Genomic DNA, 57671 nt, shown 5'->3' on the forward strand with positions numbered 1-57671 from the left:
GATTAAAAGATCATTTATAAAAAATGGAACTTACACAAAATAATTTACAGGCTCATAATGACGGCACTTTTTGTGCTGTATCCCTTTATTGTGGGCTGGAGTTTGAGTCACGGCCAATTTGTCTGGGTGAGTGCTTTACTCATCGGGTTGGGTGTGATCAGACTTTTTAGCAAAGGCAACTCGTTATTATGGCCATTAACGGGTTTTGCCATCGTTTGCGGTAGCCTGAGTTTATTGTCACATGACCATGCTTGGCTAAAGCTATATCCAGTGGGTATGAGTTTAGGTGCATTAATTATTTTTGCGCTGACGCTCATTAAGCCGCCGTCTATGATTGAGCGCTTTGCCCGACTCGTTGAACCTGATTTACCTGCTTCCGGTGTACAGTGGACCAGACAGGTCACCAAAGTTTGGTGTGTTTTCTTTTTTTGTAATGCATTGATTGCTTTAAGCACTGTGCTTTTTACCTCAACTCAGGTTTGGGTCATTTATAATGGCTTTATTTCTTATGTGCTGATGGGCATTTTGTTCCTTGGTGAATTTATTTTGCGTAAGCGACATCAGCGTTTACATTCTTCAAATCATTAATTAAAAACTATGTATTGCCATTTTCAGAAATTCATCGATTCAGCTCAGCCACTTTGTATAGACGGTACTCTAAACTCGACCAGTTTTAATCAATTTTGGCAAGATGTGGCATTACAAGCTGCTGCAATTGCTCAAATGGAAAATCTAACTTGGGCTTTATGGGAAGCGGATAGTTATGAATTTCTGGTTTTATTCTTTGCTGCTTTGTTAGCGAAAAAGCAAATACTTTTGCCACCCAATCGAGTGCGTGAATTAGAACAGGATTTTTCAGCACAGCAGATCTATTTTTTAAAGCGTCAAGAAATTGGAGAGGTTGTTCCTTTATCTTTAATGTTAGACGATACTTTTTTAGAGCAGGCTCAACTCTATTTTTATACTTCGGGTTCAACTGGGGAACCTAAAAAAATTCCACGAACACTTAGACAATTACTTAACGAAGTCCAAGGGTTGAGTCAGAGTTTTAGCTTTGATGAACATGCAACTGCGATTGCAACAGTTAGTCATCAACATATTTATGGATTACTGTTTAAATTACTACTACCACTTGCTACAGGTCGAAGTTTTTATAATCCTCAAATGGCATTCCCTGAAGATGTGGTACAAGCCCAAAAACAATTAGAAACAATAGGGTTAAGTAATTATTTGATCTCAAGTCCTGCTTTATTAAAACGCTGGACAACCGATGTTGTTTTACAACACTGCCAGATGGTCTTTAGTTCCGGGGGCAAGCTAGAAAGTGGTGTTCGTCCTTTACTAAATCGTCCGATTATTGAAGTTTTGGGAAGTTCGGAAACTGGTGGTATTGCCCATCGTGCTAAAGATGAAGATGCTTGGACTGCATTTAGTAATGTGGCTATTCGTATTGAAGAGCAACAGCTTATGGTCAAGAGTAATCATGCCTTTGAGAATAGCTGGATTACCACAGGTGATGGTGCGGTATGGACAGATACAACATGTCAGATCTTTAAGCTGATGGGACGTACAGATCGAATTGTAAAACTTGAAGAAAAACGTTTAAGTCTAGATGCGATCGAGCAAAGCATCCAAGCTTTAGATGTCGTAAAGCAATGCCATGTATTGGTATTTGAACATGAGCAACGCCAAATGTTGGGTTGTATTGTCGTTCTAACAGAACAAGCTCGTGAACAGTTACAGCAACAGGGTAAATCAGCTTTTGTTAACCATTTAAAACAACAATTAAAAGACAGCTTAGAAACGATCGCAATTCCACGTCAGTGGCGTTTCCTCAGTCAGTTACCACAAAATACTCAGTCTAAACTCAATAAAAACTATTTGAAAACTCTATTTAAGCCTATGTTGCAACCCGTGGTGCTGTCACAGTCTCAAAATTCAGATGATCACATTTGGGAATTAGAATTTCCACCTGAGTTGGCTTGTTTTAAAGGGCATTTCCCAACACAACCCATTTATCCTGGGGTTGGGCAAATAGGCTTTTTACAACACTTTGCTAAATCAATTTGGTCTGATTTGAGCTGGTGTCAGGGATATGAGCAGTTAAAATTCCAAAACCTGATTCGCCCTTATGCTGTAGTACAACTCAAGTTTTCTCGAAAAGAGCATAAAGTGAGTTTTGAACTACGTGATTCAGAACAAATTCTGGCTTCAGGGCGATTATTATTTGCTTTGCAAACGGAAGTAGAGGGTTAAAAATGCAGACCAATTACGGCTTTGTTGTTCCGGTTTATAACCATCCACATTATTTAGCAGATTTAATTTCTTATCTGAACAGTTTTGATCTACCGATTGTTCTGGTCAATGATGGCAGTGATGCTTCATGTAGCCAAATTTTAAAAGTGTTGGCAGAGCAATATTCCCAAATTCATCTTATTGAGCATGAGGTGAATAAGGGTAAAGGTCAGGCAGTCATGACGGGATTACGTGCGGCCTATGAGCTTGGTTTAAGCCATGCATTACAACTCGATTCGGATGGTCAACATTGCTGGGATGACATTCCAAAATTTATTGAGCAGTCTCGGCAGCATCCCGATTCAATGGTAATTGGTCAGCCATACTTTGATGCCTCTATTCCTAAAAAGCGCTTATATGGCCGTTACATTACTCATTTTTGGGTCTGGTTAAATAGTTTATCTTTTGAAATTAAAGATAGCATGTGCGGGTTTCGCGTATATCCGCTCGAGAGCACGATAAAGGTGTTGAATAGTGCTAAATTTCAGCCGCGTATGGGTTTTGATAGTGAAATTTTAGTACGTTTAAAATGGGAAAATACCCCTTTTATTAATGTACCAACACCTGTGGTTTATCCAGAGCAGGGTATTTCTCATTTTCATGCTTGGCGAGATAACTTAGGGCTAAGCAAAGCGCATGCAACCTTGTTTATGGGCATGCTGATTCGCTTACCGAAGCTATTAAAACAAAAGCTGCAAGGTTGATTATGACAGATTCAGCTTCACCAAAATGGAATGACATTAAAGAGCGAGGCGGGATGTTGCCCCTCATGCTGATGTTATGGTTTTACCGTTTTGGTGGACGTTGGTTATGCAAGTTTGTGATGTACTTCGTCATCATGTGGTACTGGTTATTTGCTGTCACAGCAAGGCAGGCCTCCTTACTTTATTTACAAAAACTGCATCATTTTGCTGGATCGCAGTCTCCCTTTAGCCACCAACCAAATTGGACAAATAGCTATGCGCATTTCATGCAATTTGGCGAATGTATTTTAGATAAGATTGAGGGTTGGCTAGGTAATATTCCCGAACAGGAACTGCAAGTTTTTGGACATGAAAACTTCTCACAGCATTATCAAAAAGGTGCTCTGATTATTGTCTCTCACTTTGGCAATATTGAATTGCTTCGAGCCATTAAGTCAGAGCATCCGCAGAAAATTAATGTGCTGGTTTACCAAAAGCACGCGATAAAATTTAATGAGTTTTTGAAAAAAATAAATGATAAGGCAGATGTGTGTCTTTTATCAGTTGATGAGCTGGGTATTGAAACTGCCATGCTGCTGCAAGACAAAATGCAGCAAGGTGAGTGGGTAATTTTGGCGGTAGACCGAGTACCTGTGCAGTCAGATCGTGTACAGCATGTTGATTTTTTAGGAGAGTCAGCAGCTTTCCCACAAGGTGCATGGATTTTAGCAAATTTACTTAAAGTGCCTGTTATTGCTGTGTTTTGCTATCGGGTGCAGCAGCATTTTCAAGTGCATATTCATTCAATTGCCGAGCAGATAAATTTACCTCGCGCTAACCGTATTGAAAGTATGCAAACCATCACTAAGACATACGTTGCCGTACTAGAACAGCATTGTCTGCGTGCCCCTTATCAATGGTTTAATTTTTATAATTTTTGGACGAAATAACATGCGTGTGCTAACCGTAGGTGAACAGCCACTGAGTATTGAAGATGTCGTTTCTGTAGCCAGAGGCGAATGTCAGGTTGCTTTACCAGAAACGTCTGAGTGGCGTGAACTAATTCAGAAAGGCGCTGATTTTCTCGATCAACTCCTTGAAGAAGAAGGGGTTATCTACGGTGTGACTACGGGTTATGGTGACTCATGTTTGGTTGAAGTGCCATTAAATCAGGTCAATGAACTACCGCTGCATCTTTCACGTTTTCATGGTTGTGGTTTAGGTGAAAATTTAGATGTCATCACTGCACGTGCAGTAGTTGTGACACGTTTATGTTCGTTAGCTCGTGGTTATTCTGGTGTGTCGATAGCATTACTTGAGCGCTTGGTTTGGTTGCTGAACGAAAATGTAATTCCAGTCATTCCCTCTGAAGGTTCAGTCGGGGCAAGCGGGGATTTAACGCCTTTGTCTTACATTGCGGGAACTTTAGTCGGTGAGCGTGATGTGTATGTTGATGGGAATATTGTTCCAGTTGCTCAGGTGTATGCTGAAAAAGGCTTGCAGCCTTTAACGCTCAGACCAAAAGAAGGTTTGGCGCTCATGAACGGCACAGCGGTGATGACGGCAATTGCTTGTCTAAACTATAAAAAAGCAGAGCAAATTGCACTTGCAAGTACTTTAATTACTGCTCTAAATGTATTGGCTTTGGAAGGTAACCCTAGTCATTTTGATGAAGTCCTGTTTGCACAGAAGCCCCATCCGGGACAGCAACACATTGCCAAGCAATTACGTGACTGGCTGAATAGTGAAGTACAAACAGCACATCAAAGCCCACGTTTGCAAGACCGTTATTCGCTTCGTTGTGCACCGCATATTATTGGTGTGTTTGAAGACTCAAAAGTATGGTTACGTCAGTTCATTGAAAATGAGTTGAACTCAAGTAATGACAATCCATTGATTGATCCTGTAGGGATGCGTGTATTGCATGGCGGTCATTTTTACGGTGGACATATTGCACAGGCAATGGATAGCTTAAAAATTATGATTGCCAATATTGCTGATTTGATGGACAGACAAATTGCACAGTTGGTTGACCACAAAATGAATCATGGTTTGCCACGTAATTTAACAGGTGCGACAGCTGAACGTTTACCACTGAATCATGGTTTTAAAGCGGTACAAATTGGGGTGTCGGCGTGGACGGCTGAAGCCTTGAAAAATACTTTGGCAGCTTCAATTTTTTCACGTTCAACCGAATGTCATAACCAAGACAAAGTCAGCATGGGAACCATTGCTGCTCGTGATGCTAGCCGCGTGATTACCCTGACACAGCAAGTCATTGCAGCGCTGTGCTGTGCAAGTGTGCAGGCAATTCATCTGAAAGGCCTCACCACACAGTTAAGTCCAACATTGCAGGCATTTATGCAATGGACCTTACAAAGCTTTGCATTTGTCGAAGAAGACCGACCATTACAAACTGAATTACAACAGATTGTTGATCGTTTAGACCAATTTGAATTGTTTAATCAACCTGAATTTATGGGATAAGGTGAGCCAATGCATGCAGATGTAATCATTGAAATTCCATTTCATGATGTCGATACCATGAATGTGGTTTGGCATGGACACTATTTAAAATATTTTGAGATTGCGCGCTGTAAATTGCTCGATCAATTTCATTACAACTATATGCAGATGAAAGAATCGGGCTATGCATGGCCTGTGATTGAAAGCCATGTTCGCTATGCATACGGTATTGAGTTTGAACAAAAGATTCGGGTTCGGGCCATTTTAAAAGAATGGGAAAACCGTTTGAAAATCGATTATTTGATTTTTGATGCTGAGTCTGGGAAACGTTTAACTAAAGGTTATACCACACAGGTTGCGGTGAATATTGAAGCACGTGAAATGTGTTTCCAGTCGCCTCAAGTTTTGTTTGATCGTTTAAATGCATGGTCTGAGTTTCAACCGAAGAGGAATGCGTGATGTCTAAATTCATCAAAACTTTAGGTTTAGGTGCTGCTGTTTGGATGAGCAGTTTAAGTGCGGTCTATGCAGCGCCAACACAGATCACTCAAATTTTTCAGCAATTGTCACAGTCTCCTACGGTTCGTGCTGATTTCGAACAGCAAAAAAAATTGCCATCGTTAAATAAAACTTTTGTATCGAACGGCTCTTTATTGTTCTCAAAATCTTATGGTGTAGCATGGCAAATCAAACGACCTGTGCAAGCAGATTTGATCGTTACCCCAACCAAATTGGTACAGAAAACTCAGCGTACATTTAGCCAAATACAAGTTGATCAATCGCCATATAGTTCGGTCGCGACTTTATTCTTACAGCTCATGTCTGGTAATGAACAGGCTTTGGCAAAGAATTTTAATGTAGTAAGTGCGAATTATAGTCCAGCGGGTTGGAGCATGAGCTTAACTCCGAAAAGTAGCTTGTTTAAAAAGTTATTTGTGCGTGTTGATGCTCAAGGACAACAGTATGTTAATCAAATCGTGATTACCGAGAAAGCGAATAATTTAACGACCATTCGCTTTAGTCATCAGACTTCTCAACCGACGAATCTAACGGCTGCTGAGCATGCGATTTTCCAACTGGCAAAATAAGTTCACCGCGCTTTGGTTAATTGCTCTGCTACTGATTGCGGTGGGGCTTGGCGTGACGTGGCTGAATAAAGATATTCATATTCAGACCAATATTTTTGCGTTATTGCCTAAAGTTCAGCAAGACCCAGAACTTGCACGTACTCAGCAATACATGAATGAGCAACTCAACAATAAAGTATTTGTGGTGGTAGATGCCAAAGATGAGACTGCAATACAACAAGCGACTCATTTCTTAACAGCGCAGGCCAAGCAAAGCCAGTTGTGGCAACCGCTGAAGCCACAACTTGATTTTGATCAATTTGCAAAACAGTTGTATCAACATCGAGCAGGATTGTTGAGTACTCAAGATCAAGCCTTATTGCAAAAAAAGGACTATGCTGCGCTGACTGAACAAAGTCTGATGCAGATGATGAGTCCAGGCATGCCTGTCACTGCTGAATCACTTAAGCAAGACCCGCTATTATTGTTCCCTCGTTATGCCATGCAGTTGGCAACCCCGTCGCAACAAGATATTGAAATGGAGCAGGGCTTTGCCACGATTCATCATGAACAAGGTATCTCTCGGCTTTTCGTATTACAGTTGACGCAAAGTCCATACAATATTGATTATCAAGAACAGACCTCTACTTGGATTGAGCAAACTAAGCAAAAGCTAGCTGCAATGGGATTAAAATCTCATTGGACTGGAACTATTTTATTTTCAAATTTTGGTACGCAATCGGCTAAACAGGAAATCTCAACTATTGGTGTTGGCTCGACACTAGGCTTAATTTTTCTGGTTTGGTTCGGCTTTCGCTCACTGAGACCTTTGGCAACCGAGTTTATTGCAGTTTCGACTGGAAGCTTTGTGGCATTTGCCGTGACCCACTGGATGTTTGGTGGAATTCACCTGATGACATTAGTGTTTGGTGCGAGTCTGATTGGTGTCTGTGTCGATTTTTCATTTTATTTTATGGCGATGCAATCGCAGCATAGAACGCTTGGTGGTTTTCAAATTTTAAAACCGCTATTACCAAGTTTGTTTATGGGTTTAATGACCACATTAGTTGCATACATATTTTTGAGTTTTACCCCATTTCCAGGATTTAAGCAGATTGCGGTCTTTTCAATTGTAGGATTAACTGCGGCGTGGATCAGTAGTGTACTGCTATTACCAAGATTACCTGCGCTCAATGCTCAGCCAGCAATAAAAGCTTTATCGTGGATTGGACAAGCACGCTTATGGTTTCAACAGCGTGCCAAAGTTCGTTATAGCTTGATTGCAGTCATTTTAGCAGTAGGTACTTCGAGTCTTTTCTATCTTAAAAGTAACGATGATATTCGTAATTTACAAGGTATGGACACGAGTTTGAAGCAGCAGGACCAAGCGGTTCGTGAGCAATTTGGTCAGCAACAAAGTAGTGATTATTTTGTGGTGCGTGCAGCATCTGCAAATGAAATGCAGCAACAAGAGCAGCAACTGATAGGGCAATTACAACAGTTGCAAACAAACGGAAAAATCAGTGCATTTCAAGCTTTAGGTCAATGGATTCCACCATTGGCAGAGCAGCAAAATAATCTACAACTATTAAGAAATATTCCAAAAGCGACTTTGCAGCAATATGCACAAAGTATGGGCCTAAATATCACTGATGTTTTACAGTGGCAACAGCAACTAGCGGCACAACCGTTATTAGATTTTTCAGTATTTAAAGATCACCCTTTAGCTTTTTTACAATCTCAAGCCAATGAGCGATTAGTTATGGTGACAGGGGTGAAACAACCTGACGCATTAAAGCAACTACAGAATGAGCATATACATTTCCAGCAACCGATTATCGAAATGTCGCAAATGTTTGCTGAACATCGAGTGCAGGCCCAACATCTTCTGATTTATGCCTTAATTGGTCTGGCAGTTGGTTTAGCACTTATTTATGGACTAAGTTCGATTGTGCCTTTGGTTTTGCCAGTCAGTTTGGCTTTAATAAGCACTTTTGCTGTTCAGGCATGGTTAGGTGTCGAGATTAACCTATTTAGTATTATGGCAACTTTTCTGATTATCGGAATTGGAGTTGACTATGCAATATTCTATCGACATGGACATGATCATCCACAAGTAGTTGGAATGGCATTATTTTTATGTATGATGTCGACCTTACTCGGCTTTGGATTACTTTCATTTAGCCATACTTACGCAATTCATTGTTTTGGTTTAACGGTTTTATTCGGGGTTATTTTCTCGTTTATTTATGCGACTTTATTAACCCCTGCAGATGAAAAACATATCGTGAATTTACAAGACCATTCATAATTTGAATAAATTAAAAAGGAAGTTGTGCTATGAGCACTATAGAAAAAATTGATGTCGTGATTATTGGGGCTGGGCCATCAGGTAGTTCTGCTGCTGCACTTCTTCAAAAAAAGGGCTATACCGTTACGGTCATTGAAAAACAGCATTTCCCTCGTTTTTCGATTGGTGAATCATTGCTACCACAATCTATGGCATTTTTAGAAGAGGCTGGTTTATTAGAAACGGTCCGTGAGCATGTTGAACAATATGCTTTTCAATTTAAAAATGGTGCGGCTTTTTTACGTGGCAAACAGTATAGCTTTTATGACTTTACAGAAAAATTTACGGATGGTCCGGGCACAACTTGGCAAGTTCGCCGTGCTGATTTTGACAACTTACTAGCAAAACAGGCTCAAGCTTATGGTGCTGATATACGCTTTGGGCATGAAGTTTTAGATGTTGATGTTGCATATGAACAGCCTGTACTAACTGTATTAGATGAAGAACAACAGCGTTATCAGATTCAAACTAAATTTTTGTTAGATGCGAGTGGCTTTGGGCGAATTTTGCCAAAGTTATTAGATCTAGAAAGTCCATCAAATTTTCCGGTACGACGTGCGTTGTTTACCCATATTGAAGACGGAATTACGGATGATCCAGAATTTGACCGTAATAAAATTTTAATTACTGTCCATGAAAAAGATCATCGTGCATGGTATTGGCTGATTCCATTTGCAGATGGACGAGCTTCTTTCGGTGTCGTTGCAGAACAAGATTTTTTTGACAAATACACTGTCGAAAATGCTGAAGATAATGAGCCTGAGGCAATGTTTAAGCGTATTTTGGCCGATGAACCAAGCTTGTCACATGTCTTGCGCCGTGCAAAGTTTGATACGCCAGTGCGGACCTTGGTGGGCTACTCAGCGAATGTAAAACACTTGGCAGACCGCAACTATGCGCTATTAGGTAATGCGGGTGAGTTTCTTGATCCAGTCTTTTCATCAGGTGTGACGATTGCTCTTAAATCTTCAAGTTTGGCGGTTCCTTTGGTTGAACGAGTTTTGCAAGGTCAGCAAGTCGACTGGTTAGAAGAATATGAAAAACCATTACGCTGTGGTATTCAGGTGTTTCGTGCCTATGTTGAATCATGGTACGAAGGTGAGTTCCAAGATGTGGTGTTTTCGCAAAATCAGAATGAAGGCATTCGCCGTATGATTTCTTCATTATTGGCTGGTTATGCGTGGGATGAAAAAAATCCAATCCATAAAAATGCCAAACGTAGACTCAGCACTTTAGCAGAATATTGTCGTGAAGGCTTGGCGCAAGAACAGGTACTTGAGGGATAACCATGCAACGCAAATGGGCAACGATATTACTCAGTAGCTTGATATTTTTAAATGGTTGTCAGGTTATGCCACATGCCAAAGGATTGCAAAGTCCACTATGGCAGGCTCAGACTTATCAAAGACAAGATCAGGTTGAGGTCCAGTGGAAGCAGCAAAGTTTTAGCTTCTTGCTATATCAACAGCAAAAGGGTGCTGTACTAGATATGGTTGCTTTGAGCCTGACAGGTCAGCAATTATTTAAGTTACAGTTTGATGGGCATCGGGTTCATGTTGAACAACGTATTGATCAAATGCGTTTATTGCCTTTTGAGTTTGTGGTACGTGATCTTTTGTTTGCGACATATCCTCAATTTTCACAGTTAGGGCAGCAAGCCGTAGAGATGAAACAACAAGCTGGCATGCAGGTTATTTATATCGAAAAGCAGCCTGTGTTACAGCTTAAACAGGGACAAGGAAGCATTGAATTGATTAATGAACAAGTCCCTTATACCATGACGCTGAGTTCGATTGAGAACACCTTGCAGACAGAAGAAAGCCCTACGCCATGAAACATTTACCTTCAGCAAATGCAGCTCCAATGGCAGTAGGCATACAATTTAGTGTTGGTTTATCTGCATTAGGCAGCGAACTTAATCAAATTAAACAGGCATTACAACAGCCGCAGCAAACCTTGAATTTGCGAGATGATTTAATCGCTGATCGTGATGTTTGGGTGGGACAATATACGCATCCATTATGTTCGAGCGTACCTGATACTTTACAGTCTGTAGATTCACGTAATCTACGCTTTGCATTAACCGCATTATCTGAAATTGAAACAGAGTTAAAAGCCTATACGGCATCCTTTGAAAATAAACGTTTGGCGATTGTGGTGGGCACATCGACTTCTGGTATTGCAGATAATGAACTCTTACTTAAGCAATATTTTCAAGGGCAAACAGATCTATCGATATCACACTATCCCCAAGAAATGAGCTGTTTAGCGAAAGCATTACAGCAGTACTTAGGATGGGAAGGGCCAGCATATACGATTTCAACAGCTTGTTCTTCAAGCGCTAAAGCATTAGCCGCAGGGCAGAGATTACTTCACGCAGATTTAGCCGATGTTGTGTTAGTCGGTGGCGTCGATACCTTGTGTAAGTTGACTCTAAATGGGTTTAATAGCCTAGAAAGTTTATCTGAACATATTTGCCAACCCTGCGGTCTAAACCGTGATGGTATTAATATTGGTGAAGCCGCTGCGTTTTTTGTACTAAGTAAAGAACAAGCACCTGTCATGTTAATGGGGGCGGGTGAGTCCATGGATGCATGGCACATTTCAGCCCCGCACCCTGAAGGTAAAGGTGCCGCTTTAGCTATGCAACGTGCATTAGATATGGCACATATTTCCGCTCAAGAGGTGGGTTATATCAATTTGCATGGAACAGCAACTCCACAAAATGATGCAATGGAAATTAAGGCTGTAAGACAAGTTTTTGGTGATTACCAAGTTGCTTTAAGTAGTACAAAACATAAAACGGGACATTGTCTCGGTGCAGCGGGTGCCATAGAAGCTTTTGTTTGTGAACAAGTTTTAAAAGATCAAAGTTGGTTGCCTTTACATCAAAGTGTTGAGATTGATCCAGATTTGGCTGACCAAAACTATGTGCAAAATGCCGAACTAAAACAGCCCATCCGCTATATCATGAGTAATTCTTTCGCTTTTGGGGGAAGTAATATTAGTCTTGTTTTTGGAGTGAAGCCCTAGTGAAACTAGATGCAATTCAATATATTCCTCATGAGCAACCGATGGTATTTATTGACCATTTAACCGAGGTTGCGGAAGGGCGAGCGCAAGCAGAACTCACGATTACGCCAGAGCTGATGTTTTGTGAAGCAGAAGGTTTGCCGACATGGGCAAGCATTGAAATTATGGCCCAAACGATTAGTGCTTATTCAGGCTGGCAAGGTCAGCAGTCAAAACAAGCACCAAAAGTCGGTTTTTTATTGGGAACGCGTAAATTAAATTTACCGATCCCTTATTTCGCCTTAGGTTCACGATTGATCATTCAAATAGAACAACAATATTTTCATGAAGGACTTGGGCAATTTTCCTGTGAAATTCAATATGCTGAGCACTGCATTCAGGCAACCTTAAGTGTATTTGAGCCAACAGAATCACCATTTGAATAACCACAAAGAATTAGGAATACATTGTGACAAGACGAATTTTAGTAACAGGTTCAAGTCGAGGAATTGGGAAAGCGATTGCATTACAACTAGCAAAGGCTGGTTTTGATGTGACCGTACATGCACGTTCGCGTCAGGCAGAGGCTGAGCAAGTCGTACAAGAGATTCAAGCATTAGGACAAAATAGCCATTATCTAATGTTTGATGTAAATGAACGCCAGACGGTTCAACAAATTCTAGAACAAGATGTAGAGCAGCATGGTGGATTCTATGGCGTTGTATTGAATGCAGGTCTTACTCATGATGGTGCTTTTCCTGCGTTAACAGATCAAGATTGGGATGAAGTTATTTCAACCTCATTAGATGGTTTTTATAATGTTTTAAAACCACTCATCATGCCAATGATTCACTTACGCAAAGGTGGCCGTATTGTCACTTTATCTTCTGTGTCTGGAATTATGGGTAATCGTGGACAGGTCAATTACAGCGCTGCAAAAGCAGGTCTGATTGGTGCGACCAAAGCCTTAGCACTCGAATTGGCGAAGCGAAAAATTACTGTGAACTGTGTAGCTCCTGGACTGATCGAAACCGAAATGGTGACAGATGAAGTCAAAGAACATGCGCTTAAAATGATTCCGTTGCAACGCATGGGACAGGTTGATGAAGTGGCGAGCGTAGTGAAATTCTTGTGTTCAGATGAAGCTTCGTATGTAACTCGACAGGTGATCTCTGTGAATGGGGGATTGATCTGATGAAACGTGTTGTTGTGACAGGAATGGCAGGAATTACCTCTTTAGGTGAAACTGCCGATGACATCTTTGCGCGATTTGAAGCTGCTAAAAGCGGTATTCGCTACATGCCGGAGTGGGAGCAATATGTTGACCTTCGGACCAAGCTTGCTGGGCCTGTTGAAACATTTCATGTTCCAAAATATTTTAACCGTAAGGTTACCCGTGGGATGGGACGTGTAGCGCTCATGTCTGTGGTTTGTGCCGAAACTGCTTTACAAAATGCTGGTTTGCTCGGGCATGAAATTTTGTCTAGTGGCGAAGCGGGTGTTGCCTTTGGGTCTTCTGCGGGTAGCGTAGATGCCGTGGGTGAGTTTGCAAGCATGTTGCTTCACCAGAGCATGAGTAAGATTAATGCCACCACTTATATTCGTATGATGGCCCACACCAGTGCGGTGAACATGACTGTATATTTTGGTCTAAAAGGATTAACTTTACCTACCTCAAGCGCATGTACCTCTGGTTCCATGGCAATTGGGCAAGCTTATGAAGCAATCAAATATGGCAAACAACAGGTCATGATTGCGGGTGGTGCAGAGGAACTCAGTGTGGCAGGTGCAGCGGTTTTTGATGTATTGTTCGCGACCAGTGGAATGAATGATCAACCTGAAAAAACACCACGACCATTTGATGCTAAACGAGATGGATTAGTGATTGGTGAAGGGGCAGGGTGTTTAATTCTCGAAGAATATGAACATGCCAAAGCACGAGGTGCTCATATTTATGCAGAAGTGATTGGCTATGGTAGCAATACCGATGGTCAACATGTAACTCGTCCTGAATCAGAAATGATGGGGCGCTGTATGGAGTTAGCGCTTAAAGATGCATCTGTAGAGGCTAAAGACATTGCTTATGTGAATGCGCATGGTACCTCAACTGATCAGGGCGATGTGGCAGAGAGCCAAGCCACTGCAAAAGTTTTAGGCTATAAACCAATCAGCTCTTTAAAGAGTTATTTTGGACATACGCTGGGGGCGTGTGGGGCTATTGAAGCTTGGTTAAGCATCGAAATGATGAATCGTGGCCGTTTTATTCCAACTTTAAATCTAGATGAAATCGACCCGCTATGTGGTGAACTAGATTATATCGTTCAGCAGCCGAGAAATTTGGATGCTGACATTATTATGAGCAATAACTTTGCTTTTGGTGGAATTAATACTTCGCTTATTTTTAAACGTGTTAAACAATAAGGAACACAACAATGTTAAATAAAAAACTTTTATTTATAGCAATGCTAAGTGCGGGTTTTACTGCCACTGTTCAGGCTGGAGATGAAGTACATCAGTTAAATTTTAAAGAAGCTGTAGACCGTGCGGTTGCAGATGGGACTTTGGATGGTTCGGTAAAGTTTTATTTAAAGGGTACAAAGTCTGGTGGTAAAGTTATTCAAAAAGATGCTGTGACGAATAAAAAGACCAATGGTTTTGGTAAGTCGGCAGCAACTTCTTGTGACTGGGTTTTGCGTTCAGCACTAATCCAAATGCAAAACAATGCCAAAGCACAAGGGGCAAACGCCGTGACCAATATTGTGAGCTATTTTAAAGCCAATGAAACAACGAGTACGACAACTTACGATTGCTATAAAGGCACCATGATGGCGGGTGTTGCTTTAAAAGGCGATGTCGTTAAATTCTAATAATTTTTAGTAAGGTCGAGATAATGTCTAAGCGCAAAATTGAAGTCTATACACAGGCATTATCTCAGCTTCTTTTAAAGTCTAAACAAGATTTTCCAGACTTCCGTTCATTTAATCATTATAAAAAACAACAAATACAGAGTGTCAGAAATCGACTGATTGCAGAGAAACTCCAACTCACGTCAATGGAATTGGAGTTTGCCAAGCATGAACATGGTAAACCTTATTTGTTAAATCACACTTTGCATTTTAATCACTCACATAGCCAACAATACTACGCTTTAGCCATGAGCGAACAAGTTAAAGATATTGGGGTAGATGTTGAGGAACTGGATCGAAATGTACGCTTAGATGCTTTAGCAAAACATGCCTTTCATCCCGATGAATATGAAACATGGCTAAGCTTAGAACAAAATAGAGAATATTGGTTCAAAGTCTGGACCACTAAAGAAGCCGTTTTAAAAGCTTCAGGACTAGGCATACGCCTAGATTTAAATACATTAAATACTCAGGCACATCCTACCGATCATGGTGGAATCTGTTCTCACCCACTTAATGGGACATTTGCTTATCAGAATTTTATTGTTGGTAATATGATATTAACTGTTGCATGGCGTTCAGAGTTATCTTGCCGTGGTTTTCAGTTTCCGTCTATTCAGCTTCATTCACTTGATCTTTAAGAATCTAAATAGCACACATAAAAAAACCGCGTAATACGCGGTTTTTTTATTAAAAGGAAAAGCTAAAAAATTAAGCTTGACCTTCAACAGCAGCAGCTTGAGCGCGTTGCATATTCGCTTCAAACTCTGCATCAAAATTGATTGGAGTAAGAAGTAACTGTGGGAAGCTACCTTTAGTTACTAAATCATTTACAGCTTCACGTAAGAACGGGAACAAAATATTTGGGCAGTATGCGCCTAAAATATAAGGTAAACGCTCTTCTTCAATGTTGTCGATCAAGAAAATACCTGATTGAGTTACATCTACAATGAATGCTGTTTCGTTGTCGTTATCGGCTTGTACCACAACTTTTAAAGAAACTTCAAAGTGAGTCGGGTCAATCTTTTCTGCAGCAGAAGAAAGATTGATATTAAGTTCAGGTTGCCATTGTTTTGTGAAAACCTGCGCCCCAGGAACCTCAAAAGAAATATCTTTTGTATAAATACGCTCTAAAGCTAATTGTGGTTGAACTTGTTGTTCTTCGCTCATTGTTTTTTCCTTAATATGGATGCGATGTTAAGCCAATAATTCGTCGAGTTTACCTTCACGCTCTAAAGCATAAAGTTGGTCAAAACCACCGATAAACTGATCGTTAATGAAAATTTGTGGGACAGTACGATGATTTGTGCGTTGCATTAATTCAACACGTACTTCTGGTGCTTCAACAGAAAGATTTACTTCTTTATAAGCAACACCTTTACGCTCAAGTAACTGTTTAGCACGAACACAATACGGGCATACAGAAGTTGAGTAAACAATGACATTTGCAGCCATGATAATTCTCCTTAAGCTTTTGGTTTGCTTTTAACAAGAGGTAAGCCTTGTGCTTTCCAGTTACTAATACCACCATCAAGACGATAGCTATCGTGGTGAGCAACTTTTTGCAAAGCACTTCCAGCAACTTGCCCCAAGTTGCAAATAAATACCAGTGGACGGTCACTTGCTTTTAATTCGTCAGCATGACTTGCGATTTGGCTATACGGAATATTGCGACTGCCACTAATGTGACCTTCGCGGAAATCTTTGCTATCGCGTAAGTCAATCAAAAGAGCATTTTTCGCTTTCACTAAAATACCAAGCGACTGTGGAGAAATTTTACGACCATTACGTTGACCTTCAAAAATGAAGAACAACACGATCAAGACTCCGAGCGTACCAAACAAAATGGGGTGATTCCCCATAAACTCTAACCAGCGTTCCACAAGTCACCTAAAAAAATTAAAAAACAAAATTGACCTAGAGTATAGCGTATATAGATGGTGATCAAAATCACCACTTCAAGGGCAAATAGGGCAGAAAATCAGTTTTTTTGCTGCGCTTCTTGAATCTCATCGATTAAACGCAAAAAGCTATCTAAACGTCTTGGCAAAATTTCACCCGCTTCAACGGCCTGTTTAAGCCCACAATTCTTTTCATGAGTATGTGTGCAATTACGGAATTGGCAAGATCCTAGATGTACGGCAATGTCAGGAAAGCCCATACGAATTTTTTCTAAATCGAGATGCCAAAGCCCAAACTCACGAATTCCCGGAGAATCAATTAAGGCACCATTTTTACCGAAGTTGATTAAGCGCGTAGAGGTTGTCGTATGTTGTCCAAGTGCAGAGTTTTCAGAAATAACATTGGTTTTTTGCTCTGCATCTGGAATGAGCACATTAATTAAAGAGCTTTTCCCTACGCCTGACTGGCCTACAAATGCTACGGTTTCACCATCTAAACGCTCAGATAAAGCAGAGATATCTCCCTTCTTAGACTGACAAATCATCACCTCATAACCCAACGTTTTATATTCTTCTAATAGGGTAAGAATTGGGTCATTTTCAGTGAGTAAATCAGACTTATTGAGGACCAAAAGAGCAGGAATGTTTGCATCTGCACAAGCGACTAAATATCGATCAATTAACGTTGGAGCTGGTTCAGGAAGCGGTGAAAATACAATCACAATCAAACTGATATTCGCGGCCACTGGTTTAACTTTGTGATAGCGGTCAGGGCGGGTAAGTAAAGATGTACGTGGGTGAATGGCTGTAATAATGCCTAAACCCGTATTTGGGTCTGCCTGCCATTTAACACGATCACCCGTTACAAGTAACTCGAGATTAGTTCGAGTATGGCAACGCCAAACGCTATGGAGCTCGATCGGTTTCCAGAATGGTTCTGGTTCTCCTTCGGCAACTTGTGGTTTTTCTGGGTGATGCTCAGGTACAGAGAGAGCTTGTACTTCAAGTTGACGGCCATAATGTTGTACAACGAGTCCATCTAGATCCTGTGAAGTATCGATCTCTTCTTGGCGAGTTTTATGCTGTTTTTCAATACGACGTTGCTGTTGTTCAGTTAAACGACGCTTACGAATTAAAGCCATTCATATCCCAAAAAAACCATTGTTTGAAGACCGCAAAAATAGCATGAAGCGGCTATAGAATTACAGCGCGGAAGCAAGAAATTTGCTACTATTGATGTTTTTACGGCATTTTAGAACGTACATTCATGAGCAGTACTTTAAATACACGATTAATTTGGATTGATCTGGAAATGACCGGATTAGATACCGATAATGACCAAATTATTGAAATCGCAACAATTATTACAGATGATCATTTAAATGTACTTGCCGAAGGTCCAGTTTTGGCTATTCATCAACCTGATCGTATTTTAAATGCAATGGATGAATGGAACACTCGTCAACATGGGCAGTCTGGTCTGATTGAACGAGTTCGTCGTAGTAAGTTAACAGCCCGTGATGCTGAGTTACAAACTTTAGAATTCCTAAAAAAATGGGTGAATCCAAAAGTTTCACCAATGTGCGGTAACTCAATTTGTCAGGATCGCCGTTTCTTACACCGTCTTATGCCTGAACTTGAGCAGTATTTCCACTATCGTAATCTTGATGTATCTACGGTAAAAGAGCTTTCAAAACGCTGGCGCCCTGAAATTATGAGTGGCCTGAAAAAGAATGCATCACATTTGGCAATGGATGATATTCGTGACTCAATTTCAGAGTTGAAATATTACCGTGAATATTTCTTTATTATGAATACTGATGGTAAAGATTGATTACGTTGTAGACGTGATATAAAAGGGAGGCTCATGCCTCCTTTTTTTATTGCATAAAGGACATTGTTACAATAATGCCGATCGCCTGATTTGGCTTTCATATTCATTTTGCTTAAAATGATGTTTTAAATTTTTATTATAAAAAGAGAGCATTTATGCAAAGTAATAACCCGATACTGACGCGTGTTGAAACGGTCAGTGACTATAGTCAACCGATGACTGTGCAAGGTGCGATTCAAAAATCTGTTATGTTGACTGTCATTGCAGCTGCGGTGGGTGTCGCTTTATTTTTCTATGCAGCCTTTACTGCAAATGTTGGTATTGCTTACGCGGCTTCAATTGTAGGTGCAATTGGTGGTTTGGTTTTAGCTTTAGTTACAACCTTTAAACCAACGACTGCGCCAACCTTGGCAATCCCGTATGCCTTATTTGAAGGGGCTTTTTTAGGTGGTATTTCGTTTACTTTCCAGTTGAAATACCCAGGTGTTCCACTTCAGGCTTTATTAGCAACTTTCGTTACGACTTTGGTGATGTTTGGTTTATATAAATTCCAAATTATCCGCGCAACTGAAAAGTTTAAGTCAGTTGTAATCTCTGCATCTTTAGCGATCTTTATTGTATTTATTGTGCAGATGGTCATGCGTTTAGCATTTGGTTCAAGTGTTCCTTATATTTTTGAAAGTAACTGGTTAGGCATTGGTTTTGCTGCATTCGTCGCGGTCATTGCTTCGCTTAACCTGATTTTAGATTTTGATTTAATCGAAACTAATGCAGCATATCGTGCACCAAAATTCATGGAATGGTTGTGTGGTATCGCATTACTTGCAACTTTAGTATGGATGTATATTTCTTTCTTACGCTTACTGGGCTTATTGTCTGACGACTAAGATTGAATTCATCTAGAAGTCGCTCCTCATCAGGAGCGATTTTTTTTCGTGCGATTTTTGAAAAAAGATGCATTATGCAATTTCGAAAACTTCTGAATATTGGCATTATGCTTGAAATTGTTTTGAGTGAGATCGGCATGACACAAGGACTTTTAGCAGGTAAGCGCTTTTTGATTGCAGGCGTTGCTAGTAAATTATCAATTGCTTTTGGTATTGCCCAAGCATTACACCGTGAAGGTGCAGAGCTTGCGTTTACTTATCCAAACGAAAAATTAAAAAAACGTGTGGATGAATTTGCTGAGCAATTCGGTTCTAAGCTTGTGTTTCCATGTGATGTTGCTGTTGATGCTGAAATTGATAATGCATTTGCAGAACTTGCAAAACATTGGGATGGTGTAGACGGTGTTGTACACTCAATTGGCTTTGCACCTGCACATACACTTGACGGTGACTTCACTGACGTGACTGACCGTGAAGGTTTTAAAGTTGCTCATGACATCAGTGCATACAGCTTTGTTGCAATGGCACGTGCTGCAAAACCTCTATTACAAGCTCGTCAAGGTTGTTTATTAACTTTGACTTACCAAGGTTCTGAGCGCGTTATGCCTAACTACAACGTAATGGGTATGGCAAAAGCTTCTTTAGAAGCTGGTGTTCGCTATTTAGCATCAAGCTTAGGTGTTGACGGTATTCGCGTAAATGCGATTTCTGCGGGTCCAATCCGTACTTTAGCTGCTTCTGGTATTAAATCTTTCCGTAAAATGTTAGATGCCAATGAAAAAGTTGCGCCGTTAAAGCGTAATGTAACTATTGAAGAAGTAGGTAACGCAGCGTTATTCCTATGCTCACCTTGGGCTTCGGGTATTACTGGTGAAATTCTATATGTAGATGCTGGTTTCAATACTGTAGGTATGAGCCAATCTATGATGGATGACGAATAAGTTTTAAAATTTATTCAGCTATAAAAAAGCCGTAGTTGAAGGACTACGGCTTTTTTAATTGGTACAAGTTATTGCGGCAGTTCTTTTACAGGGGAACCACCTAAAGCTTGCATGAGGGTGACATACGCGTTGTATTGGCTTTGCTTGGTTTCAACGAGGCTTAAGCGAGCAGTACGTGTGGTTTGTTGTGCATCGAGAAGAGTCTTTAATGCAACAGCACCATAACGGTAGCGGACTTCGGTTAGACGTTCAGTTTTTTCTGCAAGTTCAACATTACGCTCTTGTAACGCTACTTGTTTGTCGAGTTCGGTACGACTCGATAAAGCATTTTCTACGTCAGCAAAAGCCTGATAAAGCGTTTGACGATATTGAATAATCGCTTTTTCATAATCCAGTTTGCTAATCGCGATATCTTTCTTCATATCGTTATATTGCAAAAACGGTAAGCTTAAACTTGCACCAAGCGTGAGAGCAGGGTTACGTAATAACTCCGTTAACGATGTGCTGCTTGAGCCTAGACTGCTGGTTAAGCTAATCGACGGGTAGTAGCTCGCCTTAGTAGCATCTTTAGTTGCTAATGCTTTTCTTAAGCGTAGCTCACTTGCTTGCAAATCAGGGCGGCGCGATAAAATATCGGCAGGTAAACCAGCACCAATTGCAGGTAGAGCAGTGCGTGGTAAACGCTTTGGCTCTTGAATATTTAATTGCTGTAATGGTTCATGCAATAACACTGCAATAGCCGTACGTGTTTCAACCAATTGTTGTTCAATCTGGCTTAAACTCGCTTTCTGGCTTTGTACCGATTGTTCTGCTTGAGTCAGATCTACACCTGAAACAGCACCAGCTTTATATTGAATCTGCACCAAGTCATAAAGCTTTTGAGAGGTTGCTAGACTTTGCTGGGCTGTTGTGTAGCGCTCATTTAAATAACCGAGTTGCCAATAGAGTTTGGCAGTGGTTGCAATTAAACTTTGCCCCGTGGCTTGTAAGTCTTGTTCTGTCGCTAAAGCTTCCCATTTACTTGCTTCGGTTTGGCGAGCAAGCTTGCCAAACAAGTCAAGCTCATAGCTTACGCCAGCGCTCATTGATAGACCTTTAGCACTATCATCTCCCGAATTTAAATCGAAAGAATGTCCTGTAGAAACACTTGAACTGGTTCGTAAGCCTTGTTTGTTAGCTGTTAAGTCAGCTTGTAGACGGGCTTGCTTTAGAGCAATACCTGCAACTGCTAAATCACTATTACGTTCTAATACATTACTTACAAGTTGATTGAGCTGTGCATCGTTAAAGAGTGTCCACCAACGGTCAGAATATTGATTGGCAGACATGGTTTTTGTTTTTGCTGTGTCATACTGAAAACTACCCGGAACTTGTACTGCAGGTGTTTCATAAGGTGTTTTTACTACAGCTGCACATCCGACAAGAGAACCTGTGAGAAGAAGTGCTGTGCTGAGTTTAGTCATAGAGAAAGACATGCAATTTTCCTTATTCTCGAGATAGTGCGGCGACAGGGTCAAGTTTCGCGGCATTCTTGGCTGGTAAGAAACCAAAAACGACCCCAATCAGTGTTGAACAGACAAAGGCTGCAATAATTGAGGTGCTTGAATAAGCCACGCTAAAGTTACCGCCAGCAAATTTATTAATAAGTTGCCCAAGGCCAAGCGACAGTAAGACGCCAAGCACACCACCAATTAAACACACCAAAATTGCTTCAATCAGGAATTGCTGCAAAATATCACTTTGACGCGCACCTACGGCCATACGTACACCAATTTCCTGAGTACGTTCAGTCACCGAAACCAACATAATATTCATTACCCCGATACCACCAACCACCAGTGAAATTACGGCAATTGCTGAAACCAGAAGGGTCATTGTACTGGTTGTTTTCTCAATGGTTTGACGGATACTGTCACTGTTCATGGTGAAAATATCTTGTGCACCATGGCGCTGGGTTAATAAATTCACAATCGCATTTTCTGCGGCAGCAGTTGAATATTTGTCATTAATACGAACCACGATATTGCGAACATGGGTTTGCCCCAGCATACGGCTCATCACGGTTGTATAAGGCATATAGACATTTAAAGTGTCATCTGAGCCCATGCCACTCGTTTGCGGTTCTACAATGCCAATAATACGAGCAGGTACACTACCGAGCAGTACGACTTGACCGATAGGGTTGGTACCGTCACTAAAAAATTGTTTTTGAGTATTGGTATCAATGACCACATCCTGTGAGCGATCACGAACACTACGTTGATCAAAAGTTTGTCCATCTTTAAAGACCAAACCTTTCACATCGAAATAATCGTTACTCACACCATTAATGGTCGCGTTAGCTTCATTTTGTTGATAACGCATGGTTTTGGATGTACTAACGATGGGGCTAACTGCACTGACATACGGTTGAGTCATTAACGCATCGGCATCGGCAGGTACCAAGGTTTTAAAGCTTGCAGTTTTAGAGTTATCACCAAAACCGCGGCCCTGAAATACCGTAATCGTATTTGTTCCCAGACTGCTAATATTGCTTAAAATTTGCTGTTGAGAGCCTTTACCTAGCGCGACAACCGTAACAACCGATGCAATACCAATAATGATCCCAAGCATGGTTAAAAAAGTACGCATGCGGTGGGCATTCATAGACAGTAAAGCCATTTGGAAGGCTTCTGATAAACGGTCTAAAGTAGAACGCCATGCAGAAATACTTTTGCCTTTCTTCTGTTTACCTTGTAAAGCAGGCGCCGCATCAGGATCAGTCTTGATTGGTTCAGCTGCTTGATCTGGAACATTAGGGCGGTCACTAATAATCTCTCCGTCACTAATCTCAATAATACGAGTCGCATTTTTTGCAACTTGCATATCGTGGGTGACTAAAATAATAGTGTGACCTGCGGCATTGAGTTCACGCAAAATACGCATCACCTCAACACCACTATGAGAGTCAAGTGCCCCCGTCGGTTCATCTGCCAGAATAACGTCACCGCCATTCATCAGCGCACGGGCAATAGAAACACGTTGCTGCTGACCACCAGAAAGTTGGCTTGGTCTATTGAGTGTTTTTGTGCCCAACCCTAATTCAGTCAGTAGAGCGGTTGCACGTTGTTTACGCTCAGAAGGCGTAACACCAGCATAAACAGCTGGAACTTCTACGTTACCTTCGGCAGATAAGTCGCCCAGTAAGTGATAGCGCTGGAAAATAAAACCAAAATATTCACGGCGTAGTCGAGCCAGCTGATCTGGCTCAAGTTTACCTGTTTCTTGTCCATTAACCTTATAACTACCACTCGTAGGTCGGTCCAAACACCCCAAAATATTCATGAGGGTCGATTTGCCGGAACCCGACTGGCCGACAATGGCAACCAGTTCACCTTCGTAAATGGTCAGGTCAATACCTTTTAAAATTTGTATCGTGCTTTCGCCAGCAGGGAATTCCCGGACTAGATTGCTGACTTCAAGCAAAGCTTGTTTTGTCATGCTTACATTCCCATTGGGCCACTACGGCGACGGTTATTACTGCTATTCGCTGATGCAGCAGAAGTATCTGCACTATCAGCAATGACAACTTGATCACCTTGTTTTAAGCCCGCAAGAACTTGCGCATTTACACGGTTGTTAATACCCACCAAAATTTGAGTTGGTTTAGTTGTGCCATCAGCTTGTAATACACGTACAACACTTAACGTTAATTTACCTTGTTCAATTAACTGTTTTTGTTCAGCAGTCAAGTTTAGGCGTTGTAGACGAGCTCCGTTTCCTTGAGATTTTTTAGCTGCTTCAGGTGAAGAACTTGATTTATCAGATGATTGGCCTGATTTTCTTTGACCTGAAAATTGTTTAGAACTCAGTGCTGATGAAGGAACGAGTAGAGCATTTTTAGCTGAATTTAATACGATATAAACTTGTGCAGTCATATCAATACGCAATTTACCATCGGTATTTGGCACATCGAATAAGGCATTATAATAAACAGCCGAGCTTGTAGTTGAGCTTGTTGTACTGGTTGATTCGCTAGAAATTGAGTCGGGAGCAGGCTCAATTTGACGTAAAGTTGCGTAGCGCTTAGTTTCATCACCTAAAGTTGTAAAGTAAACCTGTTGTCCTTTTTCAACTTTCATAATGTCAGCTTCACTGACTTGTGCCTTAATCGTCATGTTTTGTAATTTTGCAATTTTGACAATTGTTGGCGCGCTTTGGTTTGCGTTTACGGTTTGACCTTCTTCAGTCACAATCGCGACAACTGTACCATCAGTTGGAGCAACAATACGTGTGTAACCAATATTGGTTTGTGCCGTAGATTTTGTCACTTTTGCAGATTCAATTTGTGCATCTAATGCTTTAATTTGTGCCTGAGCTGTTTTATAGCTTGCCTCGGCCGATTCTAAATCTGCACGCGGAGTTGCATCTTGCGCATACATTTGTTGCTGACGACGGTATTCAAGTTGCTTTTCATTTAAAGAAGCAACTTGTTGAAGACGCTGTGCTTCTAAATTTTTAATGTTTGCATCAGAGGTCTTTAAGCTATTTTCTTGGGTGGTTGAGTCAATTTGTGCAATGAGTTGACCTTGTTTAACCTGATCACCCAACTGTACATACATCTTTTTAACCTGACCAGATACTTGCGCACCCACACTAATCAGTTTGGTTGCATCCAGTGTACCTGTCGCAAGTACATTATTTTCAATATCCCCACGTGTTACCTCAGCAGTAATATATTGAGGTTGCTGCTCTTTAGGCTTTAAAAACTTCCAAGCTAATACAGCAATAACTGCTATACAGAGGATAATAATAACAAGTTTGATTGGCTTTATTTTTGGCATGGTGAGAGGTCGAAAAGTTTAAAATTTAATTTAGTATAAAAGCGAAATGAGGATAAAACGTGAATTTTTATTATATTTCAAGAATGAAGAAAAATGATTCTGCCGAATTATTGTATAAATAGCGTTTTACCACATAATTCAGCAATGGCCTGCTGCATCAAATGTTGGGCATTTTCATTCGACATTCCTTTAATTGCTGCATCAACTTGCAATAGAAGGGTGGACCAGCCTAAAAACTGTTGAGGATTTAATCTTCTTAAAGCTTGTTGATATAAACTGACTTTAGTTTTCCAGATACCAAGTTGTAATGCATTATGAGGCTGTTCAAATAATTGCATCAATAAACGCATTTCTTTGCTTAGTGTCCATAAAATCAGACTTTCTGGTTCGCCAGCAGCAATTAAATATTGAAAAATTTTAATAGATTGAGCGAGATTACCTTCTAACAGTGCGTCACTTAAATCGTAAGTGGTGTAACGAGACTGATCTTGTAAACAAGCATACAGCTGTTCAATTTGAATCAGTTGTTGGTCTGGAAAAGTATCTCTTACACGCATCAAGCTATTCTTAGCTGCGAGCAGATTATGCTCATGATGCTGCATGAGCCACTGCCATGCGTCATTATCGAGTTGAATTTCGAGTTTCTCTGCTTCGGCAGATAAAATTCTTTGGCGGTCTTGCGGATAGTTTGCCGTAAGGGCAACAACAACACCATTTGCTTCCACAACTTGGAAAAAAGCAGACTTTAAGCTACTACTATCTTGCTTAGGTAGAACAATTAAAAGCAGGTTAGTTTCATTATGCTGAATATAGCTTTTAAGTTGTTTTAGCCCATTTGCGTCAGGCTTTATATTGCCATGTACTTCAATGGCAAGCTGCTGAGAAAATAAAGATAAGCTGTTAAGAGCGTTAAAAACATTTTTCCAGTCGCTTACACTACTAATATCGTAGCGCTGTCTTTCAACTTCTTGTTGTTGCCAACTTTTACGAAAAGCATCTAATAAATTTTGTTCCAGCAAAGGTTCTTGGCCATGTAAAATCCACGCACCCCGTGCTTCCGGAATGCGTTTTAAGGCTTGTAAATAGTCAATTTTCATTGCTGGTAAAAATAAAGATTAAGGCTGAGCTTTTGGTAAACGATTTGCTGAAATCTGACGAGTAATTTGCTGTGCAATGTCATCGATCACAATACGTTGCAAATAAGATTCTTGCTGATTTTCGGTGTTAACCGTTGCAAGATCATATTGGTAACTACGAGATGCAGTTAATGAACGTGGTTCAGTAATTTTATTACCCTGACGGTCTTCAATCTGGAAGGTTACGGTTAAGCGTAATAATACTTCCGTTAGTTTTCCATTTAAAAGCTGACGACGTGGTGTGTACTCTAAAACACGGAGTACGTAGGCATCATTATCATTGCTGAATTGAACACCATTTGCAGCTAAATAAACTTTTAACTGGGTTTCCAAATCATCAGTTTTAGCTGGTAACTCAAGGCTTAATTTTTTATAAACAAGCGGAGTTGCAGTCGGGTTGGTTCCTTTTAAATGAAATCCACACCCGACTAAGCCTGCACTAAGGCCTAAGGTCAAAACAACAGCGGCTAAACGTTTGGCAAAGTGCATGCTTGATCCTCTCATCAATAACTTTAATTAAACCACGAGGTTAACTAATTTATTTGGAACCACAATTTCTTTCTTTGTTGGTCCTGTTAAGAATTGTTGAACTTCTGGAAGGGCTTTAGCTTGAGCTAATAGATCTTCTTTAGAGATATCAACCGAAACTTCAAGTTTACCGCGAAGTTTACCGTTAACCTGTACAACAATCGTTTGCGTATTACGAGTTAATGCAGAAGCATCGACTTCAGGGAATGTTGCTTCTGTTACATCTGTACCAAACTGAACCAATAATGTTTGACTTAAATGCGGTGCAAATGGAGCAAGTAAAGTTAACAGTGTAGTGATCGCTTCACGCTCTACAGCAACATCGTTGTCATCTTTTGCCTCAAACTTATTGCTCGCATTTAACAATTCCATCAAAGCGGCAATCGCAGTATTGAATGCATGACGACGTTCGATATCATCACTTACTTTTTGAATAGTTTCGTGTGTTTTACGACGTAAATCTTGAGCATCTTTAGACAAGTTAGCAGCATCAATCGTAGAAGCTTGGTTGCCCTTTTCAAGGAAGCTTGCTACAAGGCGCCATACACGTTTCAAGAAACGGTTTGCACCTTCAACACCTGCATCAGACCATTCTAAAGATTGGTCTGGTGGAGCAGCGAACATCATGAATACACGTGCTGTATCTGCGCCGTATTGATCAATAATCGCTTGTGGGTCGATACCATTGTTTTTCGACTTAGACATTTTTTCTTGTCCGCCGATCACAACTTCTTGACCGTCACCTGAATATTTTGCAGAAAGAATACGACCTTTTTCATCGCGTTCTAATTCGATATCAGCAGGGTTAAACCAAGTTTTCTTACCATTTTCTGCTTCACGATAGAATGTATCTGCAAGCACCATGCCTTGAGTCAACAAGTTGGTAAATGGTTCATTACCTTGTACTACACCTTCATCACGCATTAATTTGTGGAAGAAACGTGCATAAAGTAAGTGAAGAATCGCGTGTTCAACACCACCAATATATTGGTTTACAGGAAGCCAGTTTTGAGCAGCTTCTGGTTTAACCATGCCACCAGTAAAGTCTGGAGATGCATAGCGTGCGTAGTACCAAGATGACTCTACGAAAGTATCCAAGGTATCTGTTTCACGGCGTGCATCGCCACCACAGCAAGGACATTTAGTTTCATAGAATTCAGGCATTTTATTAAGCGGGTTACCTGAACCATCTGGAACAACGTCAGTTGGTAATACAACCGGAAGTTGGTCTTCTGGAACTGTGACTTGACCACAAGTATCACAGTTAATCATTGGAATTGGACAACCCCAGTAACGTTGACGAGAAACGCCCCAGTCACGTAAACGGAATTGAACTTTAGAATTTGCTAAACCTTGTGGTTCTAATTTTGCAAGGAATGCATCGAAAGCAGCTTGGAATTCTAAACCATCAAACTCACCAGAGTTAACAAGTTTACCTTCTTTTGAGCCATACCATTCTTGCCATTCAGTTGCAGAGTAGTCTGCATTGTCAGCGCCTTTGGCATCAATTACTTGCTTAATAGGCAAATTGAACTTGTTAGCAAATTCAAAATCACGTTCGTCATGCGCTGGTACAGCCATCACTGCGCCAGAACCGTAAGACATTAATACGTAGTTTGCGATCCAGACAGGAAGCTCTTCACCAGTTACAGGGTGCTTTACAAACAAACCTGTCGCCATGCCTTTTTTCTCAGCTGTTGCCAAGTCTGCTTCTGCAACTGAACCCATGCGGCACTCTTCAATAAATGCAGCCAATTCAGGGTTGTTTTCAGCAGCTTTAAGCGCAAGAGGGTGTTCTGCTGCAACGGCAACATATGTCACGCCCATAAGCGTGTCAGCACGTGTTGTATAAACAGTTAAGCCATCAGCATAAATTTCGGTATTGGCTGAAGGGAAAGTAATTTCCATGCCTGTAGAGCGACCAATCCAGTTACGTTGCATGGTCAACACTTGTTGAGGCCAGCCGTCTTGTAGAGTGTCTAGGTCGTCTAATAATTCTTGTGCATAGTCGGTAATACGGAAGTAGTACATTGGAATATCGCGTTTTTCAACCAATGCACCAGAACGCCATCCGCGACCATTTTCAACTTGCTCGTTTGCTAAAACAGTTTGGTCAACCGGATCCCAGTTTACTGTTGAAAGTTTACGGTAGATCAGGCCTTTTTTATAAAGCTGAACAAATAACCATTGTTCCCAGTGATAATACTCTGGTGTACAAGTTGCAAATTCACGATCCCAATCTACAGATAGACCTAATTTTTTTAATTGGTCACGCATGTAGGCAATGTTTTCAAATGTCCATTTTGCCGGAGCAACTTTATGGGCAATTGCTGCGTTTTCCGCAGGTAAACCGAATGCATCCCAACCCATAGGTTGTAGTACGGTTTCACCTTTTAAACGGTAGAAACGGCTAATTACATCGCCAATTGTATAGTTACGCACATGCCCCATATGCAGCTTGCCGCTTGGGTAAGGAAACATTGATAGGATGTAACGATGTTTACCTTCGACAGTGTCGGCAACTTTAAAGACTTTACGATTTTCCCAATCTTGTTGAACTGATGGTTCAATCGTGTTTGCTTGATATTCGGGGTCAATGTGAGAAATAGTCATAGACGTAAGCTATACAACAAAAATTGATATTAAAGATTGTTGCACAGCATAGCGCAAAATCGACAAAAATGCAGTTTTGGGATGGATTTATTTTCCGTTAAAAATTAAACAAGAATAAACCTGAAAAAAGCGGGGTAATCATAAAAAAAGAAAAGTGGAAAAATCAAATAAGATGAAAAAATAGTCAGTTAAAAAATAATCATAGAAAAGTGTTTTTTTAATCTTGACTTTAGTGAATTAAACAACAAAAATGCTTCCTTTAGTTTTATATGCGATTATTTGATCACCCTTCGAATAACCGTCATGTTTTGTAATAGACATTCTCTCTAGCCGAGAGATTGATTTTACTTAAAGTATGTATATCCAGACATGCTTTATTAATGTTAAAAAAGCTTATACGGCTGAAAAACAGAAATTTTTCTATTGCAACGAAAACTAGACAATATGTGTGCTATAACAGTGCAGACAATTCAATGAATGAAACACTATTTGTGCCTTCCATAAATAGTGATAAAGATTTTAGGGTGAATCACGTTGGAACTTTTATCTGGTGGTGAAATGCTCGTTCGTGCTCTTGCGGACGAAGGCGTTGAACATGTTTTTGGTTATCCAGGCGGCGCTGTATTACATATTTATGATGCGCTATTTCAACAAGACAAAATTAATCATTACCTCGTACGTCATGAACAAGCTGCTGGTCATATGGCAGATGCTTACTCGCGTGCTACAGGTAAGACCGGCGTAGTACTGGTCACTTCTGGACCTGGCGCAACTAATACTGTGACTCCAATTGCAACAGCTTATATGGACTCAATCCCAATGGTGATTTTGTCTGGCCAGGTTGCATCACATCTTATTGGTGAAGACGCTTTCCAAGAAACTGATATGGTGGGTATTTCACGTCCTATAGTGAAACACAGCTTCCAAGTTCGTCATGCAAGCGAAATTCCTGCAATTATCAAAAAAGCATTTTATATCGCAGCAAGTGGTCGCCCTGGTCCAGTTGTAGTTGATATTCCTAAAGATGCGACAAATCCTGCAGAAAAATTTGCGTACGAATATCCTGAAAAAGTGAAGATGCGTTCTTATCAGCCACCTTCACGTGGTCATTCTGGCCAAATTCGTAAAGCGATTGATGAGCTTTTAAGTGCAAAACGCCCTGTAATTTATACGGGTGGTGGTGTTGTTCAAGGTAATGCATCGGCATTATTGACTGAACTCGCGCATTTACTAGGTTATCCAGTAACTAACACACTTATGGGCCTTGGTGGCTTCCCCGGTGATGATCCACAATTCGTGGGCATGTTGGGCATGCACGGTACTTATGAAGCAAATATGGCGATGCATAATGCTGACGTCATTCTTGCAATTGGTGCGCGTTTTGATGACCGAGTGACCAATAACCCAGCAAAATTCTGTGTGAATGCTAAAGTTATTCATATTGATATTGATCCGGCGAGCATTTCAAAAACAATTATGGCGCACATTCCGATTGTAGGGGCGGTTGAGCCTGTACTTCAGGAAATGTTGACGCAATTGAAACAATTAAATGTGTCTAAGCCAAACCCTGAAGCAATTGCTGCGTGGTGGGATCAAATTAATGAATGGCGTAAAGTTCATGGCTTAAAGTTTGAAACTCCTACTGATGGCACAATGAAGCCACAGCAAGTTGTTGAAGCTTTATATAAAGTCACTAATGGTGATGCCATTATTACTTCGGATGTTGGCCAACACCAAATGTTTGGTGCGTTGTATTACAAATACAAACGTCCACGTCAATGGATTAACTCAGGCGGATTAGGCACCATGGGCGTAGGTTTACCTTATGCAATGGCTGCGAAGCTCGCTTTCCCAGATCAACAAGTTGTTTGTATTACTGGCGAAGCTTCAATTCAAATGTGTATTCAAGAGCTTTCAACGTGTAAGCAATATGGCATGAATGTGAAGATCTTGTGCTTGAATAACCGTGCTTTAGGTATGGTGAAGCAGTGGCAAGATATGAACTATGAGGGCCGTCACTCAAGCTCATACGTTGAATCATTGCCTGATTTTGGCAAGTTAATGGAAGCTTATGGTCACGTTGGTATCCAGATTGATCATGCCGATGAACTAGAGTCGAAGCTTGCTGAAGCAATGGCGATTAATGATAAATGTGTATTCATTAATGTCATGGTTGATCGCACGGAACATGTTTATCCAATGCTGATCGCAGGTCAGTCTATGAAGGATATGTGGTTAGGTAAAGGGGAGCGTACATAATGAGACATATTATTTCTGTACTCGTTGAAAACGAAGCTGGTGCGCTTTCTCGCCTTGTTGGTTTATTTAGCCAACGTGGATATAACATTGAAACACTGAATGTTGCGCCAACCGAAGACCCAACTTTGTCACGCTTAACATTAACAACTTATGGTGATGACCATAAGATTGAACAGATTACAAAGCAGCTCAATAAACTTGTTGAAGTTGTAAAAGTAGTTGATTTATCAGAAGGTTCACACATTGAGCGTGAACTGATGTTGATTAAAGTGAAAGCGTTAGGTGCTTCACGTGCTGAAATTAAGCGAACAGCGGATATTTTCCGTGCGCAGATTGTAGACGTGACACCAACTACCTATACCATTCAAATAGCAGGGACAACTGAAAAATTAGATGGTTTTATCGATGCGCTTGCAGAAAACACTATTCTAGAAGTCGTTCGTTCAGGTGTATCTGGTATCGCCCGTGGCGAAAAAGTATTAGCCATTTAATTTTTTAAAAAGTATTTTAGCGGAGAACACAAATGCAAATTTTTTACGATAAAGACTGTGACTTATCAATCATCCAAGGCAAGAAAGTAGCGATTATTGGTTACGGTTCTCAAGGTCATGCTCATGCACTTAACCTTAAAGACTCAGGCGTAGATGTAACTGTAGGTTTACGTGCAGATTCAGCTTCTTGGAAGAAAGCTGAAAATGCAGGTCTTAAAGTTGCAGAAGTTCCTGCTGCTGTTAAGCAAGCTGACCTCGTAATGATTTTGACTCCAGATGAATTTCAATCACAACTTTACCGTGACGTGATTGAGCCAAACATCAAAGAAGGCGCGACTCTTGCATTTGCTCATGGTTTCTCTGTTCTTTACAACCAAGTTGTTCCTCGTAAAGATTTAGACGTAATCATGGTTGCTCCAAAAGCACCTGGTCACACTGTACGTTCAGAGTTCCAACGTGGTTCAGGTGTTCCTGACCTAATCGCAATTCACCAAGATGCTTCTGGTAATGCACGTAATGTCGCTCTTTCTTATGCTTCTGGCGTAGGCGGCGGCCGTACAGGTATTATCGAAACTTCATTCCGTGAAGAAACTGAAACTGACTTATTCGGTGAGCAAGCGGTTCTTTGTGGTGGTGCGGTTGAATTAGTGAAAATGGGCTTCGAAACTTTAGTTGAAGCTGGTTATGCACCAGAAATGGCTTACTTCGAATGTTTACACGAACTTAAATTGATCGTTGACTTAATGTTCGAGGGCGGTATCGCTGACATGAACTACTCAGTATCTAACAATGCTGAGTACGGCGAATATGTAACTGGTGTTGAAGTAATCAACGAACAATCTCGTGAAGCAATGCGTAATGCATTGAAACGTATTCAATCTGGTGAGTACGCTAAGATGTTCATTCAAGAAGGTGCGTTAAACTACCCATCTATGACTGCTCGTCGTCGTCAAAATGCTGCACATGGTATTGAAGTAACTGGTAATAAGTTGCGTGCAATGATGCCATGGATTCAAGCAAACAAAATCGTAGACAAAGAAAAGAACTAATTTTCTTTATCTAACGTTTTAAAAGAACCCTGCTTTAAGCAGGGTTCTTTATTTATACTATTTTATTTGAATATGAAAATTGCGATTAGGTCAACTTGACTAGATTAAATAAATTCTATATTTTTCATATAATTGGCTGCTTAATTTTTATTTACTTTATTGATTTATAAAGTAAAAAATACTTGACCAAAAGATAGATAATGTTATTGTTTATAACTGACTGAATAAGTCAAATTTACTAAAATTTCTTTAACATGTTTAATTGTATTTTGGGCAATGAGTTGAACAAAATAAAAAAAAGTATTGAATAATCATGGAAGTCCAATATGGGTCATGTTGATTACGATAGCACATTGATCGTCGGCTCTTTTATTGCAGCTGGCTTCATTTGTTATATTGTGATTTCCATGGAGCAGCTAATATTCAAGCAACTCTATAAGAAATTTGAATCCTTAATTTTATTTATTAATGGATTGCTACTCGCCTTAGCAATTAGCATCGTCCATATTGTTGGTATACAAGCTTATCATCTGTTTGATACAGCCCACTCTAATATTCCTTTAATTGCAATTTCTTATGCCATTAGTGCATTGTTGTCTTGCATTGCGATGTGGTTGACTTCGCGTTTTACGCTCCCTTTATTTAGACTCATTTTGAGCTCGATTATTATGGGAATCGGAATTTCAGCTTCATATTACATTAGCATGCTGGGCTGGAATATTAATGTTTATAAAAAAGATTACACTTCGTTTTTACTTTTATTTTCTGTATTAATTGCGATGAGTGGTTCAGGGCTAGCGTTTTTACTCGCCTATAAATTAAAGGACACTGAACGATATCGCTTAACTTTAAAAATCGCATTTTCGGTTATGATGACCTTAAGTATTATGGGGATGCACTACACAGCGCTTATTGCGACGAATATTACTGATAAATTTATTAGCCAATATCAGGCTGAACATGACTTATTATTATTCACAATTATTCTAGTCACCTGTTTGGTACTCGTAGCAAGTTTTATTGTTGCAATGTTAGAGCAACGCCTTACTCAACAGAATTTAGAGCTGCGCAAAGCAAATAAAGAATTAGCCAACCTATCTATACAAGACAATTTAACCAAATTACCTAACCGCCTTTATTTGGTGGATTATGCTGAAGTATTACTTTCAGATCATCGATACAAAGACCAGAAAATTGCTTTCTTATACATTGATTTAGATCGATTTAAATCGGTGAATGATGCATTTGGACATCATATGGGTGATCAATTACTTATTCAGATGGCGAACCGCTTACATTGGCAACTCAATGAGAAGTGTAAACTGCTTAGAATTGGCGGTGATGAGTTTTTGCTTATTGCCGAAAATACAAATGCCGATGAAGCAGTTATTTTGGCTGAGAAAGTTTTACAGCTGATTCAAGAGAGTTATCAGATTTCTGGTAAAGAAATTAATATCTCTGCAAGCTTAGGAGTGGCACTATTTCCTGAGCACGGACAAAATGTTCAGGACTTACTCATGAACGCTGATGCCGCGATGCTCATGTCTAAAGAACAAGGCCGAAATACTTACACCATCTTTAGTTATTCAACCCATCAACAAGAAACGAGAAGTCAGTCAAAACTGATCAATGATCTTTATAAGGCCGTAGAAGAAAAGCAGTTCATCCTATATTACCAACCAAAATTTAATACGAACCTTGAGGTCTGTGGCGTTGAAGCATTAATCCGTTGGAATCATCCAGCTTTAGGAATACTCACACCGCATATGTTTATAGAAGGTGCAGAAAAAACGGGTTTGATCATTCCAATGGGATATTGGGCACTTGAGCAAGCTTGCCTGCAAATTCAAGAGTGGGAACGCAGTAACACCCCATTTTATCCAGTCGCAGTAAACCTATCTGCACTACAGTTCGAAAATAAAAAATTATTTAGTACACTCGAAGCATTATTGAAAAAATATCAAATTCAACCTCATCACTTAATTGTTGAGATTACTGAATCAACTGCAATGCGACATATTGATTTAAGTATTCGAGCTTGTGAGCGACTACGTGATATGGGCATTCGAGTCGCAATTGATGATTTTGGAACAGGCCATTCAAGCTTTTTATATTTAAAAGATTTACCTGTAGATGAATTGAAGATTGATCGTGGTTTTATCGTTGACTTAAAACCAGGCTCAAAAGAAGAAGTTATATTAGAAAGTATAATACATTTAGCTAAAAAGTTAGGTTTAACCGTAACAGCTGAAGGGGTGGAAACTCAACAGCAAGTTGAGATTTTAACCCGTTTAGGTTGTCAGCAATTTCAGGGTTATTTATTAGGAATGCCTGTTCACGTCGATCAACTGATTGAATCTCAAGGCGCTCATTTCGCTTAATCTTTTCTATCTCGATTTTTAAACCTAATATTTCCTTTTAATTTTATCTTTAAAGAACAATTAATTAAAATAAATTTATCTTCTAAAACACACCTATATATTTGTAGTAGTGAATAGTATTAGCTTCTCAGTTAGTTGAGTATTTTACATATAATAATTTATGAATATATACTGCAAGTATAAAGTAATACTAATAAATTGATGTTTGTATTTTATAAAATATAAGAGGTGAAAAGGGTTATTATAAAGTATTATGAAGTTTATATAATAATTGAAATTGATGAAGATAGAACTAAATAAAAATATTAATTTTTAGGGTTGAGTAGATTTTTGGTGGAGTTGGAGAGTAGACTCCACCGAATTAAAAAATACTTTTTATCTTTATTAGAATATAAATATTTAATTAATTTATAAATTAAATAGTTGAATACTCTCGAACTGTTTCTAATTCAATAATTTTGTTTATATAAGACCACGTTTGTTCTGGATTAATCTTTCCTTTATTTATAGTACCGTCAATAATGATTCCATCTACAATGTTAAGAAAGAGCCCTGTTAGAATTTTTGTGTTTTCCACTTCTAATTCTGAAAGAGCTGAGAAAACTAATGAGTAAATCCACTCCCGATATTCATTAATTTGATGCTTAATAGAAGGGTACAATTGCATGACTTCGATGGTTGCTTTTTTAAATAAGCAGCCGTTAAAGTCATCTGTATTAATCCAATCGATATACCAATTAAATATCTTTTTTAATTTAATCAATGGGTTGTTAGTGTTTTTTATTTTTTCCAATATTGAATATTGGATCTCTAAATTTCTTTTATAAAGACATTCTTCAATTAAGGCTTCTTTAGAAGAAAAGTATTTATAAAAAGTCATTTTTGCAACATTTGACTCAGCAATAATGCGATCAACACCAATAGAAGTATAGCTTTTTTGGTTAAAGAGGGATGTTGCTGTTGTTATAATAGTTTCTCTTTTTGTCATCGGGTTCCCCGTTGCGGATATTTTTTGATTAACTTTGCTATTGTAAAGTGTATAAGCTTAAATAAAACTTATTTTATAGTATTTAAAAAATTATATTTATTCAATAGCTTGGTTAATTTAAAAAACAATATATTATATATTTAATTGGCAATAGTTTACTTTTTTAAATATTATTAATTAATCCGTTGATTTGTTGAGATAATACACATAGTATCAACTTGTTAAGTATGGGTGTGCGGAATTTATTTTAGCAATTGAATGCAAAATTGTAATAAAGAGAGAGCCTATAACTTAACTATAAGAAAAACTTTTTACAGAGAATCATTATGTTAAAAAAATTTGAAGACTTTAATAATCCAAGAGAAAAAGCATTGCAGGGGATGAGAAATAGTATTCCTGCAAAACAATGGGATGAAAATTTACAATTTCTTAAACAGTTAAGAAAAACGATTGCAGAATTACCAGTTTGTAACCATCCTGCTATTGAACTGTTAAACAGTGGATATCTTGATAAACAACGTTTGGCTCTTATCCATTTAGAATATCGTCATGCGATTGTACAAATTTTTACTGATGCTTTATTAAAGGCTCAATTTTTAACAAAACAATTGGAACCTAAACTCCACTCTGGAGCGAAGATTTATCCACGGGTATTATTAAGTTTAAATATACTTGATGAGTTTGGTTTTCGCCCTGGGTTAGATAAAGATAATTACTATTTGGGTAATCCTGAATATGCTCATTATCCTTTATATGAAGATTTACTTAATGATTATGGTTTAACGGAACTGGACCGTCGTAATTATAAACCATCAAAATTTGCAGATCAGGTTAGATCATTTTTAGAATCTTCTTATGATAGTTATATTAATGTCGTGGCATTATTAGCTGTTGCAGAGGAGGAAGTCATTCTTTTTAGTCCCCCATTACGTCAAGCAACCAAATTCGTAAATATCGATGTTGAAGGTGGTGGTTACTACCATGTACATGGTGTATCTACGGATGAAACATCTGAGGCTGCTGATGACGATCATGAAGATGACTTATGGTTTGCATTAGCACAAGCAATTACAAAAGATGATTATGAAAGCTTAACCAAGCTATGTATTGATTACTGTGCTTTATGGAATGAGTTCTGGGATGCACAAATTGCCGATGTTCAATTCATTGAAGAAAAGAAATTGGCGTAAAGATTCTATTAAGTCTTAATCAAGCCCCATCTTAAATAGATGGGCTTTTTTAATTGTAAAATTTCTAAGGAGCTAAACTACACTCTCAAAAAAGATCTAAAAAGTTTGTGAATAACTCATGGCTTATCAACAATCATTAAACAGTTCTATAAATCTGCTACAATTACGCCAATTTTTATTTTGATCGACTTTAGGTCTTTGGCACTGCAATCTCCGCAGTAGGTGTATTTCATGAGTTTTAAAGATGAGTTAGCGGCACAGGTTGCTCAACGCCGCACATTTGCCATCATTTCCCACCCAAATGTTTGATATCTATTCAAGCCCATTCAACCTATTTCAAATATGATAATAAAAGCATTGTAAGTGCTGTAAAAATATAAAAATATTGATATTCTTTATCTGGTATATCTTTCAACCCCATTCAATAGATTTCAAGTCTAGTCAGTATGTTTGTGTACATATGTGTGTACACATTTTCTAGAATTTTCTATTTGAAAAAAATATGTACACAGGTGGAGTAAAATGCCTTTAACAGATACGTGGCTTAAGAAGAATCTAGATCGTGAACGTTCAGCTATACATACAGAGTCTGATCAAGATGGATTGAGCGTTCGTGTTTCTCAAAAAGGAAAACTCACTTTTCAGATGCGTTTTCGATATAACGATAAGCAAGCTCGTTTAGACTTGGGAACCTATCCAAATATGAGTCTTAAAGAAGCTCGTATTGAATTGCAGAAAATGAAAGCAATTTTAGAAAAGGGACATGACCCGCGTATTCATAAAAAAGTAGAGCTTCACAAGATCACAGAGGCTATAACTTTTGAAGCGCTATTTCGTGAGTGGCATGCGAAATATAGTATTCCTAATAAAAAGAATGCAGATCAATATTTGAGATCATTTGAACTTTATGTTTTCCCAAAGTTAGGTAGCATACCTGCTGAGCAAATCACATTACATATGTGGTTAGATTTACTAGAAGAGCAATTTAAACAGTCGCCATCGATAACTGATCGCATTCTTACGAATACAAAGCAGTGTTTGGATTGGGGGATTAATCGAAAATTAATTGAGCAAAATCCCATAAGACATATCACTGGAAAGCGTGACTTAAATATTAAGAAAAATAAAACTGTTCGAGTATTACAAGATGATGAGTTGTCTTTAATTTTTAAAATTTGTGATGAGTCTAGAACATCATTAAGGAATGTTTTATTTCTCAAGTTATGTTTGTTTTATGGTAATCGATATAGTGAGTTGAGGCTTGCACGGAAATCAGATTTTGATTTTAGTAAAAATACATGGACAGTACCGTATGAAAATCATAAGACAGGAGAAAGTAAAGGGGACATTGTTCGACCTATTATTGATGAGATCAAACCGTGGCTTCAGTCTGCAATGGATTTGAGTAATTCTGAATACATTTTCCCACATGAAAATGGCAAAGAGCCAATGGGGCGTAGTGGGCCAACAGATACCCCTTATAACTTCATGCAATTTGCAAGGAAGAATTATAAAATTGAAATGGATCATTGGTCTATGCATGATTTACGGCGTACAGCAAGGACAAATTTCAGTGCGTTTACAAGTAGGGATGTTGCGGAACTGATGGTTGGTCATGTGATGCCTGGGGAACAGGGGACATATGACTATTATGATTATCAAAAAGAGATGTCGAAGGCTTATAAAAAATGGTGGAAAAAATTAAGTAATCTGTCTAGCTAGACAGATTACTCATTTGGTTGTTATTGAAATATTTGATTAGCCATTCGTTAAACGTTTCTTCATCCCAAAGGCTAGTAGAGCCAGCGCATTTTTTAATAGGTTGAGGCATTGGTTGCTCGAACATTTTTTGATTAGGTTGTTGGTAACGCCATAAAGTCGATGCAGAGCAATTTTTGAGTTTGTGGCGAATTTCTTTAGATGTTAAGTAGCCCATATCTTTGATCCTTTTGTGATTATCGCAATTAGATAAAAGAACTAATTTTTTAACCTTAAATATTGGCTGGAGATCAACCTATAATGTTAAAACTATTAGATCAGTTCATTGATGGGGTAACTATAAAATTTAAAAAATTGTAAAAGTAGATTGGTACTAGCTTTTAAAAATATAGTAGTATTATGCTATGTAATTATCTGTATTTTAATGAATTATGATTGATAAAAAATTATCAAGGTTAGAGCAGCTTGAGCAGGATATATGGTTAAACTTTTGTTACTACTATGAGTGTGAATTGAATAATGAATTAATAGAAACGGAGAATCAATCATATATTGATCAAAAAGAAAAAATCATAAAAAGAATGCAGCAGAATGATTTTCAATTGAGTGAGCAGTCAGCTTTTCATTTAGAAATGATGGGGGATGTGGTTTTAATCCCTTTCAAGCCATTCCAGATTGCACAGCTTTTAATGCAGATAAATACATTAAGACCTGAGGTGAATAACTTGCCTGCCAAAATTTTCCAAAGGCAATATTCAGATATTTTAATTGCTTATGTGCAAATGCTTGGTGGGGTGGAGTTTATTCAGAACCGTACACTTGCCAAAAGTGCAAAGGCAATCATTGCAGTCAAAGCTCGTTACGACAAGCATTTATATCCAAGACGGGAAATTTTATATCGCACTTTAAGAGAGCAGATTGTGCGTCGTGGCAAATGGGATAATTTGAATCAAGCAGTTAATTTTGTGCTTGATGATCTAGTCAAAGCTTTTGAGGTTTACGATATTGAATGGCTTCAGTCTGAACTTGTGCTTAAGCAAAAAATGCTCAGTGAATTAGAGCAGGAGAGTAAGCAGTTGTATGCTAAAGCTCAGTCAGATGGCGTGCGAAGAAAGCCAGCATCAATTGGGAAAAAAATAGAAAAATTACAGCTCGAACTTAACAATCTTAATCAGATACTGAAAGCAAAATATCCTTCTAAAGAGATGGAAAAGTTTGGGTATAAGATGCCTTACAGTGGTGGATACATTGCCGAAACCATCATTCATGAGCTCCGAACTCATCCTGATATATTGAAAGAAATCTTGTTCTAAAAGTTTGTTTTAAGCTGTACCTGTAAAATATATCTAATGAAAATTTGGCTGAATTGATCCTAGACAGTATCGTGGACAACAAATCCCTCTAAATTCTTAAAATATTTCTGTTCAAAGGCTTCTGGGCTTAACTAGCCGTTTGCGGAATGCCTTCTGACCCGATTGTAATAAATCTCAATATAGTCAAACAAGACAGTATTCGCTTCTTTTCGAGTGGCAAACACACTGCCATGGACCACATGACCTTTCAATGTATGAAAGAAGCTTTCGGTCACTGCATTATCCCAACAGTTTCCCCTGCGTGACATACTTTGAACGCAGTTATTCGTCAATAATAGCGTCCTAAAATCACGACTACAGTACTGTGAGCCTTGGTCCGAATGCACCATGACACCCATTGGATACCCCTGACGAGCCATTGCATAATGAAACGCATCACACACCAATTGACGGTCTATTCGATGGCTGATTTGCCAACCGACGATACGACGGCTGAATAGATCCAGCATCACACACAAATACAGCCAACCTTGCTTAGTACGGATATAGGTAATATCCGTTGTCCAGATCTTATTGGGTTCATTGACCGTAAATTGACGATCCAACAAGTTGGGTGCTGTAGGCAAACGATGGTTTGAATCAGTCGTATGCTTGTATTTACGTGCAATCCTGCTACGTAAACCAAGCTTTTTTAGCATCCTTCCAATAGTACGTTCGCTCATGTTGTAATCTAATTCATGCATGTCATGTACTAATGAAGGTGCACCCAATCGTGCATGATGCTGCCAATATACGGCTTTTAAGTCATTATATTTCTGTGCTGGATTGGCTTGACGTTTTCGCCAGGCATAATAGCCTGAAGTGCTGACACCTAGGTATTTACAGGCAGAAGATACGGTGACTTCATTCATATCTAGATCTTGAATTACCGTGTACTTTTCTTGGCATGATCTGTTAGAAAGTACACATGCGCTTTTTTTAAGATGTCATTGGCTTCCTTGAGCTGTTTGACTTCTTTCTCTAATTCCAAGATCCGCTGTTGTTCTGGTGAAAGTTGACGTTTGCTTGAACCCACTGGATTGGCTTCACGAATCCATTTGTCTAAGGTTGAATAACCCACACCTAATTTCTGGGCGATTGCAGCTATAGCTTCGTGGGAGTTTGAAAGTGCATAATCAATCGCTTGCTGTTTAAATTCAGGACTTGAGCAGCATTGCTGCGCAAGATAGCCATTTCTTGAATCTCCAAAGATTAAAGTTACGTTATCTTTAGATGGGTGAGGAGCACTGCTCCGCAAGGTCCATTATTTTGTCTAGGATCAAACAAAACCTAGCCCAATCTTCCATCAAACCTTTCCTTTTTTTCAGATAAGACCCCATAAATAGAAATCTATATTGAGGCAGTTTTTACTTTTGCAGGAGGTCTAATGATTGATATGACATTTTTATGCAGTGAATGTTTGTTTTATGCTTCAAACTGACAGTATTCGTCTAGGTCATTTTCTGTGTTGAAAGAGATAAAATATTTGCTTTTATTGTGATAGGATTCTTCTAAATTTTAACTTAAAATCGAAATTTAATAATAAATAGTGTGTTTTTGGTCTCTGATTTAAAATTAAGTGAGTGTTGGTTGGTTTTTTTGATAAAAACCAATAGACTTGCTACATTTTTGTATGAAAAGTTGGCTTTCTGTAGTATTCTGGTTAAAAAATCATCAACAAGAATTTATTTTTATGATTTTAGTGGGTTATTGGATATGGTAAGTCGATTCAAGGGAAGTGTTATTTCACGAGTTTCTTTTGCCTGCTGTCTTAGTTTATTTATTTTTACTTATAGCCCTGTGGTTTTTGCTCAACCCAAGGCGGGAAGTAGCATTACTAACATAGCGAGTGGTGACTTTTATGATGAGCAAGGCAACTTGCAAGTCATCAACTCCAATCCCGTTATCCTCACAGTTCAGCCTATTTACTCATTGAGCCTGCAAAGCAATCAGCAGAATATCGGAACTATTGGCAGTAAACTCAATTTTCCTCATGTACTCACCAATACGGGAAATATTGCTGATAGCTATAAAATTACACTGAATCAACTTACAAATGACCAGTTTGATCTAGAAAATATCGCAGTTTATGCGGATCGGGATCAAAATGGTGAGCCTGATGACAATAATAATTTACTCAATAATGCAATTCTGAATTTAGAAGCAGGTGAGTCTGTGGCTGTGGTTGTGGTGGGAAGTATTCCAGTCAACAGCATTAGCGCAGGTCATGTTGCAAACTTTACCTTAACTTCAACCAGTCAACTTGATTCAGGTAATGTGTCTGCCACTGTCTCAGATGTTGCAAAAGTGGTTGATGATGCGGTTATTCAGGTCACAAAATCTCAAAATATCAGTACAGGTAAAACAGGCACAGAAGTTACCTATACATTTACTTATAACAATACGGGGACTGCACTAGGTCAACTATTTGTCCGTGATACTTTGCCGAGCAGTGTAAGTTACCAAGCTGGAACAGCTATTTGGAATAATGGCGCAAGTACATTAACAGATGTAGATAATGACAATGAAGCAGGCAGTACTGCTGAGTCAGTTATGAACTATAAATATGCGGGTGGTGAGGTGGAATTTAAACTCACAGGCATTACTGCGTTAAGCAAAGGTACATTTAGTTTTAAGGTAAAAGTTAATCCGAATGCAGCGGAAAAAATCAATAACACTGCTAACTATAAACAGTATAAAAATAATACAACTACCTTGTTAAAAGATACATCAACCAATACCGTTATTTTTACAGTTCAGCAAACCTTAGGGGTGATACTGAATAACTCTTCTGTTGGAAATACTGATGGAGGAACGAATGACTTGCTCACCAAATCAAACACATTTACTGGTGCAGCCAAAGAAATCCAGTTTGATAATTATGTTTGGAATACAGGACAGGCGACAGACAGCTATAATTTAAACATTACAAAAAGTGCAAATGTCCCAAGTTGTGCAGTCACACGCTTATACCAGTCCGATGGGCGTACTTTACTGACAGATAGTAATGCTGACGGTATTATTGATACAGGTTCGATGGCAGCAGGCGCATCGAAAAAAATTGTGCTTGGTGTTTATTTCCCTGCCAATTGTGTTACAGCGACTAATGAAATACTAGATTTTGATGTTAAGGCAACTTCAGTTACAGATACAGCAATTGCCAATAGTACTCGTAATCGATTAAACAATACCAATACCGCAGGTTCTAGTGACTTGTACAATAATGATAGTTCAGGAACTGGTATAGGTGCTGTTACATCACCTGGTGGACAGGCATGGGTAAATAAATCAGCAGTTAGGGGTGGAACAGCCGTATTTCCTTTGGTTGTAGAGAATAAGAGTACGGTAACGAATAGCTATAATTTATATGCTTCGGTTGCTGAAATTGATGTCAATAATATCAGTACCAGTTTGCCTGCCCAGTGGATAGTGAAATTCTATGATACGAGTGATGATTGCCAAAGCCTAGGAAATGTAATCAGCAGTACTGGCAATGTAGCAGCGGGTGCAACCAAAAAATATTGTGCTGTTGTCACTGTTCCCACTAATACAGACTTGGCTAATCTTCCTATTTGGTTTGCGATAAAATCCCCAATGAATGCACAGGCGGATAGTATTAAGGACCAAGTTGATATTATCCAGAGACAAATGACACTGGCAAATGATCGGCAGGGTCGGGTCAATATTGGTGGCACAGTTGTCTATCTACATACCTTAAAGAATACAGGAACTGTGGTTGAGGGGAATGCAGTAGGCCAGATCACGTTTCGTGTTATTCCGCAAAACCCAAATGATACCTTTACTTATACTTTGTATCATGATGCCAATAATAATGGCGTGATTGATGCGACTGATCCAATGATTAATGATTTATCCATCATTACAGGTGGTTTAGCGCCGCAAGCTTCAATTCAACTTCTCTTAAAAGTCCAGGCACCAACAACGGCAACCAATGGTATGTCTAGTGTGGCGAATATTGTGGTGAAAGCAAACAATACCATTCAGGGGCTGACCTTGGATGATTTACAAAACACTGACTTGACCACGGTAGATCCAACCCAGTTACGTTTGACCAAAGAGCAGGCGAAAGATGAAAACTGTGCCTTAACTTTAGCTACGGTAAGCAGTGCAACCTACGGAAGCACACCACTTCAAGTAAAACCAAATCAATGTGTGAGCTATCGTTTAACCATTAAAAATGAGGGCGCCACCCCAGCTAGTAATATTGTGATTAATGATATTGTGCCTGCTTACAGCCAATTACGTAGTGGTTTACCACCATCTATTAGTCAAGGCACAATCGCTGTAAATAACGATCAAATTGCAGGCAGTGTGGGATCGCTTACACCACAAGGTCAGGCTTCCATGTACTTTTCTATTCGGGTAAGTCCATAAACAGAGCGGATATTAGAGCATGAAGATGATCAATACACTAAATAATAACCGCCCAAAACTGTTTAATTGGGTCTTGACCTTGCTGTGCGTGTTGATGGTCCAGCAATCGGCCTGGGCTGCAACCAACTCGATCATCAGTAACATGGCAGTTGGTGAATATAGCGAAGAGGGCTCAACGGTTGTACAGGTGGCGCGTTCAAATCTTGTCCAAACCACGATTTTGCCTGTGTACTCATTAAATTTGGTGGCAGCCAATAACAAAACAGTAGTGGCGGGACAGACAGTTTATTTTAACCATATCTTAACCAACACCAGTAATGAGACAGATCAATATACTTTCACTGTAAGCAATAATCCCACTGGTGATGATTTTGATTTTGTGAATAGTAGCCTGATGGTTTATCTGGATGCCAATAATGATGGTATTCCCGATGGATCAGCGATTACAGGTTATACATTGGGTGCAGGTCAGTCAGTTGGACTAATTGTTGCAGCAAGCATACCGAATACGATTACCACAGGAAAAGTTGCAAATTTAACTTTGATGGTGACATCTGCGAATGGCGCGAGTGGAACAAATAGCAATGTTGACAAGGCAACTGTAACTGACCAGTCAACTCTGGTGGTGCGTAAAAAATTCTCTCAAATCACTGCTGCAAATGGTGATGTGGTCACCATACGTCTGGATTATCAAAATCCAACAAACACAATTGTACCAACGGCAACCTTGACTGACACGTTAGGAAGCAATTTAACCTATGAAGTAAATACTGGTAAATGGAATGGCGTAACTGTATATGATGCAGTGGGGGGAACAGCCGATCCAACAGGAATTAATTATAGTGTCACCTCGAATGTTGTTACCGCAACCTTAACCAATATTCCAGCGAATACGATTGGCTATATCGAATTTAATGTAAAAATTAATAAAAGCATTGCAGGGAAAATTGAGAACGTCATTAATGTAACAGGGCCAACGACAGACACAAGTAATACAGCAGTTGTAAATGTTGCTCCAGTCTATGCTGTCAAAATGAATGGTAGTGCAAGCAACGTCAGTGATAATACCAATACCATTACGGCCAGTGCGGTTCCCCAGGGTGGTGAACTTAAATTTACCAACTATGTCTGGAATATAGGGAATACCACAGATCGTTTTAACCTCACTTTAACTAACAGTACATTTCCAGCAGGTAGTCAAATTGAGTTGTATCGTGCGGATGGTGTGACACCATTATTAGACAGTAATGGTGATGGTATTCCTGATACGGGATTATTGGCTGCCAATAGCAGTGTTCCTGTTGTGGTCAAAGTTCGTTTCCCAAGTAGTTATGCAGTAACCACAAATACACCTTTTGAAGTTACACCAAAGGCACAGTCTTTGGGTGATGGCACTAAAACTGGCACAATTAAAGATCAGGGTAGTTTAAATCCTACTCTGGTCTCACAATTGGTGGATTTAACCAATGCTGATAATACAGGTTCGGGTAATGGTGCAGTTGATAATAATGGCGCTGCTTGGAAAACCCTAACAGTAAAATCCAGTGATAATGCTGTGACTGGCGGACAGGTAATTTTTCCATTAATAGTGAAACATACAAGTGTTGGAACAGAGTATTTGCTCAGTGCAAATGCCAGCAGTGATTTTTCTAGCCTGACTTTACCCGCAGGCGTAAACCGTGTGCGTTTTTATGCGTCAAGCAATGGCACAGATTGTAGTGTTTTAGGCAATGAAATTGGCAAAACCCGTTATTTAAATGATGGTCAAAGCCAGCTTGTCTGTGCGGTTGTTGAAGTGGATAAAGTCAATAAAGACGTGACTGTACCAATTTATTTCCGTGTGATCTCAACCAGCTTTGTTGGTACGGATAACCCTGCTCAGGACATGATTAAAAATGCTGTAACGATTCAAAGTGTCAATTCCGTACCCCAATTGGAATTTACACCAGATTTACATGCTCAGGTCGCACCCTTGGGCACAGTGGTCTATCGTCATTTACTGACCAACCCTGCTGCTACAGACTTTACGGGGAGCTATGGTTTTATCATCAACAATAGTGAGTCTAGCTTTAACAGTGTACTATTTCTGGATGTCGATGGGGATGGCAAGTTCAGCAGTGGGGATTTAAATATTCGTACATTGGCGGACTTACCAGGTGGCAAAGTGGCAGCTCATGAGCAAATTCAACTGCTACTACAGGTCACGAATGTTGCAAATAACAATCTCAATCAGACGAATACAACGATTGTGAGTTTAACAGATAGTAGCAATCAGGTTTTTGCCTCTATTACTGACGTGACCACAGTCAAGCAGTCACAATTAACCCTGACAAAGTTGCAAGCACGAGATTTCAATTGTGATGGTACAGCCGATGAAACATACACAACAAATGCTTTAACTATTGGTAAGCAAAGCAATGGTCAAGGCCAATGTGTCTTATACAAGGTTATTTTAAATAATTCAGGCGCAACAATTAACAGTACATTTACCTTTAGGGATATGACACCTGCTTATACGGTGTTATCGAAAGCACCTACCTGTACACCAGCATGTGCAAGTGTTTCGCCATTGTCATTGAATAGTGCAGGTGAATTGAGTGGAACCTTAAATAGTGTGATAGGTGGTCAAAGTTACGAATTTAGTTTTGGGGTGCGCTATGTGGGGCAGTAAGCAGATCATGATGGCAAAAGCATTACTCAATATTCAGCAGGTCAATAATATGATCAATAAATTTTTTATTTGGATGTTTATGTTATTGGGTTGTTTGATTCTAAGCAATCCTAGCTTTGCTGCACCGCCAACTATTGAGATTTTTGCAGGCTCTGGTACAGGGCAACAAGGACCAAGAGCAAATACAACACCACATACGTTTTTGCTTAATAGAAATAACCCTTCAGATAACGTAAGTGAGGCTTATACGCCGACAACAACCGTTAGCTATACTGTTACAAATTCCGTTTATAATACAGCAACTTATTTTGGTCAATCTGGGGCGAATAAACCAGAGTTAACGATGGGTGCAGCTGGAGATGCTACAAATGTAACAGCAGAAAATATTCTTAGACCACTGAATGCAATTGGTGGTGGTCAAGATCAAATGTTTGCCGCAAGCTTACAAAATGCGCCAAGTGGTTGTGTAAATGAGTCAGCCTGTTCAAGTACGAATGGCGGGATTAGTGCTGCGAATAATTATGGTGTAGCTATGTTTCTAATGACTAGAGGGCTTAGTCTTGCGAGTGCCTCTAGTAATAGTAGAATAAAAATGGGAACTATCCAGGTAACTTTTAATAGACCTGTTACAAATCCTATTTTGCAAGCTGCGGGGATGGGGGCAACAGTAGGTAGTCTAGGCTTTGCTGCGGAGTTTACGTTAACAGGAAGTAATCTTTCGACATTACCTGTAATGAGTCGTTTGGCTGGGAGTAAAGAGTTAACTGTAAGTGGGAATAATATTGTTAATAATGCATCCAAAATTACAGCTACCAGTGGAAGTGGTGGGGCTAGTGGCAGTGTTTATATCAAAGGTAAAGGAATTACCTCATTAACATTTGATATTTATGTGCGTGGGGATGGTGGTGGAGCATGGGCCAACAATGGTGCAGATGCTTTCTTTTTTGGCATCTCAAGTATGGATGCTGATAGTGCAATTGCCCTTGTCAAAAGTCAACGTGTAGGCAACACAGGCACATTTGTATCAACTCAGTTGAACAATGTGCCTCTCGGTTCATTAATGCAATATCAATTGGAAATTACTAACAATACACCATCAGGTGCAACATTGGGTGGGACAGTTGTAAATTTACCTTTTAATGACACACTCCCAGTCAGTTTAAAAAATGTTTCTATTGTTAGTACGACCTCTACACAAGGTACAGGGGGGTCCAGTCCTATTGCGACGTCCTGTACTCCCACATTAACAGGCAATAATACCGCAGGCTGGAGTGTCTCTGGGCTATTTACGGGAGCAACAACAGCAACCTGTAAGATTATTATTCAGGGTGTAGCGACAGATGCAGGAACACTGACAAATACAGCAACGATTGAGTCGACCTCATCGAATACACCTGTCAGTAGTTCAGTCAATGCGATCATTGTAGCCCCGACACCTGATCCAGCGGTTAAGGAAGCTCGTTTTTCTGTAAGCCCAGATTTACCAACAATTACAAGGGGAAGAGTAGGCACACAGACTATCAATATTAAAAATGAAGGGCCAGATAGTGCAACCAATGCTAAAGCGGTCTATGTTGCGGCACCACAAACAGGAGTTAGCGTCAGTTCTGTAAGTGTTGTCGGCGGTTCCGCCTGTACATTAAGTGGAAGTAACTGGAATTGTAATCTGGGGAATATGCCAAATGGAGCAACCAAACAGCTATCTGTGACCTACAGTACAGCCAGTAACTCAGCCTTGGGAACTGCCCAACAAGCAACAGTGAAAGTATCTAGTGACGAATTTAACCCAGGTAGTGGCGCAGGCGAAACACTGTATAAAGTTTGGGGTAGCAACCAGGAAAATGAGTCAACAACCAATGGTGCCTTTTGGGTGGGTTATGAAGGAACTGGGGGAAGTACGCCTGTAGGCAGTAATGTAAATCAGGGAAGTTCACTTGCAGCAGCTTGGCCTCCAAGCCAAACTAGCCCGACGGGTGCTTATCTTTCCTATGGTGGACCAGCATTGGGTGATTCGGTTTATTTAGCATCTAGCAGCACCGCTGCACCCATGATCCAACGCATTATTGGCAATATGGGGGCAGCTGCTGAAAGAACGGTATCACTCCCTACAATGCCGACTGCCGATAACCGCCGTGCTTGGGAATTTACCACAGGGATTTATATTCCGAGTTCGCAAACATTAACAGTTTGTATTGGAAATACGAGTGTTGGCGTGGATGATGGCGCATATATTATGGTGGATGGTAATATCGTGGCTAGCACGAATGGATGGGCGGCGGGTGGTGTGTCTGTAACCACAAACTCACCGTTAAGTGCTGGTTATCATCGAATCAGTTATCGTATTGTCAATCGAAATACTTATAATCCGTCTGGTCTCGATGCGGAAAATTCGGCAGGTGGTTATGGACCGATTGGTTTATCGCTTAGTGGTAGTTGTTCAACTGCAAACTATGACAATGTAACTACGAGTGGGGTCCCTGCAAGTATCAATATTATTGATGGTGCAAAAATTAAGATTGCTAAAAACTCTGTGAATGGCACGGGTACATTTAACTATATTAATCTTAGCAATCTTGTAAATAGTACAACAGCAGTTACCACGGATTCTGTAACTACGGTGACAGCAGGAACCACAGCAACCTCTGCACAACAGCTTTGGGCGCAAACGTTGAATACAGATGTTTCTTTTACAGAAAGTGCTTTAGCTGGATATGTTTTATCAGGTGTTAGTTGTGTAGATGCAAATAGCGGTGTAACAGGTAATACAGGTACTTTTTGGACGCGTGTAAATAATATTGTGACGATTCCCGCTGTTCGCATAAAAGAAGGTGCCAATATTACCTGTACATTTACCAATACTAAGCTTATTTACGTTGATATTAGTGGACGAGTATTTGTTGATAATAGCGGAACAACGCTGGATGTGAGTAAAGCATATAATGGCATACAAGATGCAGGTGAAGTTGGGATTGCAAATAGTACAATTCGTTTGAATAACTGTAGTACTACACAATTAGCTTCAACAGTGACAAGTGCAAATGGTGATTATGCTTTCTCAATTGAACAAAGCTTATTACCATCATCATTTTGTATTGTTCAGCAGAATTTACCTGAATATATTTCTGTCAGTGCCGATAGTATAACGGTAGCAAACACAAGTGCGACCAGCTATCCAAACAATAACTTTGCCGATGTTAAACTCAATGTACTTCTAACAGAAGATGGACAACATACCATTACCGCAGGTGAAGTGACTGATTATCCACACCGTTTAAGTACCCAGGCCCCTGTTTGGGTAACAAAGTTGGAACAAACCCAATCAAACTCAAACAATGATCAACCTTGGCAGGCATTGGTTTACCAAGACACCAACTGTAACGGTACCGTTGATACAGGTGAAACAGTGTTTGATCCAACAGCCTCAGGTACTGTGTTGTTGCAACCAAACACTGATATCTGTCTTGTACAACGTGTATTTGCACCGACCAATATTTTTGCTGGTGCACAGCATATTGGAACGCTACAGGCAAGCTATGCTGTGAGTGCATTAAACCTCACAGACCAGAAAACCCAACAACGTCAGGATGTGACACTTATTGGTAGTGCAGGATTAACACTGACAAAAAAAGTACGTGCAGTGACCAGTTGTTCTTCAACTCCATCTGATTCTTCAGGCTTTTTAGTGAATAACGAAGCCACAAAACAGCAAAATCTGGAGTATGAGATCACCTATAAAAATAATAGTGTGAAGAACCTACAGAATGTCAAAGTAAAAGATAGTTTACCAACTGGTACTAATTTTGGCAGTCTAAGTTGCGGCCTAACACCAAGTGGAAATACTTGTAATGCAACACGTTCTGGAGAAGTTCTTGAATGGACTTTAACAGGTTTGCTAAAACCATCAGCCACAGGAACTTTAAGATTTTGTGTTAGTCAGTAAACAGAACCTATCACAGATCGGTAGGTTGAAAAACGTGCAAAGGGCTTCGGTGAGGAAAGATGGTATGGAATTTGGTTTGGCTGAAAGTAATACAATATTTTTTGTAAAAGTGTGAAGTAAATCAAACAAATTTGTTGATTATTGATATACTTTTATAAAAAAAAGTTAACGTTTTTTTGGATGGTAAGTGTACTGTTCAAAAATAAAAGAGAAGACTAGGAATAATTGAATGGCGTATTTGAACAATATGTACAAGAAATGTTTGCTTGGTACTGCGGTTCTTGTTTTGGCTGGAAGTGTATTCGCTGAGCCTAAAACGACAAAAGAGCCCGTTTCAGTAGAACTCAAAACTTTCCTGATCAGTGCAGGCACTGATGGGAAACCAACTTCAAAGCTGGTGACCAAGGTAAAACCCAATGATGTGATTGAGTATCGGGCAACCTATACCAATAACACCACTGGAAAAATCAAGAATCTGGCAGCGACTTTACCGATACCTGTAGAAACTCAATTTTTGGCAAAGTCTCAGCCAGAAAATGCTGAAGCAAGTACTGATGGTACACATTTTGCCCCAATGCCTTTAAAACGCAAAGAGAGTAATCAAATGGTGAATGTACCACTGAAAGATTATCGTGCATTGCGTTGGATCATTGCAGAGCTTCCAGCTGGAAAGTCTATGACGGTTTCTGCTCAAACACGTGTAAATAGTGAAAAAACTAACTAATTGGCATTTTACATATAAGGGGTAAAATAATGTCAAACCGTCTACAACTCACACAGCTAGCGGCTTCTATTGCTTTGGTTGCAGGTAGCGCAGCTTTCATTTCATCTGCACATGCCGCTGCACCAGCCGCTGGTACAAATATCAGTAACATTGCATCTGCAAGCTATACTGATAGCACAGGAAACACTAAAACTGTATCTTCAAATATTGTGACCACCACAGTATTGCCAGTTGCAAGTTTCACGTTGATTGCTGACCGAACAGCAAATGCCAATGCCAACAACCAGGTTTCTTTATCACACACCTTAACCAACACGGGTAACGGTAGTGATACGTTCACGGTAAATGTGGCAGATGTTACCTCTGGTGACCAATATGACTTCAGTAATTTAAAAGTTTATCTTGATGCCAATAAGGATGGTGTTCCTGATAGCCAGACTCCTGTAACAAGTGTTACCTTGGCAGCAGGTGAGTCGGTGAACTTAATTGTTCAGGCAACCACTCCAACAACTGGTGCAGGTGGTGCTGCACTTTCTGCTGGTGATTTGGGTAAATTAACCATCACTGCACAAAGTACTTTAGACAATACACTCACAGCAACAAATACAGACACCGTTAAAATTACCAACGGTGCAGTGATTAGTGTGATTAAATCTGCCAGCGTAACGGCGATTGATGCGACCCAAGCTAGTCCAACCGCTCGTGAAGTTGAATATAAGTTGGTTTACCAAAACACAGGTAACACAACAGCAACTGATGTTACAGTTACGGACATGTTACCTGCTGGTTTAACTTATGTTGCTAATTCTGCAAAACTTGCTGGCGTGGCACAAACTGATGGTGTTGATGCTGATGGTTATAAGTTTGTTGAAACTACTCCTGGATCTGGTAAGGGTACTGTAACCTTAACGATTCCAACTCTAGCACCAAATACGACAGGTACGTTAACCTTTAAGGTTCGCGTAGATCAAAATACACCAGCAGGCGTGATCAGGAACACTGCATATGTTGACCCAGATGGTCCATCAGGTCCAGAAGGGGATACGCCGTCTAACCCGAATGACGTAAATATCTTAAGCATCAAAAAAGGTACAATCAATGATAACCAAAATGATGCTTACGCAGATGCGGAAAAAACTTCTGCAACCGCAAAAGATAACCAAATTGTCATTGCTTCAATCAAGCAGGGTGAAGTTGCTGAATTTAGCGCCACTGGTCAAGGTGGTGAACCAATCGTTATTCATAACACGGGTAATGTGAGTGAAGAATTTACAGTAAGTGTTGATAAAGGTACGGATGGGGCAGGTGGTTTACCAGCAGGCAGTATTGTTACCTTATATCAAGCTGATGGTGTAACACCATTTATTTCAACAGGCTCTATCCCAAGTGGTGGTAAGTATAACCTTGTTGCAAAAGTAACATTACCTGCAAGTTATTCATCATCATCTGCTATTAAGGCGATTTTGACCACAAGTCCTAAGTCTGATGCAACTAAGAAAGATACGTTAGATTTGGTGATTAGCCAAGTAACGCCTGCAACTGTTGACTTACATAACGGTGATGCTTCAGATACGAATGGTTCAGTGCCAGGTGCATCTGGTAAGGATACTGGTTTAGACATTGATGTTCGTAGTACCAAACCAAACCAGGCTGTGAATTTCCCACTTCAAGTTGATAATTCTGGTGTAACAGGTGATAACTTTAATCTAGCTATTGATCCTGCACACGCATTACCAGCAGGGTGGGATGTTAAATTCTATGTGGCTGATGGTAGTGGTAACCCAACAGGCGCACCATTAACCAATACTGGTAATATTAATGGTGGCGGTAACATTAAACTTGTTGCTGTAGTAACGCCTCCTGCGAATGCGCCAGCAGGTGATCAACAGGTTTACTTCAAGGTTTCTTCACCAGCGACTGGCTTAAGCGATGTGATGGTGGACAAGGTGACTGTTCAGGCAGATCGTAAGTTAAGTCTGCAAAATGACCGCATTGGCCAAGTTGCACCAGGTGGTACTGTTGTTTATAAACACACTTTAACCAACACAGGTAATATTGATGAGGGTGCAACACCAGGTAGCTTGCCATTTACCTTGACCAATGACCAATCTGGTAATGGTTGGGTAACCAGCTTGTTTATCGATGTGAATAACGACGGTAACATTGATGCAGCCGATACCTTGGTTACAGGTAATGATTTAGCAGCGCTAACAGGGTCGATTGCACGTAATGCTTCTGTGAATTTCCTCATCAAGGTTCAAGCGCCAAGCAATGCAACCCCTGGAACACCAAGTTCAGTTATCTTCACCATTAACCCAGCAACTGTGACTGGTATTGCACACGCAAGTATCTCTAATACTGACTTAACCACTGTGACTGAAGGTCAGGTACGTTTGGTTAAGGATCAGGCTTTGGTTGATTGTACAACAGGTACAAGCGCAACTTATACACAGAACACTGTGAGTGCCAAACCAGGCGAATGTGTGAAATACCGTATTGTTGCGACCAATGAAGGTAATGCAACTGTAACGAATGTGGTGATTAGCGATAATACGCCGTCATACACTACCTTGAAAGCAATCTCTGGTGTGTCTCCACTTGCAACAAGTGCAACATTGCAGAACACATCAAGTTATGTTGATGGCTATACAGGTACTGTTTCAGCAGAACAGTCGCCTTTAGCACCAAATGCAAGTGCAACATTAGAGTTTGTGATTAAAGTGAATCCACTTACACCATAAGCTTTATTCATTCACTTGAAATGAAAACAAATAACTATAGATGTGAACATTTGCCTAGGCAGGTGTTCATCTCAAATAAATTTTTGAATTTTTTAGACTATTTAGTTGAAGGGTAAGCGCTGTGCTACAACAGAAGCAATCTAACGCATTCCATAACATGACATTCATGTTATCAACGTTGACAGTATCAATATTGTCAGCGCAGTACGGTTATGCAGCGAATATGCCTGAAGTGGGTAGCTCTATCCAAAATATCGCCTATGCAACTTATGTTGCACCTGATGGAAAATCTCAACAATCTGTTTCAAATGCTGTGGAAATCAGTGTTTCTGCTTTATATGCGATCGCATTAACTTCACCTCCAACTCAGGAAATTGAACCGAATACCCGTGTAATCTGGGCAAACACACTCGTTAATAATAGTAATGCACCCGTTAATGTTCAGCTAGAAGCATTAACCATAAAAGAACTCAGCAACATAAAAATTTATATAGATAGTAATAACAACGGTCAATTTGATACAAATGACCAGCAGGTAAGTACCAACGTTGCTCTGACTATAGGCCAAAGTGTTCATTTGTGGGTGGTTGCAACGGCAAGTGCCACATTGACTGAAAGTCAGCAGTTAAATTTACCGTTAAAAGCAACACTTGTTGAGGATAATAGTGTAATAGCAACGGCTACAGATAGTGCCATCAGCTATGGACCACAACTGGTTGCAACCAAAGAGGTTGTCCAGAAAACTTTTGAGCCATCAGCCAATGCCAGCTATGACCTTAACTATACTTTGGCCATAACCAATCAAGGTAAAAAAGCGGCAAAACCAGTGGATGTGATGATCGATGGTCAGGCACAGAAAATGGTGCTTTTAGTTGATGATCTGCCTGCCAATACAACATTTAAGTCTGCACAGTTAAAAAATACGCAGGCCAAGGTTTTGTATAAGCAAACAGGCAATAACTATACAACGACCTTGCCAGGTGACTTAAGCAAGGTTGATCAATTGGTGGTTGGCTTTCCACAAATAGACGCCAATACAACGGAACAGGTTGACCTTACGGTCACAATGAACCGTAACATTGCCAAAACAACGGTTAAAAATACCTATAAAGTGTCGTATGCAACCACAAATAGCCAAAAAGAGGTATTGTCTAATCCTGCTTTAACCGTGGTAGGTGGTCTCGCAGCGATTAATAATAAATCTGGTGATTTCCAAAATGTCTTGACCACAGGCAGCGTGAATAAACCACTTTATCTTGAAGCGCAAAATGCCAGCTGTAATGCGGACCGTTATACTGCGGACAAGGTAAAGATTAAGATTAAATCAACCAAGACAGGTGATCTTGAAGAGGTCATTGGGGTAGAAACTGGCCCGAATACAGGCGTATTCCATTACACGCTACCAACCGCATTGGCAGATGTAGGTATTGCTTATGATTCATTATTACAAACAGTCAAACGCGATCAAGTACAAGTTATCCTGACGGACTGTCTGGATGCACAGGGTAATTCAACCCAGACATTTACCGATATTAGTACTCAGGTGCTTATTGACCCATATGGCACAGTGTTTGATGCCAAGACAGGTTTACCTGTGGCTGGAGCAACGGTCACTTTATTAGACCAGAATGGCCAGCCAATTGCGGACAATATTGCATACAAACTTGATGAGCAGACTGGAGAGCTGGTTACAATTCCAGCCAAGCAGGTCACCAATAGCGAGGGTGAATTTATTTATCCCCTTGTTAAAGCAGGAACCTACAGTTTTGTTGTGGATACAACCACAATTCCTGGAAATACACGTTATAGTTTTGTCAGTGATAAATCGGTTTATCCAAGTTTCCCTGCGGATAAGGCTGTTGATCTGGAATGGTCTTATGCTGGCAAATTTACCTTAAATAATGGTGATCCAGCACTCAATATTGATATTCCAATTGATCCTGATTTGACTGTACCAACCTCGCCGTTATTTGTACAAAAGGTTGCGACCAATAAAAACTCGGAAATCGGTGAGTTTGAAGAATATACCGTGACGGTTGCCAATCGTGGCACGGTGGATTCCAAAGATGTTTCGATTACTGATACCTTGCCTAGAGGCTTTATCTATGTTCAGGGTTCTATGCGTATCGATGGCACCAAGGTTGCTGACCCATTAGGTGGAAAAGGTCCTTATTTGAAACTTGGTTTAGGTACACTGACTCCAAGTAAGGAAGTTAAGGTTCAGTATCGCGTCTATATTGGTCCAAATGCCTTGAATGGTGATGGCATTAACCGTGTTCGGGCAAAAGATGGTCAGGGAATCGAATCAAACGAAGCATCTGCAAAAGTA

At 39.8% G+C, this 57671-nt stretch carries 44 protein-coding genes and 1 pseudogene (1 of these 45 running past the window's edge); 32 read left to right on the forward strand and 13 right to left on the reverse strand.

Annotated features, from left to right (window positions below; all coding sequences use genetic code 11):
• Positions 1–57 precede the first annotated feature (57 nt).
• The 16 genes from B806_RS0118075 to B806_RS0118150 are packed head-to-tail and all read left to right on the forward strand — an operon-like array spanning position 58 to position 15420.
• Entirely contained in the window at positions 58–588 is a 531-nt protein-coding gene (locus B806_RS0118075) for a septation protein IspZ (protein WP_000125719.1), read from the forward strand.
• Positions 589–597: 9 nt separating this feature from the next.
• Positions 598–2256, forward strand: coding sequence for an AMP-binding protein (locus tag B806_RS0118080; protein ID WP_017385741.1), 1659 nt, complete (start codon positions 598–600; stop codon positions 2254–2256).
• A gap of 2 nt (positions 2257–2258) precedes the next feature.
• Positions 2259–2999: a glycosyltransferase family 2 protein gene (locus B806_RS0118085; protein WP_017385742.1), complete on the forward strand. Its 741-nt coding sequence runs from the start codon at positions 2259–2261 to the stop codon at positions 2997–2999.
• Positions 3000–3001: 2 nt separating this feature from the next.
• Positions 3002–3928, forward strand: a complete 927-nt coding sequence (locus B806_RS0118090) for an acyltransferase (protein ID WP_017403317.1) — start codon at positions 3002–3004, stop codon at positions 3926–3928.
• A 1-nt stretch (position 3929) separates the two neighbouring features.
• Entirely contained in the window at positions 3930–5465 is a 1536-nt protein-coding gene (locus B806_RS0118095; protein WP_017403318.1) for an aromatic amino acid ammonia-lyase, read from the forward strand.
• Between the two features lie 9 nt (positions 5466–5474).
• Positions 5475–5903 carry an acyl-CoA thioesterase gene (locus tag B806_RS0118100; protein ID WP_000542808.1) on the forward strand — a complete coding sequence of 143 codons (429 nt, stop codon included), beginning with the start codon at positions 5475–5477 and terminating at the stop codon, positions 5901–5903.
• A complete protein-coding gene (locus tag B806_RS0118105) occupies positions 5903–6532 on the forward strand; it encodes an outer membrane lipoprotein carrier protein LolA (protein WP_017403319.1) in 630 nt (209 codons plus the stop codon). Before B806_RS0118100 ends, B806_RS0118105 begins: the two co-directional genes overlap by 1 nt.
• Entirely contained in the window at positions 6507–8822 is a 2316-nt protein-coding gene (locus B806_RS0118110; RefSeq protein WP_017403320.1) for an exporter, read from the forward strand. Before B806_RS0118105 ends, B806_RS0118110 begins: the two co-directional genes overlap by 26 nt.
• A 29-nt stretch (positions 8823–8851) precedes the next feature.
• Positions 8852–10147 carry an NAD(P)/FAD-dependent oxidoreductase gene (locus tag B806_RS0118115; RefSeq protein WP_017385747.1) on the forward strand — a complete coding sequence of 432 codons (1296 nt, stop codon included), beginning with the start codon at positions 8852–8854 and terminating at the stop codon, positions 10145–10147.
• A 2-nt stretch (positions 10148–10149) separates the two neighbouring features.
• A complete protein-coding gene (locus B806_RS0118120) occupies positions 10150–10695 on the forward strand; it encodes a DUF3261 domain-containing protein (protein ID WP_017385748.1) in 546 nt (181 codons plus the stop codon).
• Positions 10692–11894 carry a beta-ketoacyl-[acyl-carrier-protein] synthase family protein gene (locus B806_RS0118125; RefSeq protein WP_017385749.1) on the forward strand — a complete coding sequence of 401 codons (1203 nt, stop codon included), beginning with the start codon at positions 10692–10694 and terminating at the stop codon, positions 11892–11894. The genes B806_RS0118120 and B806_RS0118125 overlap by 4 nt, the downstream gene beginning before the upstream one ends.
• A complete protein-coding gene (locus tag B806_RS0118130; protein WP_000762337.1) occupies positions 11894–12319 on the forward strand; it encodes a 3-hydroxylacyl-ACP dehydratase in 426 nt (141 codons plus the stop codon). Before B806_RS0118125 ends, B806_RS0118130 begins: the two co-directional genes overlap by 1 nt.
• Positions 12320–12342: 23 nt before the next feature.
• Entirely contained in the window at positions 12343–13068 is a 726-nt protein-coding gene (locus B806_RS0118135; RefSeq protein WP_000198397.1) for a 3-ketoacyl-ACP reductase FabG2, read from the forward strand.
• Complete coding sequence (locus B806_RS0118140; protein WP_017385750.1) at positions 13068–14294, forward strand: beta-ketoacyl-ACP synthase; 1227 nt, start codon at positions 13068–13070, stop codon at positions 14292–14294. The genes B806_RS0118135 and B806_RS0118140 overlap by 1 nt, the downstream gene beginning before the upstream one ends.
• Before the next feature lie 11 nt (positions 14295–14305).
• Entirely contained in the window at positions 14306–14740 is a 435-nt protein-coding gene (locus B806_RS0118145) for a hypothetical protein (RefSeq protein ID WP_017385751.1), read from the forward strand.
• A 23-nt stretch (positions 14741–14763) separates the two neighbouring features.
• A complete protein-coding gene (locus B806_RS0118150) occupies positions 14764–15420 on the forward strand; it encodes a 4'-phosphopantetheinyl transferase superfamily protein (RefSeq protein WP_017385752.1) in 657 nt (218 codons plus the stop codon).
• Positions 15421–15490: 70 nt separating this feature from the next.
• Here the strand turns inward: B806_RS0118150 and secB are convergent, their stop codons facing one another.
• The 4 genes from secB to rsgA form a co-directional block, all read right to left on the reverse strand.
• On the reverse strand, positions 15491–15949 hold the full coding sequence (gene secB, locus B806_RS0118155) for a protein-export chaperone SecB (RefSeq protein ID WP_002115005.1): 459 nt from the start codon (positions 15947–15949) through the stop codon (positions 15491–15493).
• 27 nt (positions 15950–15976) lie between these two features.
• Positions 15977–16234 carry a glutaredoxin 3 gene (grxC, locus tag B806_RS0118160; RefSeq protein WP_002114715.1) on the reverse strand — a complete coding sequence of 86 codons (258 nt, stop codon included), beginning with the start codon at positions 16232–16234 and terminating at the stop codon, positions 15977–15979.
• 11 nt (positions 16235–16245) lie between these two features.
• Positions 16246–16662: a rhodanese-like domain-containing protein gene (locus B806_RS0118165; RefSeq protein ID WP_000443006.1), complete on the reverse strand. Its 417-nt coding sequence runs from the start codon at positions 16660–16662 to the stop codon at positions 16246–16248.
• Between the two features lie 98 nt (positions 16663–16760).
• A complete protein-coding gene (gene rsgA, locus B806_RS0118170; protein WP_017385753.1) occupies positions 16761–17822 on the reverse strand; it encodes a ribosome small subunit-dependent GTPase A in 1062 nt (353 codons plus the stop codon).
• A 125-nt stretch (positions 17823–17947) separates the two neighbouring features.
• On the opposite strand from rsgA, the gene orn reads away from it, so the two are divergent.
• The 3 genes from orn to B806_RS0118185 all read left to right on the forward strand — a co-directional run bounded on the left by orn (position 17948) and on the right by B806_RS0118185 (position 20342).
• Positions 17948–18514 carry an oligoribonuclease gene (gene orn / locus B806_RS0118175; protein ID WP_000099436.1) on the forward strand — a complete coding sequence of 189 codons (567 nt, stop codon included), beginning with the start codon at positions 17948–17950 and terminating at the stop codon, positions 18512–18514.
• Between the two features lie 155 nt (positions 18515–18669).
• Positions 18670–19401: a Bax inhibitor-1/YccA family protein gene (locus tag B806_RS0118180; RefSeq protein WP_017385754.1), complete on the forward strand. Its 732-nt coding sequence runs from the start codon at positions 18670–18672 to the stop codon at positions 19399–19401.
• Between the two features lie 137 nt (positions 19402–19538).
• On the forward strand, positions 19539–20342 hold the full coding sequence (locus B806_RS0118185) for an enoyl-ACP reductase (protein WP_031944198.1): 804 nt from the start codon (positions 19539–19541) through the stop codon (positions 20340–20342).
• Between the two features lie 68 nt (positions 20343–20410).
• On the opposite strand, the gene B806_RS0118190 is transcribed toward B806_RS0118185, so the two are convergent.
• The 6 genes from B806_RS0118190 to leuS form a co-directional block, all read right to left on the reverse strand.
• Complete coding sequence (locus B806_RS0118190; protein ID WP_079380923.1) at positions 20411–21805, reverse strand: efflux transporter outer membrane subunit; 1395 nt, start codon at positions 21803–21805, stop codon at positions 20411–20413.
• A 22-nt stretch (positions 21806–21827) separates the two neighbouring features.
• Entirely contained in the window at positions 21828–23822 is a 1995-nt protein-coding gene (locus B806_RS0118195; RefSeq protein ID WP_017385757.1) for a MacB family efflux pump subunit, read from the reverse strand.
• A gap of 2 nt (positions 23823–23824) precedes the next feature.
• Positions 23825–25165, reverse strand: coding sequence for a MacA family efflux pump subunit (locus B806_RS0118200; RefSeq protein WP_017385758.1), 1341 nt, complete (start codon positions 25163–25165; stop codon positions 23825–23827).
• Between the two features lie 107 nt (positions 25166–25272).
• Entirely contained in the window at positions 25273–26262 is a 990-nt protein-coding gene (gene holA / locus B806_RS0118205; RefSeq protein WP_002114918.1) for a DNA polymerase III subunit delta, read from the reverse strand.
• A gap of 18 nt (positions 26263–26280) precedes the next feature.
• Positions 26281–26790: an LPS assembly lipoprotein LptE gene (gene lptE / locus B806_RS0118210; protein WP_002115142.1), complete on the reverse strand. Its 510-nt coding sequence runs from the start codon at positions 26788–26790 to the stop codon at positions 26281–26283.
• 27 nt (positions 26791–26817) lie between these two features.
• Positions 26818–29442 (reverse strand): leucine--tRNA ligase, encoded by a 2625-nt coding sequence (leuS, locus tag B806_RS0118215; protein ID WP_017403321.1) that lies wholly within the window; start codon positions 29440–29442, stop codon positions 26818–26820.
• Positions 29443–29976: 534 nt separating this feature from the next.
• On the opposite strand from leuS, the gene B806_RS0118220 reads away from it, so the two are divergent.
• The 4 genes from B806_RS0118220 to B806_RS0118235 all read left to right on the forward strand — a co-directional run bounded on the left by B806_RS0118220 (position 29977) and on the right by B806_RS0118235 (position 35622).
• Positions 29977–31701, forward strand: coding sequence for an acetolactate synthase 3 large subunit (locus tag B806_RS0118220; protein WP_005079103.1), 1725 nt, complete (start codon positions 29977–29979; stop codon positions 31699–31701).
• The gene (ilvN, locus tag B806_RS0118225) at positions 31701–32192 is read left to right on the forward strand and encodes an acetolactate synthase small subunit (protein ID WP_002114824.1); all 492 of its coding nucleotides are present in this window, start codon (positions 31701–31703) and stop codon (positions 32190–32192) included. Before B806_RS0118220 ends, ilvN begins: the two co-directional genes overlap by 1 nt.
• Before the next feature lie 32 nt (positions 32193–32224).
• On the forward strand, positions 32225–33241 hold the full coding sequence (gene ilvC, locus B806_RS0118230) for a ketol-acid reductoisomerase (RefSeq protein WP_002115094.1): 1017 nt from the start codon (positions 32225–32227) through the stop codon (positions 33239–33241).
• A gap of 326 nt (positions 33242–33567) precedes the next feature.
• Positions 33568–35622 carry an EAL domain-containing protein gene (locus tag B806_RS0118235; protein ID WP_017385760.1) on the forward strand — a complete coding sequence of 685 codons (2055 nt, stop codon included), beginning with the start codon at positions 33568–33570 and terminating at the stop codon, positions 35620–35622.
• A gap of 415 nt (positions 35623–36037) precedes the next feature.
• Here the strand turns inward: B806_RS0118235 and B806_RS0118240 are convergent, their stop codons facing one another.
• Positions 36038–36610 (reverse strand): TetR/AcrR family transcriptional regulator, encoded by a 573-nt coding sequence (locus tag B806_RS0118240; protein ID WP_017385761.1) that lies wholly within the window; start codon positions 36608–36610, stop codon positions 36038–36040.
• Positions 36611–36936: 326 nt separating this feature from the next.
• On the opposite strand from B806_RS0118240, the gene B806_RS0118245 reads away from it, so the two are divergent.
• Together B806_RS0118245 and B806_RS0118250 are read left to right on the forward strand one after the other, a co-directional pair.
• On the forward strand, positions 36937–37800 hold the full coding sequence (locus B806_RS0118245) for a hypothetical protein (RefSeq protein WP_017403322.1): 864 nt from the start codon (positions 36937–36939) through the stop codon (positions 37798–37800).
• Positions 37801–38322: 522 nt separating this feature from the next.
• On the forward strand, positions 38323–39522 hold the full coding sequence (locus tag B806_RS0118250) for an integrase arm-type DNA-binding domain-containing protein (RefSeq protein WP_004890115.1): 1200 nt from the start codon (positions 38323–38325) through the stop codon (positions 39520–39522).
• Here the strand turns inward: B806_RS0118250 and B806_RS0118255 are convergent.
• Positions 39515–39736 carry a hypothetical protein gene (locus B806_RS0118255; protein WP_000541018.1) on the reverse strand — a complete coding sequence of 74 codons (222 nt, stop codon included), beginning with the start codon at positions 39734–39736 and terminating at the stop codon, positions 39515–39517. The two genes, B806_RS0118250 and B806_RS0118255, sit on opposite strands and share 8 nt — an antisense overlap.
• Before the next feature lie 214 nt (positions 39737–39950).
• Between B806_RS0118255 and B806_RS0118260 the strand changes: the two genes are divergently transcribed.
• A complete protein-coding gene (locus B806_RS0118260; RefSeq protein ID WP_016654415.1) occupies positions 39951–40832 on the forward strand; it encodes a hypothetical protein in 882 nt (293 codons plus the stop codon).
• 59 nt (positions 40833–40891) lie between these two features.
• Here B806_RS0118260 and B806_RS19685 read toward each other — a convergent pair.
• Positions 40892–42084 (reverse strand): annotated as a pseudogene (locus B806_RS19685) (IS3 family transposase).
• A gap of 503 nt (positions 42085–42587) precedes the next feature.
• Here B806_RS19685 and B806_RS0118275 point away from each other — a divergent pair.
• The 6 genes from B806_RS0118275 to B806_RS0118300 form a co-directional block, all read left to right on the forward strand.
• Entirely contained in the window at positions 42588–45266 is a 2679-nt protein-coding gene (locus tag B806_RS0118275) for a DUF11 domain-containing protein (protein ID WP_016654414.1), read from the forward strand.
• A 19-nt stretch (positions 45267–45285) separates the two neighbouring features.
• Entirely contained in the window at positions 45286–47937 is a 2652-nt protein-coding gene (locus B806_RS0118280) for an isopeptide-forming domain-containing fimbrial protein (RefSeq protein WP_016654413.1), read from the forward strand.
• Positions 47924–51877, forward strand: coding sequence for an SdrD B-like domain-containing protein (locus tag B806_RS0118285; RefSeq protein WP_016654412.1), 3954 nt, complete (start codon positions 47924–47926; stop codon positions 51875–51877). The genes B806_RS0118280 and B806_RS0118285 overlap by 14 nt, the downstream gene beginning before the upstream one ends.
• 229 nt (positions 51878–52106) lie before the next feature.
• Positions 52107–52601, forward strand: a complete 495-nt coding sequence (locus B806_RS0118290) for a hypothetical protein (RefSeq protein WP_000323801.1) — start codon at positions 52107–52109, stop codon at positions 52599–52601.
• A gap of 29 nt (positions 52602–52630) precedes the next feature.
• A complete protein-coding gene (locus B806_RS0118295) occupies positions 52631–55342 on the forward strand; it encodes a DUF11 domain-containing protein (RefSeq protein WP_004992769.1) in 2712 nt (903 codons plus the stop codon).
• A 121-nt stretch (positions 55343–55463) separates the two neighbouring features.
• Positions 55464–57671: the beginning of an SdrD B-like domain-containing protein gene (locus tag B806_RS0118300; protein WP_025466711.1), read on the forward strand. Its footprint extends 3885 nt past the window's final position; only the first 2208 of its 6093 coding nucleotides appear in the window; the start codon lies at positions 55464–55466; its stop codon lies beyond the right edge, outside the window.

It is taken from the genome of Acinetobacter sp. TG2027, assembly GCF_000302435.1.
Lineage (GTDB): Bacteria > Pseudomonadota > Gammaproteobacteria > Pseudomonadales > Moraxellaceae > Acinetobacter > Acinetobacter pittii.

Excerpts from the sequence above, each read along its gene's own strand:
- B806_RS0118075 (WP_000125719.1), top strand. The coding sequence starts at position 58 with ATGACGGCACTTTTTGTGCTGTATCCCTTTATTGTGGGCTGGAGTTTG.
- B806_RS0118080 (WP_017385741.1), top strand. The coding sequence starts at position 598 with ATGTATTGCCATTTTCAGAAATTCATCGATTCAGCTCAGCCACTTTGT.
- B806_RS0118085 (WP_017385742.1), top strand. The coding sequence starts at position 2,259 with ATGCAGACCAATTACGGCTTTGTTGTTCCGGTTTATAACCATCCACAT.
- B806_RS0118090 (WP_017403317.1), top strand. The coding sequence starts at position 3,002 with ATGACAGATTCAGCTTCACCAAAATGGAATGACATTAAAGAGCGAGGC.
- B806_RS0118095 (WP_017403318.1), top strand. The coding sequence starts at position 3,930 with ATGCGTGTGCTAACCGTAGGTGAACAGCCACTGAGTATTGAAGATGTC.
- B806_RS0118100 (WP_000542808.1), top strand. The coding sequence starts at position 5,475 with ATGCATGCAGATGTAATCATTGAAATTCCATTTCATGATGTCGATACC.
- B806_RS0118105 (WP_017403319.1), top strand. The coding sequence starts at position 5,903 with ATGTCTAAATTCATCAAAACTTTAGGTTTAGGTGCTGCTGTTTGGATG.
- B806_RS0118110 (WP_017403320.1), top strand. The coding sequence starts at position 6,507 with ATGCGATTTTCCAACTGGCAAAATAAGTTCACCGCGCTTTGGTTAATT.
- B806_RS0118115 (WP_017385747.1), top strand. The coding sequence starts at position 8,852 with ATGAGCACTATAGAAAAAATTGATGTCGTGATTATTGGGGCTGGGCCA.
- B806_RS0118120 (WP_017385748.1), top strand. The coding sequence starts at position 10,150 with ATGCAACGCAAATGGGCAACGATATTACTCAGTAGCTTGATATTTTTA.
- B806_RS0118125 (WP_017385749.1), top strand. The coding sequence starts at position 10,692 with ATGAAACATTTACCTTCAGCAAATGCAGCTCCAATGGCAGTAGGCATA.
- B806_RS0118140 (WP_017385750.1), top strand. The coding sequence starts at position 13,068 with ATGAAACGTGTTGTTGTGACAGGAATGGCAGGAATTACCTCTTTAGGT.
- B806_RS0118145 (WP_017385751.1), top strand. The coding sequence starts at position 14,306 with ATGTTAAATAAAAAACTTTTATTTATAGCAATGCTAAGTGCGGGTTTT.
- B806_RS0118150 (WP_017385752.1), top strand. The coding sequence starts at position 14,764 with ATGTCTAAGCGCAAAATTGAAGTCTATACACAGGCATTATCTCAGCTT.
- secB (WP_002115005.1), bottom strand. The coding sequence starts at position 15,949 with ATGAGCGAAGAACAACAAGTTCAACCACAATTAGCTTTAGAGCGTATT.
- grxC (WP_002114715.1), bottom strand. The coding sequence starts at position 16,234 with ATGGCTGCAAATGTCATTGTTTACTCAACTTCTGTATGCCCGTATTGT.
- rsgA (WP_017385753.1), bottom strand. The coding sequence starts at position 17,822 with ATGGCTTTAATTCGTAAGCGTCGTTTAACTGAACAACAGCAACGTCGT.
- orn (WP_000099436.1), top strand. The coding sequence starts at position 17,948 with ATGAGCAGTACTTTAAATACACGATTAATTTGGATTGATCTGGAAATG.
- B806_RS0118180 (WP_017385754.1), top strand. The coding sequence starts at position 18,670 with ATGCAAAGTAATAACCCGATACTGACGCGTGTTGAAACGGTCAGTGAC.
- B806_RS0118185 (WP_031944198.1), top strand. The coding sequence starts at position 19,539 with ATGACACAAGGACTTTTAGCAGGTAAGCGCTTTTTGATTGCAGGCGTT.
- B806_RS0118190 (WP_079380923.1), bottom strand. The coding sequence starts at position 21,805 with ATGACTAAACTCAGCACAGCACTTCTTCTCACAGGTTCTCTTGTCGGA.
- B806_RS0118195 (WP_017385757.1), bottom strand. The coding sequence starts at position 23,822 with ATGACAAAACAAGCTTTGCTTGAAGTCAGCAATCTAGTCCGGGAATTC.
- B806_RS0118200 (WP_017385758.1), bottom strand. The coding sequence starts at position 25,165 with ATGCCAAAAATAAAGCCAATCAAACTTGTTATTATTATCCTCTGTATA.
- holA (WP_002114918.1), bottom strand. The coding sequence starts at position 26,262 with ATGAAAATTGACTATTTACAAGCCTTAAAACGCATTCCGGAAGCACGG.
- lptE (WP_002115142.1), bottom strand. The coding sequence starts at position 26,790 with ATGCACTTTGCCAAACGTTTAGCCGCTGTTGTTTTGACCTTAGGCCTT.
- leuS (WP_017403321.1), bottom strand. The coding sequence starts at position 29,442 with ATGACTATTTCTCACATTGACCCCGAATATCAAGCAAACACGATTGAA.
- ilvN (WP_002114824.1), top strand. The coding sequence starts at position 31,701 with ATGAGACATATTATTTCTGTACTCGTTGAAAACGAAGCTGGTGCGCTT.
- ilvC (WP_002115094.1), top strand. The coding sequence starts at position 32,225 with ATGCAAATTTTTTACGATAAAGACTGTGACTTATCAATCATCCAAGGC.
- B806_RS0118235 (WP_017385760.1), top strand. The coding sequence starts at position 33,568 with ATGGGTCATGTTGATTACGATAGCACATTGATCGTCGGCTCTTTTATT.
- B806_RS0118240 (WP_017385761.1), bottom strand. The coding sequence starts at position 36,610 with ATGACAAAAAGAGAAACTATTATAACAACAGCAACATCCCTCTTTAAC.
- B806_RS0118245 (WP_017403322.1), top strand. The coding sequence starts at position 36,937 with ATGTTAAAAAAATTTGAAGACTTTAATAATCCAAGAGAAAAAGCATTG.
- B806_RS0118250 (WP_004890115.1), top strand. The coding sequence starts at position 38,323 with ATGCCTTTAACAGATACGTGGCTTAAGAAGAATCTAGATCGTGAACGT.
- B806_RS0118255 (WP_000541018.1), bottom strand. The coding sequence starts at position 39,736 with ATGGGCTACTTAACATCTAAAGAAATTCGCCACAAACTCAAAAATTGC.
- B806_RS0118260 (WP_016654415.1), top strand. The coding sequence starts at position 39,951 with ATGATTGATAAAAAATTATCAAGGTTAGAGCAGCTTGAGCAGGATATA.
- B806_RS0118275 (WP_016654414.1), top strand. The coding sequence starts at position 42,588 with ATGGTAAGTCGATTCAAGGGAAGTGTTATTTCACGAGTTTCTTTTGCC.
- B806_RS0118280 (WP_016654413.1), top strand. The coding sequence starts at position 45,286 with ATGAAGATGATCAATACACTAAATAATAACCGCCCAAAACTGTTTAAT.
- B806_RS0118285 (WP_016654412.1), top strand. The coding sequence starts at position 47,924 with ATGTGGGGCAGTAAGCAGATCATGATGGCAAAAGCATTACTCAATATT.
- B806_RS0118290 (WP_000323801.1), top strand. The coding sequence starts at position 52,107 with ATGGCGTATTTGAACAATATGTACAAGAAATGTTTGCTTGGTACTGCG.
- B806_RS0118295 (WP_004992769.1), top strand. The coding sequence starts at position 52,631 with ATGTCAAACCGTCTACAACTCACACAGCTAGCGGCTTCTATTGCTTTG.